This is a genomic window from Nocardia sp. NPDC004582 (assembly GCF_053602115.1).
Map to the genome: position 1 here is coordinate 1 of NZ_JBSGCY010000021.1, position 52,553 is coordinate 52,553.

At 65.4% G+C, this 52,553-nt stretch carries 61 protein-coding genes, 8 tRNA genes, 1 pseudogene and 1 riboswitch; of the genes and pseudogenes, 24 read left to right on the forward strand and 46 right to left on the reverse strand.

What is annotated here, in order from left to right; translation table 11 throughout:
• The coding region (locus ACWELJ_RS08915; RefSeq protein ID WP_452365612.1) for a hypothetical protein at positions 1–1,226 on the reverse strand (1,226 nt) is incomplete at its 3' end.
• A 362-nt stretch (positions 1,227–1,588) separates the two neighbouring features.
• Between ACWELJ_RS08915 and ACWELJ_RS08920 the strand changes: the two genes are divergently transcribed.
• Positions 1,589–2,245: a hypothetical protein gene (locus ACWELJ_RS08920; protein ID WP_452365613.1), complete on the forward strand. Its 657-nt coding sequence runs from the start codon at positions 1,589–1,591 to the stop codon at positions 2,243–2,245.
• A 4-nt stretch (positions 2,246–2,249) separates the two neighbouring features.
• Here ACWELJ_RS08920 and ACWELJ_RS08925 read toward each other — a convergent pair whose 3' ends face one another.
• From ACWELJ_RS08925 to ACWELJ_RS08940, 4 genes are all read right to left on the reverse strand, one after another.
• Positions 2,250–2,564 (reverse strand): DMT family transporter, encoded by a 315-nt coding sequence (locus ACWELJ_RS08925; protein ID WP_452365614.1) that lies wholly within the window; start codon positions 2,562–2,564, stop codon positions 2,250–2,252.
• A 9-nt stretch (positions 2,565–2,573) separates the two neighbouring features.
• A riboswitch (guanidine-III (ykkC-III) riboswitch) is annotated at positions 2,574–2,637 on the reverse strand.
• Positions 2,638–2,720: 83 nt separating this feature from the next.
• A complete protein-coding gene (locus ACWELJ_RS08930) occupies positions 2,721–3,338 on the reverse strand; it encodes a LysE family translocator (RefSeq protein WP_452365615.1) in 618 nt (205 codons plus the stop codon).
• A 39-nt stretch (positions 3,339–3,377) separates the two neighbouring features.
• Complete coding sequence (locus ACWELJ_RS08935) at positions 3,378–3,578, reverse strand: DUF397 domain-containing protein (RefSeq protein WP_452365616.1); 201 nt, start codon at positions 3,576–3,578, stop codon at positions 3,378–3,380.
• Entirely contained in the window at positions 3,575–4,480 is a 906-nt protein-coding gene (locus ACWELJ_RS08940) for a helix-turn-helix domain-containing protein (protein WP_452365617.1), read from the reverse strand. Before ACWELJ_RS08940 ends, ACWELJ_RS08935 begins: the two co-directional genes overlap by 4 nt.
• A gap of 171 nt (positions 4,481–4,651) precedes the next feature.
• Between ACWELJ_RS08940 and ACWELJ_RS08945 the strand changes: the two genes are divergently transcribed.
• Both ACWELJ_RS08945 and ACWELJ_RS08950 read left to right on the forward strand, forming a co-directional pair.
• Complete coding sequence (locus ACWELJ_RS08945; RefSeq protein ID WP_452365618.1) at positions 4,652–4,855, forward strand: hypothetical protein; 204 nt, start codon at positions 4,652–4,654, stop codon at positions 4,853–4,855.
• 5 nt (positions 4,856–4,860) lie between these two features.
• The gene (locus ACWELJ_RS08950; protein WP_452365619.1) at positions 4,861–5,085 is read left to right on the forward strand and encodes a hypothetical protein; all 225 of its coding nucleotides are present in this window, start codon (positions 4,861–4,863) and stop codon (positions 5,083–5,085) included.
• A gap of 186 nt (positions 5,086–5,271) precedes the next feature.
• Here ACWELJ_RS08950 and ACWELJ_RS08955 read toward each other — a convergent pair whose 3' ends face one another.
• Both ACWELJ_RS08955 and ACWELJ_RS08960 read right to left on the reverse strand, forming a co-directional pair.
• The gene (locus ACWELJ_RS08955; protein ID WP_452365620.1) at positions 5,272–6,159 is read right to left on the reverse strand and encodes an alpha/beta fold hydrolase; all 888 of its coding nucleotides are present in this window, start codon (positions 6,157–6,159) and stop codon (positions 5,272–5,274) included.
• Positions 6,156–6,860, reverse strand: a complete 705-nt coding sequence (locus ACWELJ_RS08960; RefSeq protein WP_452365621.1) for a TetR/AcrR family transcriptional regulator — start codon at positions 6,858–6,860, stop codon at positions 6,156–6,158. The genes ACWELJ_RS08955 and ACWELJ_RS08960 overlap by 4 nt, the downstream gene beginning before the upstream one ends.
• Positions 6,861–7,152: 292 nt before the next feature.
• On the opposite strand from ACWELJ_RS08960, the pseudogene ACWELJ_RS08965 reads away from it, so the two are divergent.
• A pseudogene (locus tag ACWELJ_RS08965) lies at positions 7,153–7,416 on the forward strand (phospho-N-acetylmuramoyl-pentapeptide-transferase); the annotation flags it as partial.
• Positions 7,417–7,443: 27 nt separating this feature from the next.
• Here ACWELJ_RS08965 and ACWELJ_RS08970 read toward each other — a convergent pair.
• From ACWELJ_RS08970 to ACWELJ_RS08990, 5 genes are all read right to left on the reverse strand, one after another.
• Positions 7,444–8,304, reverse strand: a complete 861-nt coding sequence (locus ACWELJ_RS08970; RefSeq protein ID WP_452365622.1) for an LLM class flavin-dependent oxidoreductase — start codon at positions 8,302–8,304, stop codon at positions 7,444–7,446.
• Between the two features lie 115 nt (positions 8,305–8,419).
• Positions 8,420–9,274 (reverse strand): serine hydrolase domain-containing protein, encoded by an 855-nt coding sequence (locus ACWELJ_RS08975; protein ID WP_452365623.1) that lies wholly within the window; start codon positions 9,272–9,274, stop codon positions 8,420–8,422.
• Positions 9,271–9,774 carry a serine hydrolase domain-containing protein gene (locus ACWELJ_RS08980; RefSeq protein ID WP_452365624.1) on the reverse strand — a complete coding sequence of 168 codons (504 nt, stop codon included), beginning with the start codon at positions 9,772–9,774 and terminating at the stop codon, positions 9,271–9,273. The genes ACWELJ_RS08975 and ACWELJ_RS08980 overlap by 4 nt, the downstream gene beginning before the upstream one ends.
• Positions 9,775–10,130: 356 nt before the next feature.
• Positions 10,131–10,547, reverse strand: coding sequence for a hypothetical protein (locus ACWELJ_RS08985; protein ID WP_452365625.1), 417 nt, complete (start codon positions 10,545–10,547; stop codon positions 10,131–10,133).
• A 133-nt stretch (positions 10,548–10,680) separates the two neighbouring features.
• Entirely contained in the window at positions 10,681–11,061 is a 381-nt protein-coding gene (locus ACWELJ_RS08990) for a nitroreductase/quinone reductase family protein (RefSeq protein WP_452365626.1), read from the reverse strand.
• A gap of 266 nt (positions 11,062–11,327) precedes the next feature.
• On the opposite strand from ACWELJ_RS08990, the gene ACWELJ_RS08995 reads away from it, so the two are divergent.
• The gene (locus tag ACWELJ_RS08995; protein ID WP_452365627.1) at positions 11,328–11,849 is read left to right on the forward strand and encodes a TetR/AcrR family transcriptional regulator; all 522 of its coding nucleotides are present in this window, start codon (positions 11,328–11,330) and stop codon (positions 11,847–11,849) included.
• Positions 11,850–12,333: 484 nt separating this feature from the next.
• Here ACWELJ_RS08995 and ACWELJ_RS09000 read toward each other — a convergent pair whose 3' ends face one another.
• From ACWELJ_RS09000 to ACWELJ_RS09010, 3 genes are all read right to left on the reverse strand, one after another.
• Entirely contained in the window at positions 12,334–12,702 is a 369-nt protein-coding gene (locus ACWELJ_RS09000) for a hypothetical protein (RefSeq protein ID WP_452365628.1), read from the reverse strand.
• Between the two features lie 310 nt (positions 12,703–13,012).
• On the reverse strand, positions 13,013–13,489 hold the full coding sequence (locus tag ACWELJ_RS09005; protein ID WP_452365629.1) for a hypothetical protein: 477 nt from the start codon (positions 13,487–13,489) through the stop codon (positions 13,013–13,015).
• A 151-nt stretch (positions 13,490–13,640) separates the two neighbouring features.
• The gene (locus ACWELJ_RS09010; RefSeq protein WP_452365630.1) at positions 13,641–14,279 is read right to left on the reverse strand and encodes a TetR/AcrR family transcriptional regulator; all 639 of its coding nucleotides are present in this window, start codon (positions 14,277–14,279) and stop codon (positions 13,641–13,643) included.
• Between the two features lie 69 nt (positions 14,280–14,348).
• On the opposite strand from ACWELJ_RS09010, the gene ACWELJ_RS09015 reads away from it, so the two are divergent.
• Entirely contained in the window at positions 14,349–14,786 is a 438-nt protein-coding gene (locus tag ACWELJ_RS09015) for a Dabb family protein (protein WP_452365631.1), read from the forward strand.
• A 265-nt stretch (positions 14,787–15,051) separates the two neighbouring features.
• Here the strand turns inward: ACWELJ_RS09015 and ACWELJ_RS09020 are convergent, their stop codons facing one another.
• Positions 15,052–15,450, reverse strand: a complete 399-nt coding sequence (locus tag ACWELJ_RS09020) for a VOC family protein (protein ID WP_452365683.1) — start codon at positions 15,448–15,450, stop codon at positions 15,052–15,054.
• 105 nt (positions 15,451–15,555) lie between these two features.
• Here ACWELJ_RS09020 and ACWELJ_RS09025 point away from each other — a divergent pair, with 105 nt between their 5' ends.
• From ACWELJ_RS09025 to ACWELJ_RS09050, 6 genes are all read left to right on the forward strand, one after another.
• Positions 15,556–16,554: a helix-turn-helix transcriptional regulator gene (locus ACWELJ_RS09025; protein WP_452365632.1), complete on the forward strand. Its 999-nt coding sequence runs from the start codon at positions 15,556–15,558 to the stop codon at positions 16,552–16,554.
• A gap of 162 nt (positions 16,555–16,716) precedes the next feature.
• The gene (locus ACWELJ_RS09030) at positions 16,717–17,259 is read left to right on the forward strand and encodes a GNAT family N-acetyltransferase (RefSeq protein WP_452365633.1); all 543 of its coding nucleotides are present in this window, start codon (positions 16,717–16,719) and stop codon (positions 17,257–17,259) included.
• Positions 17,260–17,376: 117 nt separating this feature from the next.
• Positions 17,377–17,814, forward strand: coding sequence for a GNAT family N-acetyltransferase (locus ACWELJ_RS09035; protein WP_452365634.1), 438 nt, complete (start codon positions 17,377–17,379; stop codon positions 17,812–17,814).
• Between the two features lie 147 nt (positions 17,815–17,961).
• The gene (locus tag ACWELJ_RS09040) at positions 17,962–18,135 is read left to right on the forward strand and encodes a hypothetical protein (RefSeq protein WP_452365635.1); all 174 of its coding nucleotides are present in this window, start codon (positions 17,962–17,964) and stop codon (positions 18,133–18,135) included.
• A gap of 271 nt (positions 18,136–18,406) precedes the next feature.
• The gene (locus ACWELJ_RS09045) at positions 18,407–18,919 is read left to right on the forward strand and encodes an LppP/LprE family lipoprotein (RefSeq protein ID WP_452365636.1); all 513 of its coding nucleotides are present in this window, start codon (positions 18,407–18,409) and stop codon (positions 18,917–18,919) included.
• A 626-nt stretch (positions 18,920–19,545) separates the two neighbouring features.
• On the forward strand, positions 19,546–20,460 hold the full coding sequence (locus ACWELJ_RS09050; RefSeq protein ID WP_452365637.1) for a hypothetical protein: 915 nt from the start codon (positions 19,546–19,548) through the stop codon (positions 20,458–20,460).
• A gap of 85 nt (positions 20,461–20,545) precedes the next feature.
• Here the strand turns inward: ACWELJ_RS09050 and ACWELJ_RS09055 are convergent, their stop codons facing one another.
• Positions 20,546–20,893 (reverse strand): hypothetical protein, encoded by a 348-nt coding sequence (locus tag ACWELJ_RS09055; RefSeq protein WP_452365638.1) that lies wholly within the window; start codon positions 20,891–20,893, stop codon positions 20,546–20,548.
• Between the two features lie 166 nt (positions 20,894–21,059).
• Between ACWELJ_RS09055 and ACWELJ_RS09060 the strand changes: the two genes are divergently transcribed.
• On the forward strand, positions 21,060–21,344 hold the full coding sequence (locus tag ACWELJ_RS09060) for a hypothetical protein (RefSeq protein ID WP_452365639.1): 285 nt from the start codon (positions 21,060–21,062) through the stop codon (positions 21,342–21,344).
• Positions 21,345–21,704: 360 nt separating this feature from the next.
• Here the strand turns inward: ACWELJ_RS09060 and ACWELJ_RS09065 are convergent, their stop codons facing one another.
• The 3 genes from ACWELJ_RS09065 to ACWELJ_RS09075 form a co-directional block, all read right to left on the reverse strand.
• A complete protein-coding gene (locus ACWELJ_RS09065; RefSeq protein WP_452365640.1) occupies positions 21,705–22,046 on the reverse strand; it encodes an effector-associated constant component EACC1 in 342 nt (113 codons plus the stop codon).
• A 47-nt stretch (positions 22,047–22,093) separates the two neighbouring features.
• Positions 22,094–22,459: a hypothetical protein gene (locus ACWELJ_RS09070; RefSeq protein ID WP_452365641.1), complete on the reverse strand. Its 366-nt coding sequence runs from the start codon at positions 22,457–22,459 to the stop codon at positions 22,094–22,096.
• Positions 22,460–22,549: 90 nt separating this feature from the next.
• Positions 22,550–23,713: a PucR family transcriptional regulator gene (locus tag ACWELJ_RS09075; protein WP_452365642.1), complete on the reverse strand. Its 1,164-nt coding sequence runs from the start codon at positions 23,711–23,713 to the stop codon at positions 22,550–22,552.
• A 140-nt stretch (positions 23,714–23,853) separates the two neighbouring features.
• On the opposite strand from ACWELJ_RS09075, the gene ACWELJ_RS09080 reads away from it, so the two are divergent.
• On the forward strand, positions 23,854–25,395 hold the full coding sequence (locus tag ACWELJ_RS09080) for an acyl-CoA synthetase (protein WP_452365684.1): 1,542 nt from the start codon (positions 23,854–23,856) through the stop codon (positions 25,393–25,395).
• Positions 25,396–25,434: 39 nt separating this feature from the next.
• Here the strand turns inward: ACWELJ_RS09080 and ACWELJ_RS09085 are convergent, their stop codons facing one another.
• From ACWELJ_RS09085 to ACWELJ_RS09100, 4 genes are read right to left on the reverse strand one after another with little or no spacing between them, the layout of a single operon-like run.
• A complete protein-coding gene (locus ACWELJ_RS09085; RefSeq protein ID WP_452365643.1) occupies positions 25,435–25,857 on the reverse strand; it encodes an arsenate reductase ArsC in 423 nt (140 codons plus the stop codon).
• A 15-nt stretch (positions 25,858–25,872) separates the two neighbouring features.
• Complete coding sequence (locus ACWELJ_RS09090; RefSeq protein WP_452365644.1) at positions 25,873–26,589, reverse strand: aquaporin; 717 nt, start codon at positions 26,587–26,589, stop codon at positions 25,873–25,875.
• Complete coding sequence (locus ACWELJ_RS09095) at positions 26,586–26,963, reverse strand: ArsR/SmtB family transcription factor (protein ID WP_452365645.1); 378 nt, start codon at positions 26,961–26,963, stop codon at positions 26,586–26,588. Before ACWELJ_RS09095 ends, ACWELJ_RS09090 begins: the two co-directional genes overlap by 4 nt.
• 52 nt (positions 26,964–27,015) lie before the next feature.
• Positions 27,016–27,546, reverse strand: a complete 531-nt coding sequence (locus ACWELJ_RS09100; protein WP_452365646.1) for an ArsI/CadI family heavy metal resistance metalloenzyme — start codon at positions 27,544–27,546, stop codon at positions 27,016–27,018.
• A 102-nt stretch (positions 27,547–27,648) separates the two neighbouring features.
• On the opposite strand from ACWELJ_RS09100, the gene ACWELJ_RS09105 reads away from it, so the two are divergent.
• Positions 27,649–28,008: an Rv2640c family ArsR-like transcriptional regulator gene (locus ACWELJ_RS09105; protein WP_452365647.1), complete on the forward strand. Its 360-nt coding sequence runs from the start codon at positions 27,649–27,651 to the stop codon at positions 28,006–28,008.
• Between the two features lie 99 nt (positions 28,009–28,107).
• Here ACWELJ_RS09105 and ACWELJ_RS09110 read toward each other — a convergent pair whose 3' ends face one another.
• The 8 genes from ACWELJ_RS09110 to ACWELJ_RS09145 form a co-directional block, all read right to left on the reverse strand.
• On the reverse strand, positions 28,108–28,722 hold the full coding sequence (locus ACWELJ_RS09110) for a class I SAM-dependent methyltransferase (RefSeq protein ID WP_452365648.1): 615 nt from the start codon (positions 28,720–28,722) through the stop codon (positions 28,108–28,110).
• A gap of 83 nt (positions 28,723–28,805) precedes the next feature.
• A complete protein-coding gene (locus ACWELJ_RS09115; protein ID WP_452365649.1) occupies positions 28,806–29,249 on the reverse strand; it encodes a nuclear transport factor 2 family protein in 444 nt (147 codons plus the stop codon).
• A gap of 93 nt (positions 29,250–29,342) precedes the next feature.
• Positions 29,343–29,415, reverse strand: a tRNA-Gly gene (locus ACWELJ_RS09120).
• Between the two features lie 125 nt (positions 29,416–29,540).
• Complete coding sequence (locus tag ACWELJ_RS09125) at positions 29,541–29,759, reverse strand: hypothetical protein (RefSeq protein WP_452365650.1); 219 nt, start codon at positions 29,757–29,759, stop codon at positions 29,541–29,543.
• A gap of 204 nt (positions 29,760–29,963) precedes the next feature.
• Positions 29,964–30,038: transfer RNA gene (locus tag ACWELJ_RS09130), tRNA-Val, on the reverse strand.
• Between the two features lie 17 nt (positions 30,039–30,055).
• A tRNA-Gly gene (locus ACWELJ_RS09135) sits at positions 30,056–30,128 on the reverse strand.
• Between the two features lie 116 nt (positions 30,129–30,244).
• Entirely contained in the window at positions 30,245–31,117 is an 873-nt protein-coding gene (locus ACWELJ_RS09140) for a DMT family transporter (protein WP_452365651.1), read from the reverse strand.
• A 114-nt stretch (positions 31,118–31,231) separates the two neighbouring features.
• Positions 31,232–31,678 carry a MarR family winged helix-turn-helix transcriptional regulator gene (locus ACWELJ_RS09145; protein WP_452365652.1) on the reverse strand — a complete coding sequence of 149 codons (447 nt, stop codon included), beginning with the start codon at positions 31,676–31,678 and terminating at the stop codon, positions 31,232–31,234.
• A 162-nt stretch (positions 31,679–31,840) separates the two neighbouring features.
• Here ACWELJ_RS09145 and ACWELJ_RS09150 point away from each other — a divergent pair, with 162 nt between their 5' ends.
• Complete coding sequence (locus tag ACWELJ_RS09150; protein WP_452365653.1) at positions 31,841–32,341, forward strand: DUF1772 domain-containing protein; 501 nt, start codon at positions 31,841–31,843, stop codon at positions 32,339–32,341.
• Here ACWELJ_RS09150 and ACWELJ_RS09155 read toward each other — a convergent pair.
• Complete coding sequence (locus ACWELJ_RS09155; RefSeq protein ID WP_452365654.1) at positions 32,314–32,664, reverse strand: CPBP family intramembrane glutamic endopeptidase; 351 nt, start codon at positions 32,662–32,664, stop codon at positions 32,314–32,316. The genes ACWELJ_RS09150 and ACWELJ_RS09155 overlap by 28 nt on opposite strands.
• Between ACWELJ_RS09155 and ACWELJ_RS09160 the strand changes: the two genes are divergently transcribed.
• Together ACWELJ_RS09160 and ACWELJ_RS09165 are read left to right on the forward strand one after the other, a co-directional pair.
• Positions 32,663–32,848 carry a hypothetical protein gene (locus ACWELJ_RS09160; protein ID WP_452365655.1) on the forward strand — a complete coding sequence of 62 codons (186 nt, stop codon included), beginning with the start codon at positions 32,663–32,665 and terminating at the stop codon, positions 32,846–32,848. The two genes, ACWELJ_RS09155 and ACWELJ_RS09160, sit on opposite strands and share 2 nt — an antisense overlap.
• A 167-nt stretch (positions 32,849–33,015) precedes the next feature.
• A complete protein-coding gene (locus tag ACWELJ_RS09165; RefSeq protein ID WP_452365656.1) occupies positions 33,016–34,239 on the forward strand; it encodes a C45 family autoproteolytic acyltransferase/hydolase in 1,224 nt (407 codons plus the stop codon).
• 51 nt (positions 34,240–34,290) lie between these two features.
• Here the strand turns inward: ACWELJ_RS09165 and ACWELJ_RS09170 are convergent.
• From ACWELJ_RS09170 to ACWELJ_RS09180, 3 genes are all read right to left on the reverse strand, one after another.
• Positions 34,291–34,365: transfer RNA gene (locus tag ACWELJ_RS09170), tRNA-Val, on the reverse strand.
• 25 nt (positions 34,366–34,390) lie between these two features.
• Positions 34,391–34,461: transfer RNA gene (locus ACWELJ_RS09175), tRNA-Cys, on the reverse strand.
• Between the two features lie 23 nt (positions 34,462–34,484).
• A tRNA-Gly gene (locus ACWELJ_RS09180) sits at positions 34,485–34,557 on the reverse strand.
• 372 nt (positions 34,558–34,929) lie between these two features.
• On the opposite strand from ACWELJ_RS09180, the gene ACWELJ_RS09185 reads away from it, so the two are divergent.
• Positions 34,930–35,001: transfer RNA gene (locus ACWELJ_RS09185), tRNA-Val, on the forward strand.
• A gap of 97 nt (positions 35,002–35,098) precedes the next feature.
• Here ACWELJ_RS09185 and ACWELJ_RS09190 read toward each other — a convergent pair.
• The gene (locus ACWELJ_RS09190; RefSeq protein WP_452365657.1) at positions 35,099–35,578 is read right to left on the reverse strand and encodes a hypothetical protein; all 480 of its coding nucleotides are present in this window, start codon (positions 35,576–35,578) and stop codon (positions 35,099–35,101) included.
• 225 nt (positions 35,579–35,803) lie between these two features.
• Here ACWELJ_RS09190 and ACWELJ_RS09195 point away from each other — a divergent pair, with 225 nt between their 5' ends.
• Entirely contained in the window at positions 35,804–36,088 is a 285-nt protein-coding gene (locus ACWELJ_RS09195) for a hypothetical protein (RefSeq protein WP_452365658.1), read from the forward strand.
• 9 nt (positions 36,089–36,097) lie between these two features.
• Here the strand turns inward: ACWELJ_RS09195 and ACWELJ_RS09200 are convergent, their stop codons facing one another.
• Both ACWELJ_RS09200 and ACWELJ_RS09205 read right to left on the reverse strand, forming a co-directional pair.
• Positions 36,098–36,562, reverse strand: coding sequence for a MarR family winged helix-turn-helix transcriptional regulator (locus ACWELJ_RS09200; RefSeq protein WP_452365659.1), 465 nt, complete (start codon positions 36,560–36,562; stop codon positions 36,098–36,100).
• A 97-nt stretch (positions 36,563–36,659) separates the two neighbouring features.
• Positions 36,660–37,208 (reverse strand): hypothetical protein, encoded by a 549-nt coding sequence (locus ACWELJ_RS09205; protein ID WP_452365660.1) that lies wholly within the window; start codon positions 37,206–37,208, stop codon positions 36,660–36,662.
• A gap of 399 nt (positions 37,209–37,607) precedes the next feature.
• On the opposite strand from ACWELJ_RS09205, the gene ACWELJ_RS09210 reads away from it, so the two are divergent.
• Positions 37,608–38,600, forward strand: a complete 993-nt coding sequence (locus ACWELJ_RS09210) for an endonuclease/exonuclease/phosphatase family protein (RefSeq protein WP_452365661.1) — start codon at positions 37,608–37,610, stop codon at positions 38,598–38,600.
• 145 nt (positions 38,601–38,745) lie between these two features.
• On the opposite strand, the gene ACWELJ_RS09215 is transcribed toward ACWELJ_RS09210, so the two are convergent.
• Complete coding sequence (locus tag ACWELJ_RS09215; protein ID WP_452365662.1) at positions 38,746–38,970, reverse strand: hypothetical protein; 225 nt, start codon at positions 38,968–38,970, stop codon at positions 38,746–38,748.
• Between the two features lie 339 nt (positions 38,971–39,309).
• On the opposite strand from ACWELJ_RS09215, the gene ACWELJ_RS09220 reads away from it, so the two are divergent.
• Together ACWELJ_RS09220 and ACWELJ_RS09225 are read left to right on the forward strand one after the other, a co-directional pair.
• Entirely contained in the window at positions 39,310–40,509 is a 1,200-nt protein-coding gene (locus tag ACWELJ_RS09220; protein ID WP_452365663.1) for a cytochrome P450, read from the forward strand.
• A gap of 112 nt (positions 40,510–40,621) precedes the next feature.
• Positions 40,622–40,693 (forward strand) — tRNA-Val (locus ACWELJ_RS09225).
• A 564-nt stretch (positions 40,694–41,257) separates the two neighbouring features.
• On the opposite strand, the gene ACWELJ_RS09230 is transcribed toward ACWELJ_RS09225, so the two are convergent.
• Genes ACWELJ_RS09230 through ACWELJ_RS09240 form a run of 3 tightly spaced genes read right to left on the reverse strand, consistent with a single transcriptional unit; the run spans position 41,258 to position 44,943 of the window.
• Positions 41,258–43,231, reverse strand: coding sequence for a DUF3732 domain-containing protein (locus ACWELJ_RS09230; RefSeq protein ID WP_452365664.1), 1,974 nt, complete (start codon positions 43,229–43,231; stop codon positions 41,258–41,260).
• A 5-nt stretch (positions 43,232–43,236) separates the two neighbouring features.
• On the reverse strand, positions 43,237–43,719 hold the full coding sequence (locus ACWELJ_RS09235) for a three component ABC system middle component (RefSeq protein WP_452365665.1): 483 nt from the start codon (positions 43,717–43,719) through the stop codon (positions 43,237–43,239).
• A 36-nt stretch (positions 43,720–43,755) separates the two neighbouring features.
• Complete coding sequence (locus ACWELJ_RS09240) at positions 43,756–44,943, reverse strand: ABC-three component system protein (RefSeq protein WP_452365666.1); 1,188 nt, start codon at positions 44,941–44,943, stop codon at positions 43,756–43,758.
• A gap of 362 nt (positions 44,944–45,305) precedes the next feature.
• On the opposite strand from ACWELJ_RS09240, the gene ACWELJ_RS09245 reads away from it, so the two are divergent.
• Positions 45,306–46,949 (forward strand): restriction endonuclease, encoded by a 1,644-nt coding sequence (locus tag ACWELJ_RS09245; protein WP_452365667.1) that lies wholly within the window; start codon positions 45,306–45,308, stop codon positions 46,947–46,949.
• A gap of 40 nt (positions 46,950–46,989) precedes the next feature.
• Here the strand turns inward: ACWELJ_RS09245 and ACWELJ_RS09250 are convergent, their stop codons facing one another.
• The 3 genes from ACWELJ_RS09250 to ACWELJ_RS09260 form a co-directional block, all read right to left on the reverse strand.
• Complete coding sequence (locus ACWELJ_RS09250; RefSeq protein ID WP_452365668.1) at positions 46,990–50,607, reverse strand: caspase, EACC1-associated type; 3,618 nt, start codon at positions 50,605–50,607, stop codon at positions 46,990–46,992.
• Entirely contained in the window at positions 50,594–50,965 is a 372-nt protein-coding gene (locus ACWELJ_RS09255) for an effector-associated constant component EACC1 (protein WP_452365669.1), read from the reverse strand. The genes ACWELJ_RS09250 and ACWELJ_RS09255 overlap by 14 nt, the downstream gene beginning before the upstream one ends.
• Positions 50,966–51,070: 105 nt before the next feature.
• The gene (locus tag ACWELJ_RS09260; RefSeq protein WP_452365670.1) at positions 51,071–52,270 is read right to left on the reverse strand and encodes a DNA sulfur modification protein DndB; all 1,200 of its coding nucleotides are present in this window, start codon (positions 52,268–52,270) and stop codon (positions 51,071–51,073) included.
• Positions 52,271–52,553 lie beyond the last annotated feature (283 nt).

Below are 52,553 nucleotides of genomic sequence, written 5' to 3' on the forward strand. Positions count from 1 at the left end.
ACTGGCGCCACCTGCTGCGCGACTGGCGCCACCTGCTGCGCGACTGGCGCCACCTCCTGCGCGGCGGGTGCCACCTGCTGCGCGACCGGCGCTACCTGCTGCTCGATCGCGGCCCCGCCCGCCTGCACCGCGGGCACAGCCTGCTGTACCACCGGCGCGACCTGCGCGATCGCCGTACCGACCTGCTGCACAACCGGAGCCGCGCCTTGCGCCATCGGCACGATCTGCTGCTCGACAACCGTCGCGACCTGCTGCAACGCGGGCGCGAGCACCTGCACGATCGGCGCAGGCACCCCGGGCAGCGCGACAACGGCCGAAACCGGCTGCACCCCGGGCGAACCCACCGCAGGATCCGAGCCCGGCACCTGTGCAGCGGTCTCGACTAGTGACGTGGGCATTGCGGGAGCAGGCTTCGTCGCGTCGCCGCCGCTCAACGCACCGGCGGCGAGAGCCGCGAGCGCGCCACCGGCGATTACGAACGGACCGCTGATGACGGCGGCCGCACCGCCACCAATCACGCACCCTCCGATGCCGCCGACGACCGCGCCTGCGGGCGCACCGATTCCGGCCGTCGGTATGCCGCCGATCAAACCTCCCGCCACTGCACCGATGACGGCACCCGCCGCACACCCGACTGGCACTGCCGCGATCGGAACTGCAGCGGCCGTGCCTCCGGCGCCCAGAACGGCACCGATGGTGCTCGACGCGGCCATTCGGTCGGATTCCTCGGGAGAGAAGCCCATCCGGTCGTAGGCGGCGGCAATTTGCCACTCCGCCATGTCGAGGTATGCCTGAGCCTTGTCACGCGTCTTGAGGTCGATCCAGTCGGGCAGTTCAACTCCACCCGTGCCGACCCGGAGTTTGTGCGGGTCCGCAGGCATAACCTCGGGGGCATTCGCAGGCGGCTGCTCCGTTTGGGGCTCAGCGTCCTGTGGTTGCGTGCTCTGCGGCTGCGTGGCCTGCGGCTGAATGATCGTGTTCTGCTGCGGCGAGGGCGTCGTCTGTTGCTTGGGCCGTGGCCGGTTCGGGGCGGGGATGGGCGGGTCGGGGATGTAATCCGCCGGGCTGGGCGCCGCGGGCGGCGGGGGCTGGGTGCTCAATCCCGGCTGCCCGTCGCCGGGCACGGCGAGCCCCGGTTGCCCCGGCGCCGCGACGGCGACTCCTTGGCCCGCGACCAGCGCGATCGGCAGCATCGACAGCAGGATCGTCGTGCGTTTGGTTTTCATCTCCCCAGTTCCCCTTCCCCGAACGGACAGCAGCGGGCTCGCGACCCGATTCCCCCGAACGCCAGGGCATTACGCACCACTGGCAGATAACACAGGCGGCCCACCGGAACGAGGTTCCGATGATCCATCATCAATCCCCACCACCTGCGATGATCATGTTGCGGCCCTGATGTTACCCGGATCGTGAGTCCCCGCAACCGGTTCCGTGACAGGAGTGACGAATTGTTAAACCGATCCGATCAACACTCGTAGACGCTCCTTTCCGCCGCGGGCGTCATAGAGTGTGCCCGACCGCGCGGCCGCCGAACCCGCGTCCCCGCAACGCTTCTCGACCGTACTCGGGACCACCGGGAGGAATCATCGTGCGCGCCAAGTCAGCACACCGCTCGCAAACTTTCACCGCCGCAGTGGGGGCGCTACTCGTCGCGGCGGTCGCCTGCACCGTCTCCGCCTGCGGTCTCGGCGATGAACCCGCCACCAAATCGACCACCACGGCGGCGGATCCGTCCCGCCCTCCCGCCGACGTACGCTGGGAGAATTACCAGGGTGTGCAGCTCCCCATCGGCGGCCATGACGGTCCCAGCAAACTCGGCACCACCGCCGCGGGCTACACCCGCACCCCGCAGGGCGCGGCCTTGGCCGCCATCAACCACAGTACCCGCCTATCCCTGGCCCCCGACGGCATGTGGCCCCAGGTGGCGGCGATCTCCCTGATCCCCGGCGCCGCCAAGGACTCCTGGGTCCTGGCCCGGGCCCAGATCTCGATCACCGCCCCCGCCAACCAGACCGTGGCCCCCCACATCGCCGCCTACAAACTCACCGCCTACACCCCCGACCGCGCCGACCTCACCGTGTACGCCACCTATTCCGACGCCAGCGTCACCGCGTCGGCCGAAACCGTCGTCTGGGTCTCCGACGACTGGCGACTCCAGCTCCCCGACCCCGCCGCGAAAACCCAGACGGTCCAATCGGTCCCCGCCATTCCTGCCGACGCGGTGCGACTGGCCCCCGCCAAATAGTCGTCTACCCGACCAGCTTCAACCCGATCACGCACGCCACGATGCCGCCGAGCAGCACCAGTTTGATCGCGCTGACAGCGGCCTCGCCGGTGGCCATCGAATACACGACCGTCAATACGGCCCCGATCCCCACCCACACCGCATACGCGGTCCCCACGGGCAGTCCCCGCATGGCATAAGCCAGCCCGGCCATGCTCAACACCAGCCCGACACCGAACACGACACTGGGCCCGAGCCGGGTGAACCCCTCCGACTTCCCGAGCGCGGAAGCCCACACGGCTTCGAAAACCCCGGACACCACCAACACCAGCCAAGACATGACAACCTCCGAAGGCCGTCTTGTCGCACACCGGGTACGGCTCCCTCGTCCGGGCCCCTGACAGGGGCTACCTACACCATGGCAAACGCCCCGCGACCCGGGCAAATTTCCAGATGGTGATATCGGCCTCCAACCAGAAGGCCGCACAGCTCACGCCTATTGGTTCTGCACGGCGAGCCGTCCCGCGAGTGCGATGAACGAGACCCCGAACACCCGGCGCATCCACGTCATGACCGCCGGCCGGGATATGACGCGGCTGCGCACCCCCGCCGCGAAGGCGCCGTACAGGGCGAACACCACGAAGGTCGCGAGCATGAACAGCCCGCTCAGTTCGAGCATCCGGACGGTGGCGCCGGTCGACCCGTTCGGCACGAACTGCGGCAGGAACGCGAAGAAGAAGATCGTCAGCTTCGGGTTCAGCACATTGACCAGCACGGCGGACACGATCACCCGCCCCGCCGTGGGCGCGGCCTGCGCACCCTTCTCCGCGATGGCCAGAACTTCCTTGTCCCGCAGCGTATTCCATGCCATGTAGAGCAGGTACGCCACGCCCAGGTACTTCAAGGTCTGAAACGCCACGGCACTGGCGTTGAGCAGCGCCGCCAGCCCGGCGATGGCCGCCACCATATGCGGCACGATCCCCAGCGTGCACCCGAAGGCCGCGACCACACTGGCCCGCACCCCGCGCGCCAACCCCGCGGCCAGCGTGAACAGCACCCCGGTACCCGGCGTCGCCACAATGACAAGCGTCGTCAACAAGAACTCGATGCTCATCCCCCGCACAGTAACCGAGCGCCGAGTCCAGCGCCGCGACTACCGACGCCAGACTTCGCTGCCCAGGAACCGATCCCACTGCTCTCCGGAGAACACCAGCACCGGCCCACCCGGATCCTTGGAATCCCGCACCCCGACGGTGTGTGCGTGCTTGCCGGCGAATGCGACCTCGACGCACTCGGACGCATCGGCGGATCTGGTGGACTTGAACCATTCGGCGTCGCGCAGATTGTTGATCACTTCGCGTACTCCTTCGCGGTGGCCGTCAGCAGCTCCCTGCTGTCGTCTTCGTTCAACGCTACTCGCCGGAGATCCGTGATCGCTTGCTGGAAGCGAATGATCACCTGCTCCTGGTCCAAGTAGAGTGCGCCGACGGAGCCTTCGACGTAGACCACCGGCGGCTCCTTGAGATGGTTTGTGAAGGGCGGGAATTCGAGCAATCCGAACGACTGGAGCGCGAGACCGGCATGGGTGCCGACACCGAACGGCACCACTCGAACGGACACGTTCTCGCGTGTGCCGATCGCGGCCAAGTGCTGCAGTTGCTCGACCATGACGGCGAGTCCGCCGGGCTGGTGCTTCAGTGTCGCCTCCGACAGGATGGCTTCCAGTCGAAAGTTCGTGTCGGTGAGGCGTTCCTGTCTCTTTGCGGCGAGCTCGAGTCGGCGCTCGACATCGACATTCGAAAGGTCGGGGTGGGTCGCCCGGATCAGGCTGCGGCGGTATTCGGGCGTCTGGAGCAGCCCGTGGACCATGACGAGTTGGTGTGTCGTGAGGTGGTTGGCGGCCGTCTCCAGATTCAGGTAGTGGTCGAAGTGTGGTGTGAATTGGTCGCTGTAGGACCGCCACCAACCCTTGGACGTCCCCAACGTCCGCGACACCAGATCCTGCTGCTTCACCTCGTCCCACAGTGCGAGCAGGTCGTCGCGTTCCTGGCTCGGATTTGCGATGCCATAGAACTCGAGCAAGTCACGTATTTGAGCCGTAGATATTTTGACCCGCTGACCATCTTCCATTCGGCTGATGCTCTGCGGCGACATATCGACATGCCGACCCGCGACGAATTGCCCTTTACTGGCCCGCAACCGGAAGCTGCGCAGAGTGCGTCCAAGTGCCCTGCGTGGAAGTGTCGATCCAGCCATTTTCGTTAGCCTCGCTATCTGGGGAGCGCCGTACTGGAATAGGCCAATCTGGATGTCCAACAATCTCGGTGGAATTGCGCTCTTCGATGGTGCCAATCGGTCCCGCCTGATGTCTACTGGGATTCGGCGCGCCACACCGAATTTCGAAATGTCATCGGAAAGGGAGCCGAAATGCCCTGGGACGCATGGGCCCTGCTCGCCATCATCGCCCTCTGCACCGTGATCACCGCACGCACCGCCGTGGACTCCTACCGCCTCTCGCGGGAGTCCCGCACCGACACCCTCCGGCTGTCCCTCACCGGCGGCGGCCACCTCGACATCCCTTGCCCGCCCGGCCATCCCACCGGACGCCACCGCCCTCACGACCCGAGGTGATCCCCATGACCCCCGCCGAGATAGCGGTCCTCACCGCTCTCCACCCCGACCGCACCCTCTCCGCCCCGCAAATCCAGCGATCGGCCACCCTGACCGGTCACCGTGCCCGAACCGCCGTGTCGAGCCTCGAATCCCGTGGCCTGATCACCCCCAGCCGACCCCGGGGCCGCTACCGCATCACGCCCCGGGGTCGTGCCGCCCTCGCCACCAAGGCCCGCCGGTTCGGTTAGCGCGGAAAGCTGTCCGCGGTCGTGTCGGGAGGCGGGACCCAGCACCTACAGGTGCCAATTGCCGTCGGCTGTAAGACGATCGGCGTCTCGCACTATCTCGCTGACTCCTCGATTTCCACGATGAGTTGGGCTGAGCGAGTGCGGTTGCCGGGGGAGGGGTGGGCGCCCTGGTCGACTCCGGCGATGTCAGGTGTTGCGGGCCGCGAGTCCGGTGATGAACGTGGCGATCTCGGTCGGCTGCTCCTCGGCCATGAAGTGGCCCGCCTGGATGGGCTGGTAGGTCAGGTCGGGAGCCCAGGCCCGCCACAGGTCAGCGGCATCGAAGCCGAGCTGGGATCCCCAGTCCTGGGAGATGACCGCGACCGGCATGGTCAGCTGTCTACCCGCGGCGCGGTCGGCCTCGTCCATGGTGAGGTCGATCGTCGCCGTCGCGCGGTAGTCGGCGACGATGGAATCCACTGCCCGAACCGAGCTTTCGATGTAGTGCTCGCGGATCTCGGGGGTGAAGGTCGTCCCGTCGGTGTCCCACGCGTCGAGGAACGACCCGAAGAACTCCGGGGCGACGGCCGCGATCATCTTCTCGGGCAGCCCGGCCGGCTGGGCCATGAGGTACAGGTGCCAGGCGACCTTGGCGTCGACGCCCCGCAGGACCGCCCAGGTGTCCAGTGTCGGCAGGACATCGAGGATTCCGAGGTAGGCGATCGTTTCGGCGTGGTCCAGGGCGGCGCGGACGCCGACCAGCGCGCCGCGGTCGTGCCCGATGAGCCCGAATCGGTTGAACCCGAGTGCCTTTGCGACTTCGACGATGTCCTGTGCCATCGTCCGCTTGGAGTAGGTTTCGGGGTCGAGCGCGGCCGGCTTGGAGCTGCGTCCGTAGCCGCGCAGGTCGGGCACGATCACGGTGTGCCGGTCGGCGAGCTGCTGGGCGACCTGCCGCCACATGTAGTGGGTCTGCGGAAAGCCGTGCAGGAGAACGACGGCCGGTCCGTTGCCTCCGACGGCCACATGGAGATCGACTCCCGGGGCGGCGGGCAGGGTCCGGTATTCGAAACCTTCGATGGCGAGCGTCGTCACGGGAGGTCCTCCATGTGTGCTGGGTTTGTCTGAGTTGCCGGGTTTCCGGAGAAGATTCCGGTCGGCAAGGATTGGCGGCGATCGCTGGTCGCGCGCAGGGATGGCACCAATACGGTGTCGATCAAAGCGTCGAGGTAGTGCGCGTCGACCAGCAGGCCGTTCAGTCTGCGGATCAGCAGTGTCGCGCCGACGATCTCCTCGTAGGGGAAGGGGCTGGTGTCGGCGGGCAGCTCGCCGCGGGCGATCGCGGCGTCGATGACCGAGCGCGGCAGTCGCGCTCCGGTCGGGCCCATCGATGTTTCGATCGCCTCGCACAGCTCCGGATCCTCGAGTCCCGCCTGCAGCAGCAGCCAGGCCGTCTGCCCGTCGGCCGAGCGCATCGTCTGGTTCAGGCGCTCGCACAGCGCGAGCAGATCACCGCGCAGGCTGCCGGTGTTGATCTCGTCCGCGCCTTCCCGTCGCGCGGGTCCCGCCTTGAGCGCGGTGAGCACCATGTCCCGCTTGGACTTCCAGCGCCGATACAAGCTCGACTTGGACGCCCCGGAGCGCCTGGCGACCTCCTCGAACGACACCCCCTCGTACCCCGATTCGGACAAGACGGCACTGACAGCCGCCAAGATCCGCTGCTCCAGCTGCTCATCCCGCGGCCGTCCGCCGGGATGCCGCTGGGCGACTTCGGCGGGTGAGTTTCGATACGACACGTCTCGGATCGTATCTCGAGACGTGCGCATCGCCAACCGCGGGTTCGGAGTGGTGCGTCGAGTCCCCGGCCCGGCATAAGGTGCAGGGCAGTAATACGACCAGGCAGACCCCGGGGGGAGCGGAATGCATTTCGAGGAGTTTCGGTCGGCCGGACCGCTCACCGGTGTCGCTCAGCGGCCGCTAGACCGCTAAGCGACTGTGCGCGTGGCTCATACGCCTCGCTAACATTCATGGCGTTCGTGTCATGTCGGATTGGCCGGGCCGCACGGCCCGGTGGTGGATCGGGGGCGGATGTCGATCACGACCCGCACCGAACTGCTGATGGTGGTCATCGGGGCCCTGTTCTGTGCGGAAATCCTGTCGGTTCTGTTGCAGATCGTCGTGTTCCGCAAAACCGGGCGCCGACTGTTCCGCATCGCCCCGATGCACCATCACTTCGAGCTCAGCAGCTGGCCCGAAACCGCCGTCTCCATCCGGTTCTGGCTACTCGCCGGGCTGTCGGCCGCCGGCGGCCTGATGCTGTTCTACGGTGAACACCTCTCCGCCACCGGATAACCCGGCAACGCGCACATCGCGCCGGCGTCAGGGCCGTGCGGCCACCACCTCGGCCGCCACCTCGAGGAAATTCAGGTCGGTGACGGCCGGGACCAGGATGAACTCGTCGCACCCGGCCCGCTCCGCGCCGTCGAGAATGTCGGCGAGCACCTCGGGACTCGATGCCCGCGCCGAGGCGGCGATCATCTCGGCCGGCTTGGGGCCGAGGAAGCCGAGGTAGCGAGCGGTGAAGGAGCGCAACGCTTCTGATGCGTCGGTGACGCCCAACGCGGTGAAGCAGCCACTCACCTTGCGCGGGGCGGTCGCACGACCGGCCTCGGCCCAGCAACGGTCGGCGAGCTCGCCCGCCGCGGCGATTTCGTCGGCGTCGCCTCGGATGCTGAAGCCGGAGATGCCATCGGCCCACCGCGCCGCCCGGCGCATCGCCTTCGGACCCATCGCACCGGCGAGGATGATCGGCCCACCCGGCTGGACGCACGCCGGCCCGACCGGGTCCGCGCCCTCGAACGGCGGCTTGCCGTCGAGCAGTGCTCTCAACTCGGCGACCTTGTCATCGAGCTGCTGATGCCGTCCCTTGAAATCAGCACCGAGAGCGCGGTAGTCATGCTCGCGACCCCCGACCCCGACGGCCACCTCGAGGCGGCCGTTCGAGAGCTGGTCGAGCGTGCCGATCTGCTGGGCGACCATCGCCACCGGATGCTGTGGAAGCACCCACAGATTCGCCAGAACCTGCACCCGCTCCGTCACCGCCGCGCAGGCGCCCAATGTCGCGACCATCTCCGGATTCGAGAACGTCACCCGCTCGCCCACCGAAACGCTCGAGAACGGGCCCGCGTCGATTCGCCGAGCCCAGTCGACCGTCGTCCCCGGCCCGTATCCGGAAGCCATCTGCGGAAGTGCAACACCGATCTTCATGCGGTGACCTTCTCAGAACCACCCGGCTCTCGTCTCGCGATCCCAATTCAAACTGGGAGATAGCCACCAACCGGCCGCCATCCGGACTCTAGGAATGCGGGCGCCCATCGCAGGCCGCGGGCCGATCGGCGGCGGTGAAGAACTGGCACACCCAGCCCGGGAGGAGTTGCCATACGCCGTCTTTGGGCTGGAGTGGGATCTCGATCGGAATGGAATGGCCGTCGGCACTGGATACACCTGTGGCCACCACCAGTCCGGACCTGAGTCGGTGCACGTCGTGGAATTGGGTGCGGCCGTGGTGAGGTGCGTTCACCGCGGCCCACTCGCGCATGATGTCGCCATGGGTGTCGCCGATGATGCGGAGGGGCTCGACGCCCGGGCCGGCGTCCGAGCCCAGCGCCGCTGCCAGTGCGCGTTCGACGTCGGGGGCGGAAGGGGTTGGCGGGTCGACGACCTGGGGGTCCGCGGCGTGCACCATTCCCGTGCCCGGGTAGAGCGCCTCGACCAGGTCGTTCCACAGCAGTGACGCGTCGACCGGCAGCGTTGGGGCCGTCGCGGGCGCGAACTGGTTGACCGCGACCGCCACGGTGACTCGCTTGTCCGGCAGGTACCCCAGTTGGTCTGTATAGCCGAGCACCGCCCCGTTGTGACCGAGCCACTGCCCGATCTGCGTGATCCCGAGGCCATACCCGAGCGGCCCGCCGTCCAGCGCCGTGAATCGGGTGCGAGCCTGGAACGTTTCGGGTTTCAGCAACGCGCCGGTCGCGAGCCGCGGGCCGTAGGCCGCGAGGTCGGAGATGGTGGAAACCATGGAACCGGCCGCGCCGAACACGGCCGGCCCGATCCGATCGGTGACATCGACGGCAACATTCTCGTCGTACCCGTACCCCTTCAGATACGGCTCCGGGAGGGCGGCATCACCGGGGTAGGTGGTCTCTCTCAATCGAAATCGCGTGCGGTAGAACCGAGTACCTCCCGCAAAGGCTTCCCCGTCACCTTCTCCAGCACCAGCCCCAACAGGTAGTACTCCGAATTCGAGTAACTGGTCTGCTGATTCGGCGGTTTCGCCCGCTCGGGATGGGCGATGATCGCCCGCAAGGTATCGCCGTCCTCCCACCGCCCACTCGGCGGACGCGCCGACCCCCGCTCGGTGAAGCCCGATTCCCCTTCGAGCTTGTACACCCCGCCCCGCATCCCCAACAAGTCCCCGACCGTGATGACCGCCCCGTTGGGCACCCCCGCCACATACTGCTCGATGGTGTCCGTCAACCGAACCCGCCCGTCATCGACCAGCCGCAACACCGCTGCCGCCGTAAACGTCTTGGTAATACTTCCGATCCGAAAATGATCCCCCACCTGCGCCGCCCGCCCCGTCGCCGGATCGGCGACCCCGTACGCCCGCACATACCGGCCCTTCTCCGGATCCACGATCGCGATCTCCACCCCGGCCACAACCCCGCCGCCATATGCGCCTCGACGATCTCATCAACCGTCCGCGCCAACCCCGCATCCACCCCCGCCACATCCGAACCGCCGACACACACCCCGCCACCAACGCAACCACACATGCCAGCAGCATCACGGCCACACCCCGCGCTCCAGCGCCCCGAACCCTCACGATCAGCCCCCTGCATCGACTATCGCCAAGCTATCCGCAACGCCCTTGGAAGCCAAACGAATTCGCCTACCGCGCTGTCGGGACTCCGCCGCCTGTGCGCCCGCATTCGATCGAGCCCCTCGACCGAGAATGCGCTGGATGCAGTCCACGATCGTCAAGGCCGTCGTACACGGCGCGGAGTCTAGCTGTGCTCGTCGAGCAACGCGGCGACGAGAGCGCCGCCGAAGAGCCCGGCAGCGGTCGCCATCGACCAGGCTTTGTTCGTCGGTGTCGGCGGTAATTCGCTGCGGTTGCGCGCGATTGCCGTGAGTTCGACGACTTCGATCGCGGTGCCGATAACGAACCAGTGGCGAATGGGCTTGCCGGTCGCCAGGGCCCACAGCGCACCGACGCCGAGGACCGCGTCGCGGACTGCGAAGGCGGGGCGTAGCACTGTCGCGGAGCCCGTCCCGGTCGAGCCTACCCAGGTGTCTGCGACGGAAGGGCTCGCGAGAGTGCCGATTCCGATCGCGGTTCGGGCTGTCGCGTGCGACCACGCGGTGGCTCGGACCAGCGGCTGCACTCGCTGTCGAAGATTTCGGTTGCTGTTAATCGTCACTCCCCATGTCTCCATTAGCTACTACCGATCGTAGTATTATGTCACCCTCGCCGCTACGGCTCGGCGGAGACGGCGAGAAATCGCAACAGCCACAAGCTATCTCAGGGTTGCGCTCGAAAGAGCTCTCTGGGTATTACTCCGCTACGGAATTTGCTGCGGTGTCGATGCGAATGAGTTTGGTGCGCTCGGATGCCGCGACGATGTCGAGGGGATCGGGGCGTCCGCTGGAGTCTCGGCGGACACCGTAGTAGCGCGAATCGCCGGGCACCGCGTGCAGGAACGTGGACATGCTGTCGGCGACGGCTGCGGGTCCTTCGACAACCGTCGCGAGGCCCGCGACGGTATGACCGGCGATTAACATTTCCACGGCGGCGTTGCCCCGGAGGTTGATCCACCACTTGCTGTCGGTGTAGCAAACCAGCTGATCACCTTGCCTGACATACCGAACGACGACGGCGTATCGGTTACCAGTCCTGTGGCCGGTGAACGTCAGAAGCATGGTGTTCGCGCTCATCAGCCGATGCAGTCGTGACCGCAGAATTCGTTTCGCTACCCAATTCACGTAGCCAGGCACGGTGGGAGGAGTGGTGGAAATGCTCATGGTCGACCCCCAAAGCTATTTTGCACATGTACAACAAGGGCCAGGCTACCGCTTGTTGTACGTGTGTCAAGTAGGGTGGCGTGGTGTCCGCACGACGAATGAGTCCAGAACGCAGACGCGACCAGCTGCTCGATGTCGGCGCCGAGCTGTTCGCCGAGAACCCCTATGAGGATGTGCTCATGGAGGAGGTCGCCGATCGGGCGGGCGTCACTCGCGGGCTGATGTATCACTACTTCCCGAACAAGCGGGACTTCTACGCGGCGATCTTCCAACGTGCCAGCGACCGCCTCTTGGCCGGCGCCGCCGTCGAGGACGACCGGCCGTTCGCCGAGTTGCTGGAAGCCGCTGTCGACACGCACATCCAGTACTTCCTCGACCATCCGCGCGCCGCATCGACGGTGAATCGCGGAGTGCTGTCCGGTGATCCAGCGATCCAAGCGATCATCGCCCAGGAACTCGACACTGTCGGGCGGAGATTGCTCGACAAGCTCGAACTGACGGGACACGCACGGCAGCTCGGCGCCCTCGCCGTGCAGGGCTGGCTGGTTTTCGGGCGCACCGTGTGCGTCGAATGGATACAGTCGCAATCAGTTTCGCGATCCGAGCTGGCGCAGATCTGCCTCGCTGCCTTCTCCGGAGCGATGGAACCAGCTCTCGCGCTGCGGGACAAGACAGCGGGCGCTCCCGACAGCCGCGACTGAAGCCGCGCTGTCCGAAGCATCGGGACCTCCAGCAAACGTTGACGGATCGACCCCTGGTCGACGGGTTTCGGCAGACCAGCGTCGACACTATGCGAGGTAGCAGCCCGCACCATTCGAGCATCCAGATCTGACTACGGGCATCAGTGAGGTTGGCGGGGTCGCCGCTCAGATGCTCGAGGGGGCCTGTCCGAGACAAGCTCGGGCATGCGGAGTCCATCGACGATTCTGGCACTGCCGCTGCGGAATTGGGCGTCAGCCACTACACCTCTGCGCTCGATACCGTGCCCTTCAGCCTCTAGTGGTCGGCTGGAACAGGAATCTTGATCTCTGGCTCGTCCTCGTCGGCGCGGAACAGCACCTCGTATCCGGTCATGGCGTCATGGAGCCGGATTCCCTTCCCAACCCACTCGGCCAGATTGTTTCCGATACCGCCGACCGGTCCCTACCGGCAGGTCGGCGCAGGGTTACTCGGAGAGCCGAACGATCAGGGCTGATCGCGTCGCATGAACGCCAGCGTGTACGCGAAGTTGTTCTGCTCCTTGTCGCGATCGAGCATGCTCACCAGACTCCACCCTTGACGCTCCAGCCATTCGATGGCGTCCGTCATGGCCACGATCGGCCCGAAGAACGCCTGATCGAAGTCGGCCATGGTCGAAAAGAACTTCTGCTGGAGCGGCGCCTTCGTGCTCAGAACCAGGTATCGCCGTGAATACAACCGCAAATCGAACGCGCCGTTCAGCAATGCGTAGACATCGACAATCGGCGATTGCGGGTGCGGAGTGTTCATGGCCCCATCCTGCATCACGATCTCTCGCCGGATGCGCGCGTTGGTTGGTGCGGCTCGGGGCCGCATGGGGTCGATCCTGCCAGGTACCCCCGCGAGGCCAGCAGGCGACCGCCGTCGAGATTCACCGATGAGCGACATCTTGATTCGCCGATATAGCCACCTTTCAGTTCTCGCCACAGGCGACAGCGTTGGTGTCTCGCCAGTGTCGGGCCGCCTCAGCGGCGTGGGCACGGTCGGCGAGGCCGAGTAGTTCGACAGCCTCGGCGGACCGGCTCGCAGACACCGTCCCGGTCCCATCCTCCAACAACCACACCGCATGGCGCGTTGACCGAACCGGCCGGCGCGGCGCGAGTCAGGCATTGCGTGGGTGTATCCGCTAGTCGTCGACCAGCGTCGAGTCTTCTGCTCGATGCCACCGGAACCACATGTCGGTGCCCGCGACTCGATACCGATCGCCTTTGTCGAATCGCATCTCGGCCACCAGCTTTCGAGCGTTCGCTGGAACCTGACGATGTGCGGCCAGGAGCGCAGCCAATTCGTCATAGCGGGCATCGATGCCGCCGCGGCCTGGATGACTGTCGGTTCCGACCTCGCCGGCCACGTAACGCTGATCCCAGCGAGCGAAGATCGCCCATCGTTCGAACTCCCAAGCGACTGCTTCCTCACTCGCGGGCCAGACGTTGAACAGATACCCGCCGTCGAGGCGCTCGTAGGCCCAGCCCTCGAAATAGTGTGGCCGCCCAGCGATGTCGGCGACCCCTTCACGATGCCAGTCATAGCGTCCCGATTCGACGTACACACGCTCGAAGCCATCGGCAATCAGGACCGATTCGTCCCACTCGTTCCCCAGCACGGCCGAATGCCAGCCCGGAGCCGCAGCGATCGCATTGCTCGCGACAACGCACCGAAATCCGCTTACCCCGGCTCGGACCGGCCGAGCCGCGGTCGGCCGAACACACCCTCACGCCGATTACGTGCCGTTTGGAATGGTTGCGATCAGTCTGTCACGTCTTGTGGCCGAAGGCTCGGAGGAACGTCGCCACCGCGTTCTGGGTGACTTCGCGCAACTCGGATTCGGAAATTCTTCGCGTCCCCATGCGGGTGCGGGCTTCGAGTGGTGCGGTGAGCAGGGCGGCGAGTTGTTCGGCGGCGATGGCGGGGTCTGCGACGAGGTTCAGCTTGCCGGCCAGGGCGAGTTTGGCCAGTCGCGCGGACAATGCGTCGCCGACTCGGTCGGAGGCCTTGTCTTTGACGATATCGAGCAGGTCCGGCATGTTCGGCATGGTCGCGTGCAGCAGTCGACGCAGCGCCACGGAGCGTTCGTCGCAGTAGCACTCGGCGAGCCGGAGCCCGGTCTCGGTCAGCTGCGTGGTGAGATCGCCGTCCTGGTCCAGGATTTCGACCGCGGTGAGGTTACGGGTCAGCGCCTGCGAGGACAGGTTGGCGATCACTTCGCGGAACAGGGTCTCCTTGTCGCCGAAGTGGTTGTAGATCGTGTGCTTGGCGACCCGGGCCTCCACGGCGATGGCATCGACGCCTGCCTGGAAGTAGCCGTCCCTGGAGAAGATGGTGAATGCGGCGTCCAGGATCGCCTGCCGCTTGTCGATCCGCCCGGTCGGGCGCTCCGGCTTCAGTGGGGGCACGACGCAACCCTAGCGAATGCACTTGCGAGTGTTCTAATATGCACTCATCAGTGCAAAATGGAGGGCGTGATGATCATCAATCTGCTGCGGTTCAGCTTCAAGCCCGGCGTCACCGAGCAGGAGCAGGAACAGGTGCTCGCCGCGATGCGACGCACCGCGTCGGTTGAGTCGACAGTGTTCTCGACCGTCGGGCCGGACCTCGGCGACCCGGCGGAGGGTTTCACCCATGCGTATCTGACGGCGATTCCCGACCTGGACGCGCTGGAACGCTACATGCACGACCCGGTGCATGTAGAGGGTGACGACTACATCCTGCCGCGTTTGGCCAAGCAGCACGCGGTGCGATTCTCCGATGACTCGAATCCTGAACTGCCCGAAAAGATTTACGCGATCTACCAGCGCAAGGTCGAGATGTACCCGGAGTGGGGCAGCCAGGTGGAGGCCTTGTTCGCCGCCGCGGGGACCGCGCCCGCTCCGTCGAGCACACCCCTGGGCGAGAACGGCTGACGAGTGTTCATACAGGCAGGTCGAGTAGCAGTAGGCGCCACCACCTGCGAATGACACGGACATGCCGAGTTGAGTGTGATGGGCCTATTCGTGCACAAATCGCTTCTGGCGGGCAGTTTCTGCCAGTTCGGCTGCCTCGGTGCACGTTTAGGCCCATGATCATCTCGGGCCGGCGCATTGCGGCGATGTACGGTCACGCCGCTTCGCGCGCGGTTCGAACCGGTCGGCCCGCGCTAGCCGAAGGCATCATGCCGTTGAGCGGATATCACCCGGCGAACTTCGCGGCGGCCTGCGCGGTGACCGGGGTGAAGAGGTTGATCAGGTTGCCGTCGGGATCGCGAAACAGCAACGACCGGTTCCCCCACGGCATCGTGGTGGGCTCGTTGACGAAATCCTCGACCGTATCTCGCAATCGCAGGTAGTCGGCATCGACGTCGGGGACCAGGAATTCGATGATCGCCGTGTGATTGTCGGCTGGGTGCGCGCTGCCCGCGGCGAACAACGCCACGGTGCGGGTGCTTCCGATCGCGAGGGTGCCGGCCGGTGTGACGATTTCGGCGAAATCCGGTGTAGCCCAGTTCGCTTCGACGCCGGTCACCTGGTGATAGAAACTGACCAGCCGCTGGATGTCGTCAGTGATCAGACGGATCGAGACAAGCTTCATTTGTGTGCTCCTGCTGTCGGATGCGGCGGAGGTTTCCACCGCCGCACGCCACGGTAGAGCCGATACCGGACAGTTTCCGCCCGGTATGGATGCGAGAATTTCCCGATGACGCGCCCCACCGCCCGAGTGCTGGCCCTGCTCGAGCTGTTGCAGACCGGAGGTACTCATACCGTCGGCGAACTCGCCGGACGGCTCGGCGTCGATGAACGCACCGTCAGGCGATACGTCACCCATCTCACCGACCTGGATATCCCGGTCCGATCGGTGCGGGGCCGCTACGGGGGATATCGGCTGGCTCCCGGATACCGAATGCCACCGCTGATGCTGACCGACGACGAGGCGGTGGCCGTGTTGCTCGGGCTCCTCACCAGCCGCGGCGCCGACCGGCCGACAGCGGCCGCCCGCGCGGCCGACAGCGCGACGGCCAAACTCCGCCGCGTCCTACCCCCACGTCTGACGGCCCGGCTGGACGCACTGATCAACACCGTCGAGTTCACCGCCGACGCGCGCCCGGAAGTGGCCGTCGAGACCGCCGTCCTGCTCCGGCTCGCCGAGGCCACCCGCGAGCACCGACCGGTCGCAATCGGGTACACCGACCGAAACGGGCGGTCCAGCCAACGGACCGTGCACCCCTACGGGCTCGTCGAGCACTCCGGCCGGTGGTATCTGACAGGGATGGACAGCACCAGCGACGAACTACGCCGGTTCCGGCTGGACCGCATCACCGCGGTGCGCACCCAGCCCGGAACCTTCACTCCGCCTACCGAATTCGAGCCAGCCGCTAATCTGCTGTCCGCGTTGGCCAACGCGCCCTATCGGCACGAGGTATCGGTCCGAGTCCAGGGCACACTCACCCAGGTCCGCCCGCTACTCCCTGAGCCGATCGCGACCGTGCATGAGATCGACTCGCAGCCCGCTGACACCAACCCATGGGTCCGGATCCGAATCCGCGCCGAACAACTCGACTGGATTCCCGCCCTACTCGCCGGCCTGAACCACCCATTCATCATCGAGCACCCCGACACACTCAACGACGCCGTACGCGCCCTGGCCGCCCGACTCGCCGCGGCCGCCGACGCCGGTAGCAGCCCGGACGCTCGGTAATCCCGCATACCGTGCCGACCGAACCGGCCGGCGCGGGCAGCGGAAGATCAACTGGCTGCACCGATCCGAGGCCGGCAGAACGTCCGCTACTGCCGAGACGCGGACGAGGGGCAGGTGTTTTCAACCTGCGAGTACGGGGTGGCTGCTGCGAGGATTTGCAACATGATCTGGCCGATACGCATACCCGTCGACCGACTCGATGACGGCGGGGTGTCGTTGCGTTCGTATACCTCCGCCGATGCTGAGACGTTGTTCGATGCGATACATGATGAACGCGCCTGGGAGCACATTCCCCGAAGAGTGCCAAGGGATTCCGGCGAACTCGACGCCGATGTTCTGGCTGCGCTAGCCGACGGTCATCGTTTGACGTTCACTGTGCGCAGTGCTGCAACGGTAGTGGGCAGGACGTCCGTGATCTGGGAGCCGTCATCTCCCGATGGTGTCGAAATCGGTGGGACGCAATTCGATCCCGCAGTGTGGGGCACCGGTGTGAACACGCGAGCGAAAAACATGCTGATCCAGGAGATATTCGTGCAAGGGGCAGCGTGGATCCAGTTTCGGACCGACGAGCGAAACGACAGATCAGCAGCTGCGATCCGGAAGCTTGGTGCGATGGATCTGGGTGTCCATCAGGACGTCCATGTGCGTCGGGATGGCACGGTACGTCGTAGTCGGTTCTTCCGTCTCGATCGTGGTGCGACGTAGCCGCAGTGCGCCATGCGCGCGGCACCGGCGGCACTCCGCTCGGATACGTCCGCAATTGCCGCATAGGGCTCGTTTTGAAGTCGGCGGCGGGTTGGGGCAAGCAAGTACAGTGCCGAGGTGGCTGTCACCGTGGAGACACTGATCGAGGTCGACGACGAAATCGTAGAAGCGTTCGACCGACTGCTGCCCCAGCTGTCACAGACCGCCAAGCGGTTGAATCGAGAAGCTTTGGTGCAGTTAGCCTCTGACACATCGACCACGGTCCTGATCGCCCGTTACGGGGGAAAGATCGTCGGGACGCTGAGCTTGGTGATGTTCCACATCCCGTCTGGTCTTCGAGCTCGGGTCGAAGACGTCGTGGTCGACGACTCGGCCCGCGGCCAGGGCATCGGAGCGGTGTTGCTCGAGGAAGCCAAGGCCCGAGCCGCGGCCGCCGGCGCGCGAACGGTGGATCTGACGTCGCGAACATCCAGAACCGCGGCCAACCGCCTCTACGAGCGCCTCGGATTCCGGGCCCGCGAATCCCAGGTCTACCGCTTCACTCCCAACGAGTGACCCTCGTCCAGACCCACAGCGGACGCACTCTCTGCCGCATACCGCGCTGACCGACCCGGCCAGTGATAGGCAGGCAGGTCGACTGCCCCTGCTGATCCATCACGATATCGACGACACCCGCGAATTCCTCGGCATGGATGGGCGGTCGTGGACGCCAACAATGCTTATGGCGCCGGTATCTACGGCTGCGATCCTCACCGGGTGCTCGACGTGCTCGCCCGGGGGCGAACCCGGACCAAGAGTCGAGGCGAATTACCTTCGCGCCCCGACTTTTTGGGGCATCCGGCCTGCAAGCGTTCCGATAACACCGGCCCGATCTGACCCGATGACCAGTTTGTCCTTCCATTTGGATGGAAGTCGGGGATGACGTGTCGATGCGAGGAGAAATATGAAGGCCAGATCAGTGCTGTTCGCCGTGTTCGCCACCGCCCTGGTGGCGGCCGCGAGCGGGTGCTCCGGCAACTCGTCGACCCCGGCGGCGACTGCGACCACGACAGCGGCCGCATCTCAAACGACGACCATAGCGGCGCAGGGCAATCAGCCGGCTCCGCCGCCTGTCCAGGCCCCGGACAGTCAGGGTGGCAATCCATCTGTGGGCGAAGGCAATTCGCCGCAGGCCGCACCGGCCACCAGTGTCGCGACCGACACGCCGCAGCCCACGGTCGTCCCCGTGACCACGAATTCGGCCCCCAACGGCAGCGGCCACGGAATGTGCTTCGACCTCAATTCCGGGCTCGCCAATTCGGCGATCAAGAGCCTCGCCCCGGCCGGGAACGGCACATGGGGCAATCCGTTCGCGAGCGAAGACCCGATCTCGGCGGGCTGCGATGGCGTACTCACGTGGATGACGGTGGAATCAGGCAATATTCACCCGTACACCCACGTCCTGTTCTTCACCAACGGCACCTACCTGGGTACCGCGACGTCCAAGCCCTACGGCTACACCCAGGTCATCGGAAAGACGGCGAATACCGTCTCGGTGCAGTACAAGTGGGCGAAATCCGATGACGCCCTGTGCTGCCCGACCGGCGGCCCCAGCGTGGTGACCTTCACCCTCTCGGGTGGCAAGGTCGTAGCGAAGGGTCAGTTCCCGCCCAGCAATTGAGTGTCAGGCCGACGCCCGGGCGGGCGAACCCGTCTCGGGCATCGGCGAGGTGGACCGGCAGCGGCGTGCGCGCACGAAAATCATGACGGGCCAAAGATTTCGACGAACAAGCATTACCCCGCGGCATGATTAGGGCAATTAACCGATAGCGGCTGAATTCCTTGATCGCTACCATCGAGTTGGTCGCCGGGCAGACACTCCCAGCAGCTCGAACCGAGGATGGCCCACAATGCGCTGGATGCGATCGAGAGTCTTCGCTGATCCGCCGATGGAACTCACAGACGCGGAACGCAAACGGGGCGAGCGGGCAGCTCGGACAGCGGCCCGCGAAGCACGGAAGTCCCTGGTACGGACAAAGCGGTACCAGTATCGGCGCTACCGGGACAGGGCCGGCGACAGGTATCTGGATTGGCAACAATGGCGCATCACGTATCTCGAGGAATACAGAAGCGGACCCCTCCCCGAGTCCACGAGGGGCGGCATCTCCGCAGGGGACAGCTTCAGCGCGAGCTGACGTCGTGGGTCGATCTGAGCGCGGGATCGTCGCGGCCCGCTTCCAGGCAGGCGATCGCTGACCATGGCGTCCTGCGGGGCGGGTTGCGGGTGTGCCCGTAGGCTAGGGCGGTATGACGCTCGACCAGGTCGTGGCCGAACTCTACGGGCTCCCGCCCGCCGAGTTCGTGGCCGCCCGCACCGAGCGGGTGCGGCAGGCTCGAGACGCCGGGGACAAGGCGCTGGCCGCCGCTATCGGCAAGCTGCGGCGGCCGACGGTCGCCGCGTGGGCGCTGAATCTGCTGGCTCGTGAGGCGAGCGATGACGTCCGCGCACTGCTTGAGGTGGGCGACGCTCTGCGCGATGCCCAGCGGCGACTATCGGCCGAACAGCTGCGCGCCCTCACCACGCAGCGGCAGAAAGTGGTCAACGCCGTCACCCACAAGGCTGCCGAGCTGGCTGCCGGCCGGGGCCAGCGCCTGACCGAAACCGTCCTGCGCGAGATCGGCGCGAGTCTGCAGGCGGCCTTGGCGGATCAGTCGGTCGCCGAGGGGCTGCGCGCTGGAACCCTCACCGCCGCGGCCACTTACGAGGGGTTCGGCCCCGCCGCGCTGACCGCGGTTCCCGACGATGGGCACCGCAGCGTCGAAACACGCTCGACGACAGCCGATCCCACCGCAGATCGCGCGGAGAAACCGGCCGCGCGGACTCGTCGGAGCGCGGATCCCACGGCTGCCGACGAGCCCGCCCCTGATCCGCAGGCCGAGGTGCGGCGCGAGCTCGAGGAAATGCTCACCGAAGTCGAATCCGCCCGCGCCGCTGTGACTTCCGCCCGATCCGACCACGAGACCGCAGCCGCCGATCTCGCCGATCTCGACGACCGCATCGCAGCCCTGCGTGCCGAGCTGACCGAAGCCGAACACCGCCACCGATTCACGGCCGCCACCGAGCGTTCGACTCGCGATGCCCTGCAGCGTGCGCAGAAACACCTGGACGGTGTCGAACGCCGCGTCGAACGTGCCCGAAAGCAATTGACTCCCGGCGTCTGAACGGACCCACGCCGTATCGAGCGCGGCAGCGGTCAGCGCACGCATTCCGAGAACGGGACGAGCGCTGCGCACCGGGACGCCACCGCTATCGATGTGGTGCACCTGTTGTGGGCCGCAGCTGCTCGATAGCTCGCCGCGCCATCGCCCAGACCGCCGCGAACTCCTCGGCCGACATGTGGTCGAGAGCACTGGCCTCGACGTCCCAATCGTTGGCACTGCCCTCCGCGAGCACGCCGTACTTACGCTCGTACGCCTGAACTCCAGCGATCCCCCCATGGTCGCGGGCGTCCATCACCTCCGCAAGCGACGCGGCCATGACAGGCTCACCGTCAGCACCCCGAAGAACAACTTGCCGCTTCGGCCAACCATCCTCATCGAGTTCGATCAAAACCCAGATGCCTTCATCCGCGTAGTAGCCGCGAACCCACCTCATCCGACCAGTATTCCGGCTCTCGCCCGTCACCCAGAAGCGCCCCGACATGCCGCGCTGACCGAACCGGCTGGGGCCGTGCGCTGGAAGTTCAACTGGCAGTACCACTCCGGACCTGGTCGAGCGCCCTGACATGCCGATTCTCGTGCGAGTGGCATAGTCTGCCGCGATGCCCAAGCTCATGTTGTCCAACCCCTTTGCGGAGAAGACGCTCACGGTCTGGCTCGAACCGTGGGGCCGGGACTACTGGATGCGGCCGGGAGATGTCTTCACCATCGAATTCGAGGCGACCGGCGATTCTGAGCCGGCGGATGATGACCCGCCGCCCTTCGAAGTGTCGTGGCTCGATGACGGCATTGTGGTCGGTGTGGTATTCGACAGCATTGTGCGCGATAGGAACGGGCAAGAACTCGTGTGCGGCCACCAGCGGCCTGTTGACCTGGACGGCCGATAGCCCGCGACCACACCCTGGCCGACCGAGGACTAGACGGTGAAACAAACTCGGGCGAATAACCTCGGCGATCTGGCCGAGCAGTGCGACGGCGGCGGCGTCGGAGCTGCCGTCGTCTGGATTCCATCGGAGCGGAGCGCTACCTACACCTGTAGGCAGCGCGCTCCCGCAGCGTTCGAGGCGTGCAGGGGTACCCGACATGCCCGACCCGCCCAGGACCCCAGCCCTTCTGTCCGGAACCTGCCCCCCAACACCACCCGCCGCCTACCCGAATGTCGAGTGGCACACGGTGGAGGTCGAACTGGACAAAACCCCTCCAGGGTGTGCCGCTCGGCGACAACCTTCGGATGTCGTGGGCGGGGGTCAGTCGGGCTTGATCTGGTCGAGGGCTTGTCGCACGGCGTCCTCGGAGATGTCGCCCTTGACCGTGATCTCCGCGTCGCCGATCCGCAGTGTGAATTTGGTTGTGCGGCTGGCGATCCAGGCTGTGACGCAGGTGGTGACCGCGCCCATCAAGGGTGCGGATTCGACCACGAGTTTGATGATTTCCTCCGCGCCGAGTACCTCGGGGAGAGGGTCGCTGTGGATGAGTCGTTTGTGGACGGCGCGCAGGTCGTCGTCTTCCACGATCGCCTCGAACAGTGAGGCCAGTTCGGCGATGTCGTCGTCGGCGTCGGTGATCGAGATGGTGATCGTTGCGGCCACGTGGATCCTCCCCAGTCGGTCTGTGGCCGCAATTCTAGGGCGAACGGTCAATGCGCGCCCGAGTGGCAGTGGGGGACGGGGGGATTCGTGTGGGCGGCGCGGCACCGTCCCGCCGGGGAATCACCCGGGGGACGGTCCGCGCCGTCCGCGCGCCGCTGCCGGCGGTCGCGTTCGATGATGCGCGCCGCGAGGCGGACGACGGCCTCCTCGAGCCGCATGCCCAGCGATTCGGCTCGCAGCGCCGCCAGCTCCAGCACGAATTCCTCCTCGGCGGAGGCGAGGTCGCTCAGGATCTCGTCGAGCGCCATGCCGTCGATGGCCTGCTCGCGGGTCAGATCCCGGCCCGGCAGCCAGCTCAGCACCCACCTGCCCTCGTCGGGACCGGAGACCCGGTGCGCGGTCTCAGGCGTCATGTCACTGGTGATCGCCTGTCCGGAAATACGTAGCGCCATAGCCTTTCACCCCCTCGGAGCTGGACTCCCCGAAAATGTACGGTCCGGCGCTTAACGATCGCTATCGATTTCCTTGCCGCGGCCGACCGCGCGGCGATGCTGGATCGCCCACCACACCTGGAGGGCGGCGCCGGCGGAGCGCAGGTCGACGCCGGCGAGTTCTTCGAACCGGGACAGGCGGTAGCGGACCGTGTTGGGGTGTACGGTGAGCCGCTCGGCGGTGGCGTCCACACGCATCCCCGCGTCGAGGAAGCACGCGGCGGTGTCGACGAGGGTGCGAGCGGAGTCGGTGTCGCCGAGGGGTTCGAGGTAGCGGCGGGCCAGTTCGGCGCCCAGCTCGGTGTCGGCGGCGATCGCGGGCAGCAGGCCGACGCGGTCCAGATCGAGGGGGCCGGTGAGACCGAACAGCTGGGCGGTGGCGAGGACTCGCGTGGCCAGGCGGAAGGAGCGGTCCAGGTCCTCGAGCCGCACGGGAGGGCCGTACGCGATCACGCGGGACCCCGCGAGCTTGCTGGACTTTTCCACAAATCCCGCGACGTCACCGTCGACCGTGGTGACGAATCCGCGCGCGGCCGACAGCCGAGGCGTGATCCCGTGCGGCACAAGGGATGCGGCATTCTCCTCGGGTCGGGTTCGGAAGGCCTGGTACTCACATTGGAGGTCGAGACCGAGCTGTTGGGCGCGAATCTGGAGTTCCGCGGGCCCGAGGACGCCCAGCAGCAGAGCACGGGTCAGCTCGGCCCGGAACTGCTCGTCGTGGCGGGCCAGGGCGATCTCGACCTCGCGGTGGGCAGCGCTGAACGCGATACTCGCCTGGTCGACCAGATCGAGCAGATCGGTGATCGATTCCAGCAACACCCGGTCGGCGACCTTGCACGCCGCGGCGGCAGCGGTCAGCTCGGCCAGGATCTCGCGCACCGCGATGCGCCAGCCGTTCTGGATGTCGGCCAGCGAAACCCCTTGCCGGGCACGGGTTTCACCGAACTCACCGAGAGCGGACAGATCCTCGGCGTCCAGCGGCCGGGAGTCCAGCAACGCCCGCGCCAGGCGCGCGAGGATGGATTCGGTGCTGCGCACGATCGTCGCCGCCGACAGCCGGCCGTAGACGGGCATCTCGGCGCGGGCGCGCTCGACCACGCGCTGGGCCATCTCGGGGCTGTGGTCCAGGACCCGGGAGATCATCCGCTGCTTCGCGGCCGATCGAGTCGCGGTCATGGTGCCCGACCCTACGACTACCGGATTGGAGAAATCAACAAACGGCGGCGCCGGAATTGAACCCTGCTTCCATGGCGCAGGTCACAACCGCCGCGAATACTCGTGACACCGACCACAGTTGTTCGACGAAGGGTTCCCCGATGTACCTGACGCAGGGCTTGCACCGCGCCGTCCAGCAGAATCCGGACGGAATCATGACGATCTGCGGTGAGCGCACCCGCACCAACCGGGAGGTCCTGGCGCGGGTGGCGCGGCTGGCCGGAGCGCTGCGCGGCCTGGGTGTCGAGCCGGGGGACCGGGTGGCCATGCTGTCGCTCAATTCGGACCGCTACCACGAATACCTGCTCGCGGTGCCGTGGGCGGACGCGGTGCTCAACCCGGTCAACATCCGCTGGAGCGCCGCGGAGATCGCCTACAGCCTGGCCGATTCCGACAGCCGAGTGCTGCTCGTCGACGACGCCTTCGCTCCGCTGGTCCCCGCCCTGCGCGAGCGGTTCGAGGACCTGGCCACCGTGATCCACTGCGGCGACGGCCCGACCCCGGACGGCTTGCTCGCCTACGAGGACCTGATCGCCGCCGATCCCATCCCCGATGCCCGTCGCGGCGGGGACGCGCTGGCCGGAGTCTTCTACACCGGCGGCACCACGGGATTCCCCAAGGGCGTCATGCTCAGTCACGCGAACCTGGTGACCTCCGCCCTCGGTGGCGTCGCCACCGGCTACCTGATGGCCGAGAACGCGGTGTTCCTGCATGCCGCGCCGATGTTCCACCTGGCGGACCTGGCCGGTTGGCAGGGGGTGCTGATGACCGGTGGCACGCACGTCATGATCCCGGCCTTCGACCCGGCCGCGGTGCTCGCCGCGATCGAGCGGCACCGGGTGAGCTCGAGCGTGCTGGTTCCGGTCATGATCCAGTTGCTCGCCGATCATCCCGGCGCGTCCGAACGTGACCTGTCCAGCGTCGAGCACCTCATGTACGGGGCCTCGCCGATCTCGGAGGCGGTGCTGGAGCGGGCGATGCGCCTGTTCCCCCGGGCGGGTTTCACCCAGGCCTACGGTCAGACCGAGGCGGCGCCGATCATCACCCTGCTCGGACCCGGCGAGCACCGTGCGGGGCGGCTGCGGTCCGCGGGAAAGTCGGTGCCCCACAGCGAAGTCCGCATCCTGGGCGCGGACGGCGAGGAGCTCCCCGCCGGTGAGGTCGGTGAAGTCGTCACGCGAGGTGGCCACGTCATGCTCGGCTACTGGAACAAGCCCGAGGAAACCGCGGCGGCGGTCCGTGGCGGCTGGCTCCACACCGGCGACGGGGGCTACCTCGATGCCGAGGGCTACCTTCACATCGTCGACCGCTTGAAGGACATGATCGTCACCGGCGGCGAGAACGTGTACTCCGCCGAAGTCGAGAACGCCGTCGCCGCGCACCCCGCGGTCGCGGCGGTCGCGGTGATCGGTGTCCCCGACCAGGAGTGGGGCGAACGGGTGCACGCCGTGATCGTGTGCGCGCCGGGCCGGACGGTCACCGCCGCCGAGATTCGCGATCACGCCAAACAGCTCATCGCCTCCTACAAGGCTCCGCGCACCGTCGACATCGTCGCGGCCCTGCCCGTGTCGGGAGCGGGGAAGATCCTGAAACGCGAACTGCGGGAACAGTACTGGGGCGCGGAATCGCGCCTGGTGCACTGACCTCGGGTCACGGCGCAGGCGACCGCACGACGAGCGAACTCATCGCCGATCCGCCCCCGGAGCTGTCAACTCCGCGATGAGTTGTTCCACCCGGGCGCGGATTTCGTCGCGAATGGGCCGCACGGCCGCCACACCCTTGCCGGCCGGATCGTCCAGGGTCCAATCGCGGTAGTCGACGCCGGGGAAGTAGGGGCAGGTGTCGCCGCAACCCATGGTGACGACGACCGTGGAGGTCTGCACCGTGTCCGGGGTGAGGACCTTCGGTGCCTGGGCGGTGATGTCGATGCCCAGTTCGGCCATGGCCTCGACCGCGGCCGGGTTGATGGTGTCGGCGGGCGCGGTTCCGGCCGAGCGGACTTCGATGGCGTCCCCGGCCAGGTGGGCCAGAAAGCCCTGCGCCATCTGGGAGCGGCCCGCGTTGTGGACGCAGACGAACAGGACGCTCGGCTTGACGGAGGTCATGGTGGACAGGGCCTTTCAGGCGGTCGGAACGTCGAGCGCGGCGCGCTCGGCCGTGGTGGTGTCGGGATACAAGGCGCCTGCCAGCGCGAATCCGAGTGCTGCCCCGAGGAACTGAGCGGCGATGAACGCCGGCGCCGAGGCGGGCGCGATACCGGCGAAGGTGTCGGAGAAGATCCGGCCCACGGTGACGGCGGGATTGGCGAAACTGGTCGAACTGGTGAACCAGTACGCCGCCCCGATGTAAGCCGCCACCGCGACCGCCGCCAGCGCGGCACGGCCGGTGCGGACCAGCGCGAAGATGACGGCGATGAGCCCGGCGGTGGCCACCACCTCACCGACCAGATGACCGGTGCTGACCCGGTGATGGGTCGAGATCTGCACCGCCCGCTGATCGAACATGATGTTGGCCAGCACCGCCCCGGCGATACCGCCCGGCACCTGCACGCCGATGTAGGCGAGCATCCCGCCGGTGGTGAGACCGGTGCCGAGGCGGCGGCCCGCCCACCAATCGGCCACCGAGACAACAGGATTGAAATGCGCCCCCGAGACCGGCCCGAGGATCAGGATCAGGACCCCGAGCCCGAACACGGTGGCGGTCGAGTTCTCCAGCAACTGCAGCCCGACATCGTGCGCGGACAGCTGCTGCGCCGCGATGCCGGACCCGACGACCACGCACACCAGCAGTCCGGTGCCGACGAACTCTGCCAGCAACCGCCGGGCCAACGGGCTCATCGGGCGGCCGCCTCGGGGAGCGCGATGTCCAGCAGCGACGACAGCTGTCGCAGCGCATCGGGCTCGACGCGGTAGTACACCCACGAGCCGCGCCGCTCACTCGACAGCAATCCGGCTTCCCGCAGCACCTTCAGATGGTGGGAAATGGTCGGCTGGGAGACGTCGAACCCGTCGGAGATATCGCACACGCAGGCTTCCTGGCCGACATGGCTGGCGATCACCGACAACAGCCGCAACCGCACCGGATCCGACAACGCCTTGAACACCGCCGCCAACTCGGCGGCGGCCGACGAGGTCAAGGGCTGCCGGGCCAGGGGAGTGACCTCGCACCCGGGTCCGGTCACCGCGGTCAGCGGCAATTCTCGTTTCGACACACGTCGATATTGACGGTTGTCGAAGTCATGCGCAAGCGAACGAACAGCTAAATCAGCCGCAGCAGGATTGGCCCGAAGCGACGGCCTCGGCCTTCGCGGTGCTGCCGCAGCAGGCTCCTTCCGCGGCGGCCTCCTCCGCGGTTCCGCAGCAGACCGCCATGGCCTGCGCGTCCGTCGCCGGCTCCCCGGACGTGAGAACCGGTGCCGTGCCGAAGGTTTCGCTGTCGGCCAGCACGGTGTACACCTCCCACCGTTCGGCGTCGGGCGCGGTCACCCACACCTTGTCCTGGGTGGCGAAGCAACAGGTGGTGGCGATCTGCTCCTCGGTGAACATTCCCGCCTCGGACAAACGGGCGATCTCGCCGTGGACCTGCTCGCTCGATTCCACCTCGACCCCGAGGTGGTTGAGGCTGCCGCCGTGACCTGGGTTCTCGATCAGGACCAGCTTGAGCGGTGGCTCGGCGACGGCGAAGTTGGCGTACCCCGGCTTGCGCTTGGCGGGCTCGGTCTTGAACAGGGTCGAGTAGAACGCGACCGCCTGATCGAGGTCGTCGACGTTGAGGGCGAGCTGGACGCGGGACATGGGACCATACCTCCACTTGTGCGACATATGTCGAAGAACTGGTGTGACCGAGTCTGCGCCACTTCTTCGACATATGTCAAGAAGGTGGGTAGGGTTGATCGCATGCCCAAGGCGCTACCCGTGATCGACATGTCCGCCCCCGTCTGCTGCGCCCCGGTCGCCGCGGCCCCGGTCGACGACGCCGCCGCCCTCGAAATCGCCCTGCGGCTCAAGGCGATCGCCGACCCGGCCCGGGTGAAACTGCTGTCCCTGCTGCTCACCAGCCCCCTCGGCGAGGAGAACACCGGCGATCTCGCCGAGTCGGTCGGCCTGGCCGAATCGACCGTCAGCCACCACCTCGGCCAGCTGAAGAAGGCGGGCCTGATCGAATCCGAACGCCGAGGCATGAACACCTTCCACCGCGCCCACCGCGCCGCCCTGTCAGCCCTGTGCCTGGTCCTCGACCCGAACTGCTGCCGCTGACACCCGCACCGGCGCACTGGCTTTCGAAGGTATCGAGCCCGCGTCAGGGCGGCAAGAACCGTTGTCGGTGTGAGCCGGTGCTGCTGGGCGTTTTCGCGATCAGTTCGCGCGGGAGAACACGGCCACCAGGAAGTCCGAGTCGGCGGTGAAGGGCCGGAGGTCCCACGTCGAGAGCAGCAGATCCGGTGTGAGCCCGGCGGTTTCGGCGTCGGCGAGGAACTGCGTGAACTCGTAGCCGCGGTCCGCGCCGAAGCCGATGACCGCGCGGCCGCCGGGGGCGAGGTGGCCGGCGAAGGCGGACAGGACCGTCCGGCGGGTGGAGGGCGCCAGGAACGCCATCACATTGCCCGCGCAGGCGATCGCGTCGAAGCCGGCGGGGACCCCGCGGCCGGGGAGGTCCAGTTCGGCCAGGTCGCCGACCAGCCAGACCGGGCCGGGGTGGTCGTGCTCGGCCGCGGCGATCAGCACCGGATCGACATCGACTCCCACCACGTCGTGACCCGCGCGGTGCAGGTGGCCGCCGACCCGGCCCGGTCCGCAGCCCGCGTCCAGGACACGGCTGCCGCGCGGGAGCATGGCGTCGATGAGGCGGGCCTCGCCGACGATGTCGGTGCCCTCGGCGGCCAGGGTGCGGAAGCGCTCGACGTAGCGGGTCGAATGGGCGGGATCGGCGGCGATGATCTCTTCCCACTGGCTGGGCGTGCGTCCGGTCATGGTCTGGACCTCCTCGCTCGGGGCGCGTCCGGTTCACTCTGCCAGTTCGGGAATCGCGCCTTCGAACGTCCCCCGCCGCCGCGCTACGCCAGTCGCGTGGGGAGCGGGGCGAGGGCGTAGTTCCGCCAGACGTAGTTGTCCATCTGGTGCTGGTCACCGGAGAGGTTCACGACGCGGTCGACCTTGCCGTCGGCGGTGAAATGCCAGACGAGCGCCCACATGGTGTCGACCTTGCCTTCCCCGGCGGTGGAATAGCCGCGGTGAATGTCGACCACGTATTCGTCATTGGCTTCGAGGAAGAAGGTCTCGGCCTTCATCCCCGCGGCGGAGAGCTGATTGAAGAATTCCACGACCTCGCCGACACCGTGCTTGGTGCCCGACAGCGGGTGATGGCCGGGAATGGTCCAGCTGATGTCCGCGGTGAGGACGGCCCGCATCCCGTCGAGGTCGTAGCGGGCGTAGGCGTCGAAGAAGGCGGCGATGGCGGCGATCTTCGGATCCTGTTCGGTCACAACGTGTGTCGTCATATCCGCAGGTTATTGCCGGGAGTCGGCGGGGAGAAGGATCGATTCGCGATGGACCCGGAACGGATCGTTATCAATCGATCGAGACTTCGGTTGAGCGGATGACGAGATTCGAACTCGCGACCCTCACCTTGGCAAGGTGATGCGCTACCAGCTGCGCTACATCCGCGTGCTCACCCGGCCTTGTGGGCCGATCGGCTTGCGGGACAGAACATTAGCGTATGGGTGGGTGGGTAAGGCAAATCGCCTGGAACCGAGGCCACGGCACGTGGCTTCCGCCCGTCCATGGCCGATTCATCGATGGTGGTGAACTGGTCGGTGCTGACGGGCCGTGGTCGGTTGGTGCGCGCCGCCGCGCTCGATACGGCTGGCGATCAGCACCCAGATCGCCAGGGCCACGAGGGTGGACAGGATGATCGCGGTTCCTATCGCCACTCCGGTTCCGGTGTAGCCGGGCAGGCCATCGACGGCCCAAACGCCGGCTGCGACGTTATCGAACAGCGCTGTGTTCATATCGCCCTCCCGAGCAAGCCCCCGCCATCGATGATGCGCTGAAAAACGCCCATCGGACCAGATCTTGACGAGATCAGTACGCCCGGTCAGGGCGGATCTCCCCACGAGGGGACGGCTCCGGGGCGCTGCGGCGGCGTCGCCTCTTCCGGGAACGGCGGACAGCAGAAAGGCCCGGCGGGAGCCGGGCCTGATCTGGTCTCTCTGTGGTGCGCGATACTGGGATTGAACCAGTGACCTCTTCCGTGTCAGGGAAGCGCTCTCCCGCTGAGCTAATCGCGCGGGTAAATCCCCCTTTGAGCGGATGACGAGATTCGAACTCGCGACCCTCACCTTGGCAAGGTGATGCGCTACCAGCTGCGCTACATCCGCGTGCTCACCCGGCCTTGTGGGCCGATCGGCTTGCGGGACAGAACATTAGCGTATGGGTGGGTGGGTTATGCAAATCGCCAGGAAAACGGGCGATTTCGGGCATGCCGGGGTGCCGGTCAGTCGGTCTCGGGCAGCGGTCCGGCCAGCGGCGCGGCCTGGGCGCGGGAAAGGCGCACCGCCGCAACACACATGACGACCACCGAGGCGGCGACGAAGGCGGTGCCGACCGGGCCGGAACGCAGCCGCTCGTCGAGGACCGTCATGCCGAGGAAGGCCGCACCGAGCGGCTCGGCGACGGTGAACGCGGGCAGCGAGGCCGACAGCGGGCCCACCTGGTAGCCACGCTGTTGCAGATACAGCCCCAGCAGGCCGCAGGCGGCCAGGACGTAGAGCTCCCAGCTCGTCAGGGCGGTCCCGATGCTGATCGTGAACAGCTGGGTGACGTTCTCGGTGAGGGCGGCCGAGACGCCGAACAGCAGACCGGCCGCCGTGCCCAGCAGCAGGGCCTGCAGGGTCGGCACGCGCACGGTGGTCGCCACCACGACGCTGACCGCGATGACGCCGGCCGTCAGTCCCAGTGGCAGCGTCCAGCGATGCCAGGGCGCCTCGGTGACCCCCTCGGTCGGCTCCCCGACCACCAGAAAGCAGGCCAGCGCGATCGACAACGCCGCCGCCTGCGCCCACATCACCGTCGTCACCCGCCGCCCGCTGTAATGCGCGGCCAAGGGCAGCGCGAACACCAGCGCCGTCACCAGGATCGGCTGCACCACCAGCACCGACCCCAGGGCCAGCGCCGCCACCTGGAATCCGAAGCCGCCCGCGTCACCGATCACCCCGGCCACCCATCGCGGATTGCGAATCAGTTTGGCCAGCAACGCATCCCCCTCGGGGACGTCGGCCGCCGCCCGCTGCTGCGCCACCGCCGACACCGCGAACAACACCGCGCCGACGAACGCGCACACCACCGCTGCCACAGGTAGGTCTCCCACCTGATCAAGTCTGCCCGACAAGGTCATCCTGGTCAGTTGGCGGGGCCGTCGGGCGAGGCCCGGAATGGGAGCTCGGACCACCGCGCCACTCGGCCCGCTCCCGGCGGATCCGGGTCAGTCGATCTCGTCGGCCCAGGCTTGGAGTCCGGCCAGAAACCCGCGGCGCTGCGTCGCCGTCAGCCGCGCCATCGCCCGCAGCAGCGCGTCCGAGCGCCGGTTGATGAAGGTTGCCACATCGTCGCGGCGGTCCTCGGGCAGCGACAGCAGGGTGCGGCGGTTGTCGGCGGGGTCGTTGTGGCGGCGCAGCCACCCGGCCCGGTTCAGCTCCCCGGCAAGCTGACTGGCGTTGGTCAGGCTGATGCCCAGCCGGCGGGCCAGATCGCTCACGCTGAGGCTGCCCGCGGCCAGCACCTGCGCCAGCACCGCGCCGTGCCGATTGCCGAGCCCGCCGGCGTCGAAGGATTCGCGCAACGCGGCCGGCATATCCCCGTGTGCGCGCCGGAAATGCGTGGCGATCAGGGGTGCGAGCGCCTCCAGTTGCCGCTGGTGTTCCGCACTCACCGGTGCGCCCGCGGCGTCCGCCGCTCGCTGTGGCCGAGGCACGAACCCCTCCGATCGATGTCGTACTGCCGTCTTGACAGATCCAGGATACAGGTTCGAAGATCTGAACTATTCGGAAAACTGAACCAACAGGAGACGGCGATCTCCGCGAAAGGCTCACCCATGCGCACTCGACTGCTCACCGCGGCCGCCCTGCTCACCACCGGATATCTGTGCGGCGCCTTCGGATACGGATTGATCAACGTCGCGCAGGCGTTCAAGACGGTGCCGCTGGACGTGCGGTTCACCTTCCACACCGCCCTGATGAAGGTCAATGGACCCGTCATGCAATCGGCGATGGGCATGGCCGCGCTCACCGCACTGCTGCTGGCGATCTACAGCGGGGGAGTCGTGCGCCGCTGGGCCGCAACGGCTTTCGGCCTCGTCGTCACGTCGTTCGTGATCACCCGATTCGGCAATGTCCCGATCAACGGCAAGATCAAACAGTGGGCCGTCGGCCCGCGCCCCGACGACTACGCCCAGATCCTGCACCGCTGGGAGCTGTTCCACATCGCCCGCACCGGCACGGCGCTGCTGGCCTTCCTGATCATCATCGCCATCGCCGTATTCGCTCAGCCCGCCGCCGCGGACCGGAATCAGGCGGTTCTGGCCGCCCCCAACTGAATTCGCGCGGCCGGGGCGGCGCCGTGATAGAAATGCCGCCCCAGCCCGACGGTGAACACCAGAATCCCGTACGCGGCATGCTCCACCGATGCCGTGAACAGCGACCGCGTGCGCAGGTACCGCGCCGCGAACAACCACCCGCCCACACTGCTGGCCGCCACCGAGAACCAGCTCCCGAACACGATGTGCGCATACCCGAATGCCGCCGCGCTCGCCGCCACCATCGCCCGGCCCTCACCGAAGACCGGCGCGTACCGATGGAAGACGAACGACCGGAAGATCAGTTCCTGCGGATACACGCTCAATGCCGGATACAACACCATGACCGCCAGCCAGATCAGCGGATTGCGCCGCGGCAGATCGAACAGATCCTCCCGCCGCAGCAATGCCGTGGCCGCGGTCGCCGAGGGTTATCGCGCCACCATCGTCTCGGGCGAGGTCGTACTGCGCGACGGTGCGGACACCGGCGCCCGCCCGGGAGCCCTGATCCGGCTCCCAGCGCGGTAGCTGGCACTGCGGGAGCTGTGCGCGCAGGCCAGGCCCCGCGGGGTCCGGCCGGTATCGATCCCGGTGCACGATAACCGGATCAGATGACCGATGCCCCGATCGTGACCTTCGCTCGAATTGGTTGCGATACGTTTGCTGGACAGGATTCGGCAACCGGGAGGTTCGCGATGATCTCTGAGGATTCGTATCTACTCGCCCCGGTCGTGGGCGATTTCATGTCGGTGCGGGCGGTGACGGTCCGGGGCGGCGACGAGGAGATCGGCGCCGATCTGGCCCGGCTCGGCCGTTCGGATTTCGGCGCCCTGATCGCGCCGTACAGCGACCCGGTGTACGCGCAGGCCCGGCGCGTCTACCTGGAACGCAATCATCCGGCGCTGGCGGCGCGGGCTCGCGGCGTGGCATCGGTGTTCGGCGTCCCGGTCGACGGCGACGAATTCGACACCACCGCGGTCGGATACGACATCCCGGGCGGCCCGGCCTGCTCGGCGGTGTGGTTCCCGCCGTCGGTCACCACCACCGGGCGGCCGCTGTTCGGCCGGAACATGGACTGGTTCCCCCTGCCGCTGAGCACCACCACCGGCATGGCGCCGGGCCCCGACGAGCACCCGTCCTGCTCCCGGACCGTGCTGATCACCACCGCAGGCGAATCCGGCCGCGCGGTGGCGCAATTGGGCTGCCACGACCTGATCAACCCCGGATACGACGGCGTCAACGACGCGGGCCTGATCATGGCGCTGCTGGTCGATCACACCGCGCCCGGCAATCCGGGCGCCAGCGGCTCGGGCTTCCTCGACCACGGCCTGTCGTCCATGCAGCTGGCCGGCTACGTGCTCGAGACCGCGACCACCGTCGCCGAGGCCAAACGCGCCCTGCTGACCCAGCACATCTTCGTGCCGGTCGCGGAAAGCCAGCACTGGCTCATCGCCGACGCCCACGGCGCGGCCACGGTCTTCGAAATCGACCGCACCTCACGCCAGTACCGTTTCACCGACGCCCCCGGCGACGCGCCGTTCATCATCACCAACCACGCCCTGCACACCTATCCGGGCATCGACACCTTCCCGCAGGTGGATCCGGGACGTGAGCACGACTCCTTCGTCCGCTACCGCATGCTGGCCGACGCCATCGCCGCGCACGACGGGCCGTGGAGCCCCGACGATATCGACGCCCTGCTCGATGTCGTGCTGTGCGCGTTCGTCGACAACACCGCCGCCGGCGTCAGCGGCGGGCTGCCCGAGCGCACGCTGTGGAACTACGTGGCCGACCCGGTCGACCGCAGCTACCGCTTCCGGTTCTATCAGCGCGATCTGGGCCCCGAACCGGGCACCAACCACATGCGGGTGCAGCGCACCGATCACCTCGACTGGAGTCTGGACAAGGCGCTGGCCTGACCCGGAAACGCAGAAAGGCCCGGCGCGAGCCGGGCCTGATCTGTTCAAAAATGGTGCGCGATACTGGGATTGAACCAGTGACCTCTTCCGTGTCAGGGAAGCGCTCTCCCGCTGAGCTAATCGCGCGGGTCTTGTGCTCTTCAAAAAGAAGAGGCGGCGACGGGAATCGAACCCGTGTGCACGGCTTTGCAGGCCGTTGCCTCACCACTCGGCCACACCGCCAAGCAGGCCGTGTTGGCCCCTCGAGCGGATGACGGGATTCGAACCCGCGACCCTCACCTTGGCAAGGTGATGCGCTACCAGCTGCGCTACATCCGCATTTCGTCCCGGGCGCCTTTCGGCTGTCCCGCTGACGAGAGAGAACATTAGCCGACGATCTGCGCAGGTAACAAATCGCCTGGTAGACAGGGGTAAATATGAACTACAGGCATGTGGTTTCACCGGTCGGCCCACTCACTCGCGACCGCGCGAACACGAATCACCCACATCTCACCCCGTCGTGGCGACGCCCCCGTGTCGCCCCGGCAACATCCCGGTGAAACCTCACCCGCCCCACCCTCCCCGATAACCTCCCTTTTACGCCGTTGTGCACGCGATTTGGTGTGATGCCAGCCGGGTGTGTAATCTTCATTCTCGTTCGAGCGGCACCGCGAAACGCCACTCCGAACTGTCGCCTCGGCGACGAGACCCGGTTCTATAGCTCAGCGGGAGAGCACTCGCTTCACACGCGAGGGGTCGCTGGTTCGATCCCAGCTAGAACCACAGGAAACGGCCGGTCATTGCAGGTACTGCAATGACCGGCCGTTTTTTCGTGCACTATCGCGGGCGGCACCGTACCGTCCACCGACCCACTGGTCGATCAGAGCTGCGTGTGCCCGGAGCCGGTGAGGATGATCAGCGGCATCATCAGCATGCCGAGGATGTCGTTTGCGGTGCATTGGGCCGAGGCGCTGGAGCTGCCGGTCGGCTGGCTGCCGCAGTTCTGCACCGTCATGGACTTGGTCGACGAGCCCTGCGTGGCGGTGAGGCTGTAGACGCCTTCGGGAAGCTTCGAGCGATAGACGTACTGGATGATCCCGGTGCCGGTCGTGGATCCGGCTTGCGGGGTGAACGTGCCGAGGTTCTGCCCGTTCAAGGTGATCGTGACCGGTGTCAGGGCGTCCGCGCCGCTGGTGGCCACCGAGATCGTGCAGGTACTGGTTGCCGCCTCGCATCCACCGAGGCCGTCGTAGATCTGTGTCAGATTCACATGGTCGACCGCGGCCGACGCCGATGCCGCCGCGACGACCGGAATCGCCAGCATGGCCACCGTGGCGGCGGCCCAACTCATTTGCCTCATCTGTACTTTCCCGTTGGAGGTGACGTTGCCGGCACCTGAGGTGCCGGCCCCGACGGTAGCCGCGTGGCGAGGCCCCGCGCGTACGAATTGAAAAGCTGGTACTTCAATATGCTCCACGCTTCACATGTGCGCCATGCGCCGCCCGTAGAAGTATGGGCGTTTCACCTGTCGATCCGACGACTACCGTTGCGGCTCAGAAGGTTTCGCTATGGAAGGTGAGGCGGTATGACGCGCGCGCTGGTGAAGTCGGCGGTGGCGGCCGGCTTGTCCGGGGGAGTCTTGTTCTCCGGGCTGGGAGTGGCCGCGACCGCTGCCGCCGAGACGCCGGTCGCGGATGCGGGCTCGGCCACGCTCGTACAGACCGGGTCCGGAACCGGTTCGGCGGGGTTCGATCTCGGGACGGCGATGCTGCTGTGCAAGCTCACCGGCGGTGACTACCGGCTCTCCATCGGCATGTTGACCGGGCCCAGTGGGTGTCTCGGCGGCATGCTCGGGATTCCGAAGCTCTGATCCGGACCGTCACCGCGGGTAGGGGTCCATATCGCGCAGTCGTTCCCGGTGGATGCGCTGCAGTTCGCCGACGCGGCCCAGGAAGCCGGCGATCAGTTCGAGTTCGTCTGGGTCGTACCGGTTCAGCATCATCTTGAAGCTCTCCTCCGCCAGCGGGCGGATGAGCTCGCGGACGCGGCGTGCGGTGAGATCGGTGGCCACCACGATCACGCGACGGCGATCGGTGGGGTGCAGTGAGCGCGCGACGTAGCCCTGCTTCTCCAGCCGGTTGAGCAGGACGGTGGCGCCGGCGGCGGTCAGGCCGAGCCGTTCGGCGAGCAGGCCCGGTGTCGTCGACTTGCCGTCACCGACGAGGACGATTTCCAGTGCGCGCCGGTCGGTCTCGTTCACGCCCAGCACTCTGATCAATTCGCGAGCCAGATCCTCGACCGTTCCGTGGTAGAACTCCAAGGCCTTTCGGAGCTCCACTGCCATCCGAGCGGGTTCGGTGGACAATACAGGGACCCCATCCGATGGGCGGAGCCTGAACCGGGCTGGCGGAAACAGCCCGGTCCAGGCGATTTTCACGGACTCAGCTGACGGTCGTGGTGGTCAGGGTCGGGGACGGGTTCGGGTAGCACGCCGTCGCGACATTGCCGATGAACCCCACCTTGGTCGTCATGGTCATGCCCGGGTTGGCGAAACTGGTCCCCGCGTACTTGCTGGTGATCGGGGTGCCCGGGCTGCCGGCCGTGACATTGATGGTCACCGCGGGCGGCGTGAAGCTGGTGCCGCCCGCGATCGGACCCGGCACGGTGAGAACGACATTCCCGCCCGAGGTGGACACGGTGCCGGCCACCGAACCGCCGGAGGCGGTGGCGGAGACCAGCGTCGAGTTCGCCGGGGTCGGGAAGGTCATCTTCAGGTTGCTGATATTGGTCACGGAGAAGCCCGAGGCCGAACTGGGGACCGTGGAGGCGCCCGGGGTGAGGGTGATGGCCACCGCCGATCCCGACGCCGCCGAGCCCGGCGCGGTGCCGGTGACCGTGGTGGTCATGCTCGAGGTCTGACCGATGCCGAAGATCGTGCCCTGGCAGCTCCAGTTCACGGTGACGGGCGCGGCATTCGCGGGCGCGGCCAAACAGAAAACAGTCGCCAGCGCGACCGGAGAAACAATACCGGCACGAAGCAGTGTAGAGGCGGTCGTTCTCATAACTAACTCCCGAAATAGTGAAGCAACAGCGCGTTCCCGGTGGGTGCGCCGCAACTCGAGGGATTTGAAATGTAACCTGTTCGCATCATCTGGCGGCTGGTATTCGGAATAACGGTTTGGTATCGATGGCCGGTCAGGGGGTGGTTCTGGCGGATCGTTAACCGCAATTAGATATTGAGAGTGGAAAGTTAATTTCATCAAGACTTCGATGGCATTCGTTAGAACTCGGCGAGTATCCGGCAACAATCCTGAATATCGGAAATAGGGGCGGTTTTCGTGGATCGGACCGGCATCGCGTAGCGTGATCGCCGAATAGGGGAGGACTGAATGGTCAACGCGCTGGGGCAGCAGCAGGCTGCCGCCGAGCCGATCGCACGCCGCCGCGGCCCGCTTCGGTGGGTATCGCCGGTGCTCGGATGGCTGCTGCTGGCCGCGGGCGTGGCCGGACTCGGACTGCACTACAACCCGCGGGTGTGGGAACCGGCCGTGCTGGCCGCCTCGTTCGCGTCGTACCTGATGGCCGGCGCGCTGGTCGCGGTCGTGGTGCTCGGACTGGCCCGGCGGTGGGTGAGCGCCGCGGTGGCCGTCCTGGTCTCGGCCGCGGCGCTGTGGTCGCACGCGCCGATGCTGTGGCCGGACGGGAGTGCCCCGCCCGGTACGGATCTGGTGATGATGCAGTCGAACCTGATGCTCGGCCACGGCTCGGCGGAGGCGGTGGTGCGGGCCGTGCGCGAGCGCGAGGTCGAGGTCCTGACCCTCGAGGAGCTGACCCCGGAACTGCTGAGCAAGCTCGACGCCGCCGGGCTGGCCGACCTGCTGCCCTACCGATTCACCGCGCCCTCCGGCGGCGGGCAGGGGACCGGCATCTTCAGCCGCTACCCCGTGCAGGACGGCGTCAAGTTCGACGGCTTCTGGCTGAACAACCTGCGCGCCACCATGATCCACCCCGGCCGAGGACCGGTGACGGTCTTCGCCCTGCACCCGATTCCGCCGCTGCTGAACTCCGGGGTGTGGGCGCACGAACTCGGCCGCATCCGGGACATCCTCGACCAGACGACCGGACAGGTCGTGGTCGGCGGCGACTTCAACTCCACCTACGATCACGTCGCCTACCGAAACCTGGTGAGCGGCCGCTACTCCGACTCCGCCGAACTCCTCGGCGTCGGCGCCCTCCCGACCTGGCCGACCGACCGCCGCTGGTTCGGACCCGTGATCGGCATCGATCGCATCCTCATCGCCGACGGACACGCCGTCGCCCTGTCCTCGCACACGATCCCGGACACCGATCATCGCGCGGTGATCGCGCGCCTGCGCCTCTGACACCGTCCTAGCGGTCCGTCGGCGACGCCCGATCCCGCGGCCGGCGCGCGGCGGTGCGTGCGGGCCGGAGGAGGCCCGGCCCATCAGGGCGGATCCACGCGAAATGGCCGGTCCGCCAGGGGGACCGGCCATTCGCGTCACCGGGTCAGTGATGCTGCAGCTTGCGCTTCATCTCCTTGTCCAGGCCCTGCATGTCCGACCGTGCCTGCTGGGCTTCCCGTTTGACGCCGGCGCCCAGGCGGTCCATGTCGCGCCGGGCGTCGTCGGCCATCTGGTCCATGTCGGATTCCATGCGCTTGGCCTGGCCCTTCATGCCCTTCTTGGCCTTGTCGGCGATCTGGCCGGGTTTTCGGCCGTGCTTGCTAGACATTCCAACCTCCGAATCGGTAGGTCTGGGGTCCGAACTGAAGGAAAAGGGACGCGTCCGCGTCCACCGAATCTCCGAGCGCTGTCGAGCGGCGTCCGCCAACCGGGCGGGAACGCCGACAGCCGGGAAATCGCAGCAATTCTCGAGACAACAATTGCGCCTCGTAGAGCCTGCTCCTGCGGCTCGGCGCTGTCAATGAATTTCGCGAAATCGCTTGCTGAGCGTGGGGTCGTCGAAACGACGCGCGCCGGGGCGGTCGCGTCGGTAAGGTTGCTCTTCCGCGTCGGGGATGTGCGATGTTCGGCGTCGGTGGAGTGTCGCGCACCGTGTGAAGTGGGTTCGATGTCAGAGCAAGTCGGTACGCGCGTGCCGATGTACACCTCCGAGTTCGCCGCCGACCCGCACCGGGTCTATCGCGAGATGCGGAAACGCTACGGGTCCTTGGTTCCGGTGGAGCTCGCGCCCGGGGTGCCCGCCACATTGGTGGTCGGATATCGCACGGCGGTAAGGATTCTCAACGATCCCGAACGATTCCCCGCCGACCCGCGGGCCTGGCAGGCAGGCGTGCCCGCGGACTGCCCGGTCCTGCCGATGATGCAGTGGCGGCCGAACGCGTTGCGCAACGCGGGCGCCGAGCACGCGCGCTACCGGCAGACCAATACCGCCGGGCTCACCGGGATCGACCACTACGGGTTGCAGGGCACCGTCGAACGGATCGCGGTGTCGCTGATCAACTCGTTCTGCGCGGCCGGATCGGCGGATCTGGTGCGCGACTACGCTTTTCCGCTCGCCTTCCGGGTGCTCAACACGCTGCTCGGCTGCCCGGTCGAGATCGCGGCCCAGGCGGCCGAGGGATTCCGCGCCATCTTCGAGGGCGTCGGCGCCGAACACGGCAACAAACTGCTCATCGACGCCCTGCTGCGGCTCACCCAGCACAAACGCGCCCACCCCGGCTACGACGTCACCACCCGCATGCTGCGCCACCCCGCCGGGCTCACCGACACCGAGATGGTGCACCAGCTGGCCACCCTCTACGGCGCGGGCATCGAGCCGCAGCAGAACCTGATCGTCAACACCCTGGTCCTGCTGCTGCTCGACGACCGGTTCGGCGGCAGCGCCCTCGGCGGCAGCCTCTCCACCCGCGACGCCCTCGACGAGGTCCTCTTCAACGACCCGCCGATGGCCAACTTCTGCATCAGCTTCCCGCCCCAGCAGGTCCTCATCGACGACACCTGGCTCCCGCCACACCAACCGGTCGTTATCTCCATGGCCGCCTGCAACACCGACCCCGCCATCCGCGGCGGCCAATTCGCCGGCAACCGCTCCCACCTCGCCTGGGGTGTCGGCCCCCACGCCTGCCCCGCCAGCTCCCTGGCCTACCTCATCGCCCAGGAAGCCGTCGACCAACTCCTCGACGCCCTCCCCGAACTCCACCTGGCCGTCCCCGCCGCCGAATTGTCCTGGCGCCCAGGCCCCTTCCACCGCGCCTTGCTCGCCCTCCCCGTCACCTTCACCCCCACCCCGCCCCTGCCCGAACGCTGAAAACCCCGCCACCCCGGCGTCGATTTGGCAAACCAGCGGGGTAACGCGCTACTGTTATCTCACTCCGGCACGGGAAACCCCGAGCCGGACAGCCGCTTCGGTGGCGTGACCCGGTTCTATAGCTCAGCGGGAGAGCACTCGCTTCACACGCGAGGGGTCGCTGGTTCGATCCCAGCTAGAACCACCTTGGAAGAAGCTGCAGGTCATTGACCTGCAGCTTCTTCTGTCTGTGGAAGCGATTCGGGCATGGTGCCGTTGACCTGCAAAAAGTCGACCAGTCGGTGTTTGAACCCAGCAGGGTGGTGCTGCCGTGCAGGGGGTGGAGTGACTATTGTGGCCAATGTCCCCGGTAGAGGGGATTTCTCATCATGGACAGAGTCATCGTCGGCCGCGGCAGCCTTGGCTTGTTCGACTGCGAGGCGATGGCAGCGCGGCTGAGCCTTCTCAGATTTGGTGGCTCACGTGGGTCGCTTTGTTACGGTGATGCGGGCGCTAAGCCTTCGCCGCGCGAGGCTTCTTCTTCGGTTGTTCCGACACGGGTTCCGCCTTCGGTTCCTTGGACACTGATGTCATGCCTCGTTCGTCCGATCCGTAGACTAAACACGTCGATATCGAATACCACCCGGGTCGAGCGAGCCTGACCGGAGGAGTGTGCCGGATGGTCGGATCGCACTGCGGCGCAGCGTGATCCGACCGACGATGTAGGGAGCTTGTCACAAGCGGCCGACGTGGCGAGGTCCGTGCCTGGCTACTCGGACGGGTCGGATAGCTCGTCGATCCATTCCTGGGGGATGAGTTGCTGTCCGTGGCGCCAGTTGTGCACGATTGATTCCTGGAACCACGGTTCGGGAAGGTTTGCGTGGTCGCACACGATGATCTGCAGCCCGGGGGCGAGTTCTTGCACGACGTCGTAGATCAGTCGAAAGAGTCTGCTGACGGCTACGCGGTCGCTGTCGGCACTGGGGGCACCGGTTTCCTGATCGACCTCGGACCGATACCACACCTGGGTTGGTTGGTCGAGCATGAGGATCCGGGGGACCGGTCGTTGTTGCCTTACGAAGTATCGATGTAGGGCCAGGTGTGCCACCAGGTGGTAACCAACCCAGTTTTCGCCGCTGCCGATCCGAAACAGTGGTGCAGGGCCTTGTTCGGTGTCGGCGACGACGGTGAGTCGATTCAGGTCCAAACGCACACTACTGCCGCTGTGTTCGAGTTCCAACCGGTTAGCCCACACAGTCATGTCCTGGCTGATGGCAACCAGACGAGAGGTGAGCTGTTCTCGTTCCTCCGCGGGGTCGAGCTCTGCCTCAAGACTGCGGACCCGCTCGACGGCGAACTCGTAGAGTTGCTGCAGACGCCCGACTTCTGCATCGGAGTCCATCGGCAAGTTCTCCAGGCTGGCATGAATGCGTCCGCGGAGGAAGTCGACTTGGGAGTCCTGAGGGAGTTGCTCTGCCGCTGATCGGCTCGCGGTGATCGCTCGGATTGCCGATTCCACGGTGCGGAGTTGGGCCCGCAGAACTGCGGCTTGTTCGTCGAGGCTGGTAAGTGCAGTGCGGCGGGCGGGGCGCACCGCGTCGATGGTGGCCAGTTGCGCGCTCAGCCCGCGGAGGCTTTGTTCCAGCTCCGCGACGCTGGGGTCGGGGTTCGCCAGTGAATTGCCACAGACGACACACGCGGTGTTCGGGGTTTCACTGGGGTCGTGGGGTTGCTGGTTATCGTTCGTGCCCAGCAGATTGAGGCTCATGAGGCGGGCGGTTTGGGTTCGCACGGCTCCGATGTAACCGGTCTCCGAAGCTTCCTGTTGGAGCAAGATCTCACGCTCGTCCGCGATCCCGCGGAGTTGTGCCCGGAGACTGTCCCGCTCCTCGTCCAACTCCGTTGTCCGTGAGGCAGTTTCGGTGTCATCGCCAGGTGAGGTCATAGCGGTGACCGCCGTACGGAGAGCGTTGATCGCGTGGTTTCGTGGTGGGCGTTCAGCGTGGTCGACCATGCCGAGCGCGTACGCTTCCCGCCACAGCGACGCCAGTGTCGCCTCGGCCAACTCGCTGGTTTCCTCGGCGCGCCTGTACCGCATCTCGACTTCACGCAGCTCACGCCGTGCGGCGTTGAGCTGCGCCCGGCGTAGGGCTTGGTCGCGGGGCACAGCACCGAGGAAATACGGGATGGTGTCCTTCAGAGTCTGCGCCATGCCTTGCTCACCCTGGCGGTGAAACAGCAGGGTTCGGTTCGCGACTTCGTTCTGCGACTGGAGGCACATCAGGATCGCGTGCCCCAGGTTAGCTTCGACGGCGCGGCGTGCGGAACCTACCGGCGGTTCGTGCAGATTCTCTTCGATACCGATCCTCCGACCGAGCTGTTCGCGAACAGCATTGGAGTCCACATCGGCGTTGAGTTCGTGGAATTCCGGCGGCTCGATACTGGTTCCGAACCGCAGCATCGCGCGCTGGGTGGAACTTCTGCCGGCTTGGGGTGCGGGCCGGGCGACGAAGGCATGACCATCGGCGATCTCGAACAGGGCCGCGTACCAGGCGACTGTCTGAGTGATTGGACCGATGGACATCTGCAGGCTGTCGCGGCCGAGGCAGTATTCGACGATGTCCAGCAGTGCGCTCTTACCGGTCTTGGACCGGCCGGTCACGATGTTGAGCGATCCCGGCTTGAACTCCAAGGTCCGTTTCGCGCCGTTGCGGTTGTAGAGGACGATCGCACGTAGCTGCACGATGTTTAGGGTGCCATGCCGAGGATCGCTAGAACAGTCGCTGGACTGCTCGTCTTGGCCAGCCAACGTCCGGCGGTATTTGCCTTGCGCAGCATCATGTCCAGTTCAGGCGGTGTCTGGGATTTGCGGGGCCGCAGCCGCTCGGCGTGGAGCCGATCTCCGTCCAAATGCAGTGCGCCGTTGGCGATGCCGAATCGGATGCCGGCTCGGACGGGTTCGACGAGCCCCAGAGCACGTTGCGGCAACCCCGCTCGCAGTACTGGGTTCCTGGAAACCCAGGTGGCCAGATGCGTTGTGGTCCGAGAGGGAAGTGCTTCGCGGGTGCCGCGGTGCAGAATCATCGGTGCCACAACAAAGGACAGGATCATCGGGAAGCCGTCGTCGGATTCGGTCCGGTGCCCGTTTGCCGCGCTCGCAATCACGGCGGCCAGCAGGGCCGGATTGAGCATCGTGGCGGCGATCGATGAATGTCGGCTCCAGGAGCTCACTGCTGGGTCCTCCGATAACTGTGCCGTGCCAGTTGCTCAAATGTGGATGTGGAGAAGGTCTTCGATGCGATTCTTGAAGTCAGCGTGCCAGCCGATCTGTCCGTCGTCGGCCAGGATGTGGCGCTGGCCGCGCGCGAAGAACGGCTCGTTGTAACGAGATCGGACAGTGATTCCGGTTTGGCTGAGGAGTCGGCGCAGCATGGCTTTGCCAGCTTCTTGCTTGTCCGACTCATCGGCATCCTCGTCGAGAGTATCCAGCATCCACTCGAATTCGCGCTCCCACTCATCTTTCAACTCGTCTTCGAACCGTTCGAGTTCCCCAGCGCCGATCAGATCCTCCTCCAGCCACCGCACCGAATGCGTGTACGCGCGGTAATAGTCCACAATCGCCTTCTGCAGGTTGCGAGGCGGATACGCGACCCATTGCATCTGTTGCACGAACGGCTGATTCTGGTATCTGTCGCGGACCTCGTTCTCGTCGACGTCGCGCAAGCCCACGAACGTCGGCAAGGTCTCGCTGGTGAATTGGTTCCGGATATCGGTGATCGATGCCTGCGCGGCACCGACGTCGATCCGGTCGATGCGCCGCTGCAGCATCGCCAGAGCCTGGCTGTCCCACCAATGCCACACCATCGCAAGGAAGAGCGCGTCCTTGCCTTGCGGAAGCGTCCACTGCAGACAAACCCGGACTGCATCGTCGACGTCCTGGGCCTGCGGCATGCCGTCGGCAACGCGTATGCGGTGGAGCAGGGTTCGACGTTCGGTTGGGGACAGAGCAAGGAACTGTCGACGGGTGCTGCGGGTGTCTTTGGCGCCCGCCTCGGAGGCGATCTCCTCAAGGGTCGACAGCGCCGAACTCTCGTTGCGTTCTGTAGCGCGCAGCGCCGCCATTGCACTGCCCTGCGCGGCTACTTGGGTAGTCACCAGGACGAGACTTGGACCGTCGGGGTCGCCAGGCGAGGCAGTGTCCATCCAGACCTGGAGGGTCTTCCAAACGTCGGTGGCGCGGTCAGTGAGCGATCGGCTCGTGCCCTGGTGGTGCTTAACCTGCAACATCTCTGTCGGAGTCCCTGCCTGATCCCAAGCGACGTCGTCGTAGAGCTCCAGGCTGATGGCCGAGTCCGGCCGTTCTGGTCCTGCCCGCAAAAGTTCGACCAACGCCCATCGAACCTGGTGCAGATAGCCGACGGCGTTGGGCGCGGCATTGTGTGAGCCCTCAGACATAGGATGAGTTTTCCATCGCCGAAATGATCACGTCCACAGAACAATCCGTGTAGCACAAGATCGTGCAGTGATCGGTATCAAACTGGGCCCGATGAGCGTCGTTGAGCCGGTGTTTGGGCGGTCGCTGCTCACCAAGATCGTCAGCATGCTCGTGAGCGATCGAACGGGACTGCCCCGAGCTCGTTTGAAGTAGCGATGTAGGACAGAGGAACCGGCGCCTGATCACGGTCTTGATGCGTGTTAGGTGTCCGACCGCGTCGCTCACTGTTCCATCGGTGCTGGCCGGCGCCCGAAAAAACTGCGTGCCTATCCAGCTTGTGGTAGATCGTTAGGACAGGGATTCATGCGGCCGGGAGGGGGCGATGATGGCTCGGCGTCGGGGTTTCTTCGCAGAGCTACAACATCAAGCTCGGTTACGAGAACAGGAACAGCGGCGTGCCGAGCTTCAACAGCATAAGGTTGCGGCCCAGACTGAGCGTGAAGAGCAGCGTGCGCTGAAGGCCGCCCAGAGGGAGTCTGCCAAGACGGCCCGAGAGGACAGGGCACGCCATGTGGAGCGACAAAAGTGGCGGGCAACCCACTTGACACAGGCCGTTCGCGAACGGGTGGATGCATTGGCGGACCTCCTCGCGGTACATGCCACCACCACTTCAATTCTCTCCCTCGATCAACTCCGACAAGAGTTCAGGCCTCGACCGTTTGTCCCCGACCGCAGCCTGATGGCTGCGACACCCGTGCCGACCTGGGAGGATTTCGCACCGCCGACGGCAACGGGCTGGAGTCGGATGTTTCCTGCGCGATACCAACAGCAAGTTGATCACGCGCAAGCAGAGTTTCGCGAGGCACTCGTGCAACATGACCATCGGGAACAGCAGCGATCGGCTGCTTGGGCTGCGGCTGCCGATCAACACGCCGCCGACGAAGCGGTACGGGCGGAAGCGATCAACCTACTGAACGCCCGCGTGGATGCGCTTGAGAATGCCGTGGAGGCTGCAGTGCCGACTGCAGTCGAGGAGTGCTTCGAGACCCTGTTGGAGTCAACGTATTTGCCCGCAGATCTGCCTGTTGACGTCGAGGTTGCCTACCAGCCCGAGCCGCAGCGATTGTTGGTCACCCGACGACTGCCAGGAACCGATGTGATCCCGGCAGAACGCGAGTTCAGGTACTCCCCGGCAAACGACGAGATCGTCGGTGTCGCCCGTGCGGTCAAGGACTTTCGGCAGCGCTACCCTAGTCTGCTCGGACAACTGGTTCTGTTGACGATGCGGGACGCATTTGCCGTTCAGCCGACGACGTTGGTCGACGAGGTGGCCGTCAATGGCGTTGTAGCGGGTAGAAATAGGGCGACTGGTCAACCCGAGGACCAATGTCTGATCAGTGTGTCAGCGTCTAGGGAGCAGTTCGAGGGACTGGTGCTCGCGGAGCTGAATCCCGTTGATTGTCTCCGTTTTTTGAACGCTATCGTGTCTCCACACCCCTGGGACCTGGAGCCGGTGCGGCCGAAGTTCGACCCAGATCTCTCGCGTTATAAGAGAGATCCATCGCGAATTGACGTGGCAGCTACTCTCGACTCGCGACCTGTGTTGTTGCAGATGACGCCGACGGAGTTCGAGCACCTTGTCCGTCAGCTGTTCGAGGCGATGGGTATGCAGTCGTGGGTGACCCAGCAGTCGAAGGATGACGGAATCGACGCTGTGGCAGTCAACTACGATCCAGTTATGGGTGGGGAGTGCATCATTCAAGCCAAGCGTTACAGCAAGGTCGTCGACATAGAGTCGGTACGGGCCCTTGCTGGGGTGATGGAGGATAAACACGCCAGTCGTGGTGTCCTGGTGACTACGTCCTGGTTCGGCCAAGCGAGCCGGGACTTTGCCGACCGGCACCGTCGAATCCAGCTCATAGATGGATCCGAGTTGAAGTATCTGATCAAGGAGCATCTGGCCAAGGACGTAGTCCCTGGAGTGGTAAAGCCTTCCCGTCGGCGAGGCTCGACCTCCGCACCGTGACAGTCGGCGATTTGGCGCGGTCGGAGATCGATTTCGGCACTCAACGCGTCATGGTTTCCAGATAAGCCTGGGTTTCCGGATCGGCAGAGTAGATGCAAACGCCTTGCATCCCGCGGGTCAGGAGCACTTTGTAAGTGTTGCGTATCAACTCATCGAAACGTGCATTGGAGGCTCTGTGGACTGCAGGATCGTGTGAAAATTCATGCTGCGCAACCCAATTGTCGCCGCGGCGGACATAGTCGCGTCCGAAAATAACTCCCGCCCAGTCGTATTCGAAGCCTTGCGCCGTGTATACGGAACCCACTTGCCCGAATCCGCGATCGTCGGAGGCCCAGTAGTATGAGTCGGGGGCATCGGGTACTCGCTTGTCAGGCTTGGCAGTCCAGGGGCGTTCCCATTCCCCGATCTTCACGTCGTTCACCAGCATCTTCGTGCCACCCTGCGGGCTGACGGGGTCACTCCATGGCCAACAGTAGCCAGCAGTGATTCGCGCTGTGCCGCCATGATTCTCGCGTTGGCGTCGGAGCCAGGCTTCCAGTTCCCAAGGCGATGCCGCAGTACTGACTTGGATATCGGTGTGGTTGCCGAGCAGACTCCACTGGGCCGGCGGATGATTGCTGATTCCCAGTAACTGCCGGATCCACGTATCGAATACGTCCCAGCCACCATATCTGAACTGCCCATCGAGCTGAATGATCTCCAGGGCGCAACCTGCAGCCGAAGTGGCCTCGGCTATCTCATCGAGGGATCCGATCTCGCCGGGCCGAACCGCCTGATTCTCATCGAGCAAGAATACGGGGACCCAGGCTACGCTTATGAGTTCATCGATCTGACGTCTCGCCCTTGCGCGACTCGCTGAAGCGGTAAAGCGGGTTACGCTCGATTCACGAATTCGATGCGCCTCATCGCAAAGTAGAACATCCAGTTCTCGTGGTTCAGAGTTAGTATAGCTGTTGAAGTACTTGAACAGCGATTGCACGCGTGCATTTCGGCTCCCCACAACCTTTCGCATTGTCCTTGTGAAAGCGCTTGAACCGGTCGCATGGTGAACGCGTCGTCCTTGTCGAGCAAGCTCGCCCAGCAAGCTCAGCGCAATCACACTTTTTCCCGTGCCGGGACCGCCACTCACAACCACGACCGTCTGCTGGTGTTGAGCCATAGCTCGATGAAGTGCGTGAAGGACGACATCGTGTGCGACCCGTTGCTCGTCAAGGAGAACATACTGCTCTCGATCCTGAACCTCCCTGGCCGCAACTGTCAGTAGGGATTTAGTCGGTGCGAACTCGAGCTCCCGGAAATGGTTCGCAGCCTGTTGATTCTGTTCCCGATCACATTCATGGTCCAGCAAGGATCGAAGGGTTCGGATCATTTCGCTTTGTTCGTCGAGGGCGAAGGTTCGACTGAACACGTTCGAATCACCGTGCAGTTCGAAATGTCTAATATCGGCGGAGCGAGCGTTATGGATATGTGCGATGCCATTGACCTCCATGGGGTATCGCACCGCTGAAGGCATGAAATCTACAAGATATCGACAATATGCATCAACTCGAGCGGCGGGATGTAGTTCTAGTTGGCTGCGGCCGGCAATCGAAATGAGATTGCCTGCAACGGTCTCCGCTCTGGACCACGGCTCCAGTTCGATCAATACATAGCTCCATGTGCGCTTGTCCGGATGTACCCCGCAAAGAACTACATCAACGCGCTTCGGGCTCCTGGGAAGCTTGTGCTCGACCAATACCTCGACTTCGCTGAGTCCGGCTTCGATCAGGATCGAGAGTAGTGGCGTCAGCTTGCTGATCTCAGAGCCGTTGCGGATCAGGTCAAGATCTGCCACCACTGCGGATATGGCCTGCTCTCGACTCTGTTGATCGAGGAAATCAGCCAACCGATACATGGGTTCGTCGGCATCCATCGGCGACACCTTGTGATGCGGACTCGGCCGAGGGCGCACCAACGAGAGAAGCCCGGCGATTCCCTTACAGCGGACCGTGGCGTAGTCGAGTCCACGCTCCAACCAGTCGTCGGAGAGTGCGTTCCATTCGGTATCGCTGAAGAATGCGGGAGCCGCAGCAGCGAGGAACGAACGCGTGAAGGTCAAACCTCGGCTCCGGCGGCGAGCTTCGATGGCGGCTTCGACCAGTGCGCGGGCTTCGGGCGGTGCATACTGGTATCGGCTGATCAACTCCGGTACTCCTGCGAGGTATTGTGCTACCTTGCCGTCCGGAGCGCCTTTCGCCGCCGCAGCAAGACGAGGATCTTGGGTCGCGACGATCAGATCGTTGAGTGATTCTCGATCGCGGTCGAGAAATGCTGCCGGGACACTTATGTCGTTGCCGGACAGTAGTGCTCGTGCATGGAAGTATCGGTCCGGACCGGATACGGGTCGTGTGGTTAGCCGCGTCCAGTGCTCGGGCCAGAGGGTACCGAGAATCAGCACCGGCGATCGCGATGTCGTGCTTAAGATCGAGCGCACTTGCGCGGCGATGCGCTCGCCTGTTCCATCGGCAGAGTCTAGGTAGTACTGCATTTCGTTGAGCCACACGATGGTTCGAGGACCTAGGCTGGCCAATTCGGTGAGAGTGGCTTCGGCGTTGGTCGGTCCGAGTGGGTGCCAGAGCTTCCATCCACCCTCCTGGCGAAGGGGCTCCAATGCTTCCCAGCATGCGCGAGTCTTCCCCGTCGAGGACTCGGCTACCAGAACCGCCAACGCACTGTTGCCACGCAAAGCGGCTCGCGTGGCATCATCCAGCTTCGAGTCGTGGGCCCGTCGAACATACGGAGGGAGTGGCGGCATTGCGGTGGCCTGACCGTCGATCTGAATCGGCCGATGAACCTCCAACGCGAACGGATCTCTGATCTGGGACAGATCGATTCCGATACCGAGCTCCTCGAAGGAATTTGGTTGCGCTGGAGTCGTTTCGCCGGTCCACGCAGTATTGGGGGCCAAGCAGAGCTCGGCGGCGGTTCCTCGTTGAAGGGCCTTGGGCTTCGGCAGGTTGGCAGCTGGTAGGCGCTCTCGAAGTTCGCGATACAAGACCGACAAGCTGAGATAGCGTTCGGCTGAGGGAACTCCGGCAGTTAGGACATCGAGCAGCATTGCGGTGAACGCGGTACGACCGCCGCCGTTCTGTGCAACGGCGAACTTTGTCTTTTCATCGGTCGCTGTGAGTACGAATGCCCCATCGATGTCGGTCGCCGCACGCAGAAGATCATCGTTGGTAGCGAGAATCTCTCGGCCAAAGGCCTTTCCGCTGTGACAGCAGTCCAGGATGACGACGACCGGGCCCCGCGCTGCCTGCTTGATGCGAGACCGAAGTGCTGAGTAGCGGAGCGTCGTGATGTCCGCATCTTCCGCGCGCGACCGCGCATGCGTCAGATGGAGCTCGTTGTCGACGGCCACCCCGTGGCCAACGAAGTAGACCAACAGCAGATCGGTGGCGTCACGTGCCGCAGCGGTAACCCTCGCCGCTATGGTCCGCTCATCCGGTGGATCGAGTACCACATCGACATTGCGAAGACCCGTTGTGGCCTTGAGGAACTCGGCGAAGTCGAGAAGGCTAAGCTTGATCTCCTCGAAGGATGTGAAGCCGGAATCAGGTTCATAGTTCGCGGTGCCGATCAGTACTGCGCGGGAAGCATCTGGATCAGGAAGCCTCATCGAGCTCCTCGCGAATCGCTTCGATGGCCTTCTGGACCTGGGCAGCCTCAATCGCTTGGCTGCCCGTCGCGTCTATGTTGACGGTGGTCCCGTCCGCCCGGGTGATCTTCAACCGGAGTTTCGATCGGTGCATCTGCAGCCAAGCCACGATGCATGTCGAGAGCGCGCCCACAACGCCGGTGCGTCGATGATTATCCGAACGAGGTCCTCGGCACCGAGCGTTCCGGCCGCGGGCGCGCCGCGATTCATTTCTTTGGGCGTAGCCCGGAGTTTCATCGTCTTCGACCAAGACATCGAACAGTGAGTGGAGCGCTGCGACATCGTCTTCAGCGCCGTCGACAGTCACCGTCAGGTGCACGGACCGATCCTTCCCCCCATTGAGGCACTCCGACGAGTCTGCCATAGTGCTGCGGCTGACGAAACAGGCTCTGACCCTTATGAATTGGACGAGCCGGGCGAAGTATCAACTGTTTTGGATCTCAGGACGTCCATGTCGGATCCAGTTGAACCTTGGTGAAGTTGGATCTCCCAACGCAGCCGTTGTCTTAGAGCCGTTGTCCTTGATACCTCCCGCGAGCGAGAAGGACCCGGTCGAGGTGAGTTTCCCCGCAGTCCCTTCCCAGTACCGTGGGTCGCGCTGCCAATGGACGTCGACCAATAGCTGGATGAACTCATCAAGTGTCAGGGACTGTTGTGGATCCTTGTGCCAAGAAGTGGTTCTGTGCGCCACCGCACCAAGAGCTGAGAGGACGGCGGGCGATGCGATCACGGTAGCCGAACGGTTGGCGAAGGCACCTGCGAAGGCAGTCAGAAGCCGCGTGAGAGTCTCCTCGATCTCCAGTCGTGCACCTTCCGGTGTGCACCCCTCGGGGAGCCCCGGGATAGGGCCGCTGGTCTTGTCGAATCCAGACTTGCCGAAGATCATCGTAACTACGAAGGCTCGAAGGGTGGAGAGTGTCATCCACTCGGGGTCGTTCGTGCCTAGCTGACGTTGACGTACGGAGACAAGGTCTTTCAGGCTGCTCAATGTGGATTCGGTTTGGATCTTGATCTCATCGAGCAATGTCAAGGTGATTTGGGTTGCAATGTTCGCGGAGTCCGACGCGAGCGCGACTGTCTTATTGGGGGTCACTCCGAGAATGTTTCGATCATGGAAGATCTGGCGGGCCGCCACAAGCTCGATGCCGTGGTAAATCTCGACTCCTACTAGCCGCGAGTTGACCAGATCGCCCACGATTCCGAAGCTGTCGGGGTCCTCGCGGAGCAGGAAGTGTGCCAGGTGCTGAGTTTCGGCGTCGACGAGAACGCCGCTCATGTCCCATGGCAGATGAGCGATGCTGTCCGAACCGAATGTGGTTTGCAGATAGGAGATCTCAAGCGGCCGACGGACCCACAGCGCAAAGGGTGGGGTGGCCCAACGGTCATCACGGTCCCCTCTCAGTACCTCCGCCAGGTACTGAGCGTACGACTTGGCGTTCTCGGCCTTCTTGGTTGATTTGATGGACCGTTGGACTTCGTTGCGGGTTTCAGCCTGGTCTCGTTCAGCGGGTGAGAGATAGCGGAGTCCCTTGGGGTTCTCGGCCTTGCGAGGATCGGGAACGATGCGCGCCAGTTGTCCCCAGGGCACGGTTGTCAGCAGCCGATTGGTGCTGAGCTCCAGCACTCGAACGGGGTCGCCAAGTCCTCGGTTGATCTCAGCCGCGAATCTCGTACTTTGGTTAGTCACCAAGCATCCCTGTCGCCTAGGTCCACGGGGAGCGCGTCTGCCCCAATGGGTTACGTATGTCAGCAGGATAGCCAAGCAGGGCGCACGTGTGCTCAGTTTCCTACGAAATTGGACGGAGGATGGCTTCGAGTATGATTTGCTCTGCCGAGAAGCACTTTTCGTGACGGCACACTGCAAGACGTGATACCCGCAGTAACTGCGGGGACCCCCGCAGATCGAG

What these genes read in the sequence shown, in the direction of transcription:
- ACWELJ_RS08925 (WP_452365614.1), bottom strand. Translation starts at nt 2,564, where the DNA reads ATGTCTTGGCTGGTGTTGGTGGTGTCCGGGGTTTTCGAAGCCGTGTGG.
- ACWELJ_RS08930 (WP_452365615.1), bottom strand. Translation starts at nt 3,338, where the DNA reads ATGAGCATCGAGTTCTTGTTGACGACGCTTGTCATTGTGGCGACGCCG.
- ACWELJ_RS08940 (WP_452365617.1), bottom strand. Translation starts at nt 4,480, where the DNA reads ATGGCTGGATCGACACTTCCACGCAGGGCACTTGGACGCACTCTGCGC.
- ACWELJ_RS08945 (WP_452365618.1), top strand. Translation starts at nt 4,652, where the DNA reads ATGCCCTGGGACGCATGGGCCCTGCTCGCCATCATCGCCCTCTGCACC.
- ACWELJ_RS08950 (WP_452365619.1), top strand. Translation starts at nt 4,861, where the DNA reads ATGACCCCCGCCGAGATAGCGGTCCTCACCGCTCTCCACCCCGACCGC.
- ACWELJ_RS08970 (WP_452365622.1), bottom strand. Translation starts at nt 8,304, where the DNA reads ATGGCTTCCGGATACGGGCCGGGGACGACGGTCGACTGGGCTCGGCGA.
- ACWELJ_RS08990 (WP_452365626.1), bottom strand. Translation starts at nt 11,061, where the DNA reads ATGAGCGCGAACACCATGCTTCTGACGTTCACCGGCCACAGGACTGGT.
- ACWELJ_RS08995 (WP_452365627.1), top strand. Translation starts at nt 11,328, where the DNA reads ATGGAGGAGGTCGCCGATCGGGCGGGCGTCACTCGCGGGCTGATGTAT.
- ACWELJ_RS09000 (WP_452365628.1), bottom strand. Translation starts at nt 12,702, where the DNA reads ATGCGGCCCCGAGCCGCACCAACCAACGCGCGCATCCGGCGAGAGATC.
- ACWELJ_RS09015 (WP_452365631.1), top strand. Translation starts at nt 14,349, where the DNA reads ATGATCATCAATCTGCTGCGGTTCAGCTTCAAGCCCGGCGTCACCGAG.
- ACWELJ_RS09020 (WP_452365683.1), bottom strand. Translation starts at nt 15,450, where the DNA reads ATGAAGCTTGTCTCGATCCGTCTGATCACTGACGACATCCAGCGGCTG.
- ACWELJ_RS09025 (WP_452365632.1), top strand. Translation starts at nt 15,556, where the DNA reads ATGACGCGCCCCACCGCCCGAGTGCTGGCCCTGCTCGAGCTGTTGCAG.
- ACWELJ_RS09030 (WP_452365633.1), top strand. Translation starts at nt 16,717, where the DNA reads ATGATCTGGCCGATACGCATACCCGTCGACCGACTCGATGACGGCGGG.
- ACWELJ_RS09050 (WP_452365637.1), top strand. Translation starts at nt 19,546, where the DNA reads ATGACGCTCGACCAGGTCGTGGCCGAACTCTACGGGCTCCCGCCCGCC.
- ACWELJ_RS09055 (WP_452365638.1), bottom strand. Translation starts at nt 20,893, where the DNA reads ATGAGGTGGGTTCGCGGCTACTACGCGGATGAAGGCATCTGGGTTTTG.
- ACWELJ_RS09060 (WP_452365639.1), top strand. Translation starts at nt 21,060, where the DNA reads ATGCCCAAGCTCATGTTGTCCAACCCCTTTGCGGAGAAGACGCTCACG.
- ACWELJ_RS09070 (WP_452365641.1), bottom strand. Translation starts at nt 22,459, where the DNA reads ATGACGCCTGAGACCGCGCACCGGGTCTCCGGTCCCGACGAGGGCAGG.
- ACWELJ_RS09075 (WP_452365642.1), bottom strand. Translation starts at nt 23,713, where the DNA reads ATGACCGCGACTCGATCGGCCGCGAAGCAGCGGATGATCTCCCGGGTC.
- ACWELJ_RS09080 (WP_452365684.1), top strand. Translation starts at nt 23,854, where the DNA reads ATGTACCTGACGCAGGGCTTGCACCGCGCCGTCCAGCAGAATCCGGAC.
- ACWELJ_RS09085 (WP_452365643.1), bottom strand. Translation starts at nt 25,857, where the DNA reads ATGACCTCCGTCAAGCCGAGCGTCCTGTTCGTCTGCGTCCACAACGCG.
- ACWELJ_RS09090 (WP_452365644.1), bottom strand. Translation starts at nt 26,589, where the DNA reads ATGAGCCCGTTGGCCCGGCGGTTGCTGGCAGAGTTCGTCGGCACCGGA.
- ACWELJ_RS09100 (WP_452365646.1), bottom strand. Translation starts at nt 27,546, where the DNA reads ATGTCCCGCGTCCAGCTCGCCCTCAACGTCGACGACCTCGATCAGGCG.
- ACWELJ_RS09105 (WP_452365647.1), top strand. Translation starts at nt 27,649, where the DNA reads ATGCCCAAGGCGCTACCCGTGATCGACATGTCCGCCCCCGTCTGCTGC.
- ACWELJ_RS09110 (WP_452365648.1), bottom strand. Translation starts at nt 28,722, where the DNA reads ATGACCGGACGCACGCCCAGCCAGTGGGAAGAGATCATCGCCGCCGAT.
- ACWELJ_RS09115 (WP_452365649.1), bottom strand. Translation starts at nt 29,249, where the DNA reads ATGACGACACACGTTGTGACCGAACAGGATCCGAAGATCGCCGCCATC.
- ACWELJ_RS09125 (WP_452365650.1), bottom strand. Translation starts at nt 29,759, where the DNA reads ATGAACACAGCGCTGTTCGATAACGTCGCAGCCGGCGTTTGGGCCGTC.
- ACWELJ_RS09150 (WP_452365653.1), top strand. Translation starts at nt 31,841, where the DNA reads ATGCGCACTCGACTGCTCACCGCGGCCGCCCTGCTCACCACCGGATAT.
- ACWELJ_RS09160 (WP_452365655.1), top strand. Translation starts at nt 32,663, where the DNA reads ATGACCGCCAGCCAGATCAGCGGATTGCGCCGCGGCAGATCGAACAGA.
- ACWELJ_RS09155 (WP_452365654.1), bottom strand. Translation starts at nt 32,664, where the DNA reads ATGGTGTTGTATCCGGCATTGAGCGTGTATCCGCAGGAACTGATCTTC.
- ACWELJ_RS09165 (WP_452365656.1), top strand. Translation starts at nt 33,016, where the DNA reads ATGATCTCTGAGGATTCGTATCTACTCGCCCCGGTCGTGGGCGATTTC.
- ACWELJ_RS09190 (WP_452365657.1), bottom strand. Translation starts at nt 35,578, where the DNA reads ATGAGGCAAATGAGTTGGGCCGCCGCCACGGTGGCCATGCTGGCGATT.
- ACWELJ_RS09195 (WP_452365658.1), top strand. Translation starts at nt 35,804, where the DNA reads ATGACGCGCGCGCTGGTGAAGTCGGCGGTGGCGGCCGGCTTGTCCGGG.
- ACWELJ_RS09200 (WP_452365659.1), bottom strand. Translation starts at nt 36,562, where the DNA reads ATGGCAGTGGAGCTCCGAAAGGCCTTGGAGTTCTACCACGGAACGGTC.
- ACWELJ_RS09210 (WP_452365661.1), top strand. Translation starts at nt 37,608, where the DNA reads ATGGTCAACGCGCTGGGGCAGCAGCAGGCTGCCGCCGAGCCGATCGCA.
- ACWELJ_RS09215 (WP_452365662.1), bottom strand. Translation starts at nt 38,970, where the DNA reads ATGTCTAGCAAGCACGGCCGAAAACCCGGCCAGATCGCCGACAAGGCC.
- ACWELJ_RS09220 (WP_452365663.1), top strand. Translation starts at nt 39,310, where the DNA reads ATGTCAGAGCAAGTCGGTACGCGCGTGCCGATGTACACCTCCGAGTTC.
- ACWELJ_RS09240 (WP_452365666.1), bottom strand. Translation starts at nt 44,943, where the DNA reads ATGTCTGAGGGCTCACACAATGCCGCGCCCAACGCCGTCGGCTATCTG.
- ACWELJ_RS09245 (WP_452365667.1), top strand. Translation starts at nt 45,306, where the DNA reads ATGATGGCTCGGCGTCGGGGTTTCTTCGCAGAGCTACAACATCAAGCT.
- ACWELJ_RS09250 (WP_452365668.1), bottom strand. Translation starts at nt 50,607, where the DNA reads ATGAGGCTTCCTGATCCAGATGCTTCCCGCGCAGTACTGATCGGCACC.